This is a genomic window from Frisingicoccus sp. (assembly GCF_048388605.1).
Classification (GTDB): Bacteria; Bacillota; Clostridia; order Lachnospirales; family Lachnospiraceae; genus Frisingicoccus.
This window is the reverse complement of the sequence record NZ_DBGCTU010000013.1, coordinates 1-52,317: the sequence shown is the minus strand read 5'-3', so window position 1 is coordinate 52,317 and position 52,317 is coordinate 1. Positions and strand designations below refer to the sequence as shown.

The following is a 52,317-nucleotide window of genomic DNA, read 5'->3' as shown; positions in this document are numbered from 1 at the left end:
AATTAATACTCTGAGAAATAGAGATACCCTGAAGAATATGCAAGTGTTGTAATGCACGCATTTCTGCAGGGTATCTCTATTTCTCTTTTTAATGGGTAGAAATCGGCATTAGCCGATTTTCCCTATTTCTGTGTTGACAAATTTTATTTTAGTGATATAATTTGAATATCAAAATATTAAAATATCAAATAAAAAATGAAAGACAGAGGAGATTATCTATGTTAGAAAAAATTAGAAAGATCATTGCAGACCAGTTATCCGTTGATGAAAATATCATTGGGCCGAAGACTTCTCTTGTTAAGGATTTGGAAGCAGATTCTTTGGATTTTGTTGAGCTTGTCATGGCTGTCGAGGATGCCTTTGACGTAAAGATTGAGGAGGAGGATACTGAAAAAATTGCAACGGTTCAGGATATTATTGATTTTTTGAAAGCGCAGGGTGTTGAGGATTAAGATGAAAACGGCAATTACGGAGTTATTGCATATAGAATATCCGATTTTTCAGGGCGGCATGGCCTGGGTGGCGGAGCATACGCTGGCCGCGGCAGTTTCGAATGCGGGCGGCCTTGGAATCATTGCATCGGGCGGCGCGCCTTGTGAATATATTCGGGAAGAAGTTCATAAGGCGAAGCAGTTTACGGATAAGCCTTTTGGGGTGAATGTCATGCTGATGAATCCGGAAGCGGAAGCGATTGCTAAAATGCTGGTTGAAGAACAGGTTTCGGTGGTAACGACCGGGGCCGGCAATCCGGAGAAATATTTTCCTATGTGGAAAGAGGCAGAAATTAAGATTATTCCTGTAGTAGCTTCTGTAGGGTTAGCCAGACGCATGGCAAAATATGGAGCCGACGCGCTGGTTGCTGAAGGCTGTGAGTCGGGCGGGCATATCGGCGAGCAGACGACGATGTCACTGGTTCCTCAGGTTGTTCAGGCAGTGGATATTCCGGTATTGGCTGCAGGCGGTATCGGCGATGGCCGGGGTGTGGCCGCAGCGTTTATGCTTGGCGCCGAGGGCGTACAGGTGGGCACCCGTTTCCTTTTGGCTGATGAAACCAGGATTCATGAAAATTATAAGGAAAAAGTGGCAAAGGCGAAGGATATCGATACTCAGGTAACAGGTCGTTCCACAGGGCACCCGGTGCGTTTGCTCAGAAATCCAATGACCCGGAAGTATTTGAAATTGGAGGCGGAAGGAGTTTCTGCGGAAACTTTGGAGTTGCTGACGCTGGGGTCGCTTCGCCGGGCGGTGGTGGATGGCGATTTGGAGGAGGGCTCTTTTATGGCCGGACAGATTGCCGGGCTTATAAATAAACGTCAGACGTGCCGGGAGATCATTGAGGAAATGATGGATGAAGCATTGACGGTAATGTTGGCGAAGGCGGATCGATTTAAATAATGAATGAAGGATGAGGTCGCTGCGGATGCGGCGGCCCTTTCCTTAAATATATATTTTGAATATCAAATTATTTTTTCGAGGTAAGAGAAATGAAAAAAATCGCATTGATTTTTCCGGGGCAGGGAGCTCAAAAGGTTGGCATGGGTAAAGATTTTTATGATACTTTTCCGGTCAGCAGGATTATCTATGATCAGGCAGGATGCTGGCTGGATATGGATGTATGCAGCCTTTGTTTTGAAGAAAATAATAAATTAGATATTACCCGATATACCCAGATCGGTTTGTTGACGACAGAAATCGCAATGTTGAAAGCTGTGGAAGAAATGGGAATTGTTCCGGTGGTGACTGCAGGCTTGAGTCTTGGAGAATATGCGGCCCTGACAGCAGCGGGAAAGATGTCTGAGGAAGATGCCATACGAATAATCGATAAGCGGGGACAGTATATGCAGGAAGCCGTGCCGACGGGCGGTTCTATGGCGGCAATTTTGGGATTAAATCTGAAAATTATCCAGAAAATATGTATGGAAACAACAGGAATTGTGGAGATTGCTAACGACAATTGTCCGGGACAGACGGTTATTTCCGGGGAAACGGAGGCTGTAGTCCGGGTATGTGAAGCTATGAAAGCGGCCGGAGCAAAACGAGTCGCTGTTTTGAAGGTCAGCGGCCCTTTTCATTCATCTTTATTAAAGGAAGCGGGAGACCGTCTGGCGCCGGAACTTGAAAAGGTTCAATGGATAGACTCGCCGATTCCCTATGTTTCCAATACGATCGGGGAACTTATCCGGGAAAAAGAGAGGATTGCGCCATTGCTTGTTCGACAGGTTTCCGAATCCGTGCGGTGGCAGCAGGATATGAAGGTAATGACGGCTATGGGAGTGGAAACTTTTGTGGAAATCGGTCCGGGGAAAACTCTTTCCGGGTTCGCAAAGCGGATAGATCGTAAACTTTCGTGTATATCGATAGAAACTGTCAAAGATTTGGAAAAAATGGAGGCGTTGTTATGTTAAAGGATAGAGTTGTATTGATTACCGGCGGCGGTAAGGGCATTGGGGCCGCCATTGCAGAAAAAATGGCATCCCGGGGAGCAACGGTCATTATTAATTACAGCCATTCCGAGGCGGCGGCCAAACAGGTCCAATCGGGTATTTGGAGAAACGGCGGCAAAGCAGATATTTTCTGTTGTGATGTATCAGATCATAACAGTGTCAAAGCAATGATGGGAGATATTATTCAGCACTATGGTCGGCTGGATATCCTTGTGAATAATGCGGGTATTGTCAAGGATGGTTTGCTGATGCGTATGAGGGAAAATGATTTTGATGAAGTCATTGATATTAATTTAAAAGGTACATTCAACTGTATTCAGACTGCTGCACGTCAAATGTTGAGACAAAGATATGGGCGGATTATCAATATGTCTTCGGTTGTCGGTATTTATGGCAATGCGGGGCAGGCGAATTATGCGGCTTCCAAGGCGGGAATTATCGGTTTGACCAGGTCTGCCGCAAAGGAACTCGGCAGTCGGGGAATTACAGTCAATGCCATTGCGCCGGGATTCATCCGGACAGATATGACGGGTGGATTAAATGAAGAATTAAAGAAAAAGATACTTTCGGCAATTTCTTTAGGCAGTTTTGGAACTGTGGAGGATATTGCCCATGCCGCATGCTTTTTGGCATCGGATGAGGCGCGGTATATTACGGGACAGGTGCTTGCTGTTGACGGCGGCATAAGCATGTGAGGAGAGTTGGATATGAAAGAAAGAGTTGTAGTTACAGGAATGGGTGCGATCACACCTGTTGGAAATAATGTCGAAGATTTTTGGAACAGTGTGAAAGCAGGAAAAACCGGATTCGGGAAAATTACTGCATTTGATACTTCGGATTTTAAAACGTCATTGGCTGCCGAGGTGAAGAATTTCAATGCCGCTGATTATATGGATAAAAGAACAGCGCGGCGTATGGAGCTTTTCAGTCAGTACGCCGTGGCTGCTTCGAAGGAAGCTGTCGAAAATGCCGGATTGGATATGGAAAGGGAGAATCCGTTTCGCGTGGGTGTTTGTGTCAGTTCCAGCGTTGGCAGTCTTCAGGCAATGGAAAAGGAGGAAAAGCGGTTGCTGGAAAAGGGCCCGGGCAGAGTTGGCCCTCTGCTGATTCCGATGATGATCTCCAATATGGCTGCCGGAAATGTTTCGATAGCCTTTGGCTGCCGCGGAAAATCCTTGAATGTGGTGACAGCCTGTGCAACGGGAAGCCATTCCATTGGCGAGGCCTATCGGAGTATTCAGGCCGGCGAGGCTGACGTGATGCTGGCCGGTGGTACGGAGGCGGCGATCTGTCCGATCGGAATTGCGGGCTTTGCATCATTGACCGCATTGACCTCATCCTCTGACCCGGAGAGAGCGTCTATTCCCTTTGATAAGGAACGCAGCGGCTTTGTGATGGGTGAGGGCGCCGGAGTTGTCGTTTTGGAAAGCCTTTCTCATGCTAAAGCCCGGGGGGCTGAAATTTTGGCGGAAGTGGCCGGGTACGGCGCGACATCCGATGCATTTCATATCACATCCCCATGTGAGGACGGCAGCGGAGCGGCGAAGGCTATGGAGCTTGCCATGAAAGAGGCCGGAGTGAAACCGGAAGAAGTGAGTTATATTAATGCCCATGGAACCAGTACGCATCATAATGATCTGTTTGAGACGCGGGCGATCAAACGGGCCTTTGGCGAAGCGGCTTATCATGTACCGATCAGTTCGACAAAATCAATGATCGGGCATTTGCTCGGGGCCGCCGGGGCAGTTGAATTTATTACCTGTGTAAAATCAATTGAAGAAGGCTATATTCATCCGACAGTCGGACTGAAGGTCCCCGATGAGGAGTGCGATTTAAACTATGTGCCGGGCTGTGGAATCCACGGTAATGTCGAAGTGGCTTTATCGAATTCTCTTGGATTTGGCGGACACAATGCAACGCTGGCGGTAAAAAAGTTCAAGGAGGCCTGAGTCTATGGAGTTTGAACAGATCATGCGCCTTGTTGAAACAGTTGCATCTTCAGGGCTGACAGAATTTGATTATGAAGAGGGCCATCTGAAGATTCATCTTGGAAAGAAATCACCAAAAATATTGCAGGTTTCTGAAAAAGAACGGGCGGCAGATGGCTTGGCCATTTCAGAGGATATTCACCGGGCTGAAAAACAAATTTCGGCAGAGAAAGAGGACACAGCGGCGAAAGAAATAAAGGGGACTCCGATCATTTCTCCGATTGTCGGTGTTTTCTATGCGGCTTCGGGGCCTGAAGCGGAACCTTTTGTGAAAATCGGCGACAGGATTGAAGTCGGACAGGTCATCGGCATCGTGGAGGCAATGAAGCTGATGAATGAAATTGAAAGTGATGTATCCGGCATTGTGACGGAAATTTGTGTGGAGGATGGGGACGGGGTTGAATACGGACAGCCCCTGATCTATGTACAGAAATAGAGGCGTGGTATGATATTAAAAATCAAAGATATTATGAAAATTATTCCTCACAGACAGCCGATGCTGCTTGTCGACAGGGTGGAAATCCTGGAAGAGGAGAAGCGCGCTGTGGGTTATAAGGGAGTCACTTATAATGAGCCCTTTTTTGTGGGACACTTTCCGGCGGAGCCGGTAATGCCGGGGGTTTTGATGATTGAAGCCATGGCTCAGACAACAGCGGTACTTCTTCTGAATAAAGAAGAAATGCGGGGAAAGATCGGTTATTTCGGTGGGATCAATAAAGCAAAATTCCGCAAAAAGGTGATTCCGGGATGCCTGCTCCGTATGGAGATTGACGTACTGAAACGGAGGGGCCCTGTGGCCGTTGTTTCCGGGAAAGCATATACGGACGATGGTTTGGCGGCAGAAGGTGAAATGACATTTATGATTAGTGAATGAGGTGACAGGCTTGATAAATAAAGTATTGATTGCCAACCGGGGTGAAATCGCTGTTCGCATTATCCGTGCCTGCCGGGAAATGGGTATTGAGACGGTGGCGGTATACTCTAAGGCAGATGAAACGGCATTGCATGTCCAGTTGGCGGATGAAGCTGTGTGCATTGGACCGGCAGCCTCAAAAGACAGTTATCTGAATATGGAAAATATGATCAGCGCGACGGTGATCAGCGGCGCCGATGCGATTCATCCCGGTTTTGGGTTTTTGTCGGAAAATGCCCGGTTTGCAGAAGTGTGCCGCCAATGTCATATTACGTTTATCGGACCTTCTCCAGAATTGATTCATCAAATGGGTAATAAATCGGAGGCCCGAAAAACAATGATGGAAGCCGGAGTTCCGGTGGTTCCGGGAACAAAGGATCCGGTCTATCGAGCAGGAGAAGCAAAAAAAACGGCGGACGATATGGGATATCCGGTGATGATTAAGGCATCTTCCGGCGGTGGTGGAAAAGGTATGCGGATTTCCCGGGGACCGGAAGATTTTGAAGAGAACTTTCAAACGGCACAGATGGAGTCCGTCAGCAATTTTGATGATGATGCGATGTATATTGAAAAATATATTGAATCGCCGAGACATATTGAATTTCAGATTCTGGGCGATGCCTATGGAAATGTCATTCATCTTGGGGAGAGAGATTGTTCGATTCAGAGACGCCATCAGAAGGTTTTGGAGGAATCACCGTCACTGGCAATCGATGAGGTACTTCGGGAGAAAATGGGACAGACAGCCATTCGGGCGGCAAAAGCTGTCGGCTACGAAAGTGCGGGGACGATTGAATTTCTGTTGGATAAACATAAGAACTATTATTTTATGGAGATGAATACAAGAATTCAGGTAGAACATCCGGTGACTGAATTTGTGACGAATGTAGATTTGATTAAAAGCCAGATTCGAATTGCTTCCGGAGAGCCTTTAAATATACGGCAGGAGGATATCGAATTCAAAGGTCATGCCATTGAATGTCGGATTAATGCAGAGAATCCGGTTCAGAACTTCCGCCCGTCTCCGGGAAAAATCGAGCATCTTCATTTGCCGGGAGGAAAGGGAATCCGGGTGGACACAGCGGTTTATGCCGGATATACGATTCCGCCCTATTACGATTCCATGATTGCCAAACTAATTGTCCTTGGCAAATCCAGAAATGAGGCGATCAAAAAAATGAAAAGTGCCTTGAGTGAATTTATTGTAGACGGTATTGATACAAATATAGATTTTCAGATGGAGATTATGAATCACAGAAAATTCCAGAGCGGTAATTTCAGCACGGATTTTATTGAAGAGATGGAAAATGAAAAGATAATTGATAGAGACATAGAAATAGCAGAAGGGGTTGATGACGGATGTCAAAGCTAAACAGTATGTTTAAGAAGACGACCTATATCACCTTGTCCAATCGGCAGCAGAGTATCCGGCAGGATGCGTTGGTAACAGAAAAGGAGTTAGAACAGCCGGAAATTTCCGGGCATCCCAATGTCCCAGAGGGGCTGTGGAAAAAATGTGAGAAATGCGGTGCGATTTTATATGACAGAGACTTGGAAAAAAACCTTTATGTATGTCAGGAATGCCGGCATCATCAGCGTATCTCAGCCCGGAAACGTATTGAGCAGATTGCCGATGCGGGCAGTTTTACGGAAATGGATGAAGTGATGGAAGAGGCCAATCCCCTGAATTTTCCGGAATATGAAATAAAGCTTGAGAAAATGCGGAAAGCTACCGGATTGAATGAAAGTGTTGTTTATGGGGCCTGCAGGATTCATGGCGAGCAGGCGATACTTGCCGTTATGGATTCCGGATTTATGATGGGAAGCATGGGCACGGTTGTCGGTGAAAAGATTACCAGGGCAATTGAGACGGCCACCCGTTTAAAACTGCCGGTAATTATTTTCACCTGCTCGGGCGGCGCCCGGATGCAGGAAGGCATTTTATCTTTAATGCAGATGGCAAAGACTTCGGCAGCCGTGGAAGCCCATGGACGGGCCGGACTGCCCTATTTTACCGTGATAACGGATCCCACCACCGGCGGCGTGACAGCCAGCTTTGCCATGCTTGGAGATGTCATTCTCGCGGAACCGGGAGCGCTTATCGGTTTTGCGGGTCAACGGGTGATTGAGCAAACCATCGGGCAAAAGCTGCCGGAAGGCTTTCAGAGGGCAGAATTTATGCTGGAGCATGGCTTTATCGACCAAATCGTGGAGCGGAAGGACTTGAAACAGCGTCTTTTTCAGCTTATCCGGGCACATCAGCCGCTGAGACGGGAGGCAAAATAAATATGAAATTGACAGCGTGGGATCGGGTTCGGATTGCCAGAGAAATGGACCGTCCGACAAGCCTTTATTATATTGAAGAAATTTTTGATGATTTTATGGAATTTCATGGCGACCGGCATGTGAAAGACGATCCGGCCATCGTGGGAGGCATTGGCTTTCTTGAAGGGAGACCCGTGACAGTGATCGGTCAGCAAAAGGGTCGTAATTTGAAAGAACAGGTGGAAAGAAACTTTGGCATGCCGAATCCCGAGGGCTATCGCAAGGCATTGCGTCTGATGCGTCAGGCTGAGAAATTTCGGCGGCCGATTGTCTGTTTTGTGGACACTTCCGGCGCTTTTTGCGGTATAGAAGCGGAGGAGCGTGGACAGGGGGAAGCCATTGCACGAAATCTTATGGAAATGTCGGGCCTGACTGTGCCCGTTTTATCCGTAGTTATCGGCGAAGGAGGCAGCGGCGGCGCCTTGGCTATGGCCGTGGGCAATCAGGTTTGGTGTTTGGAAAATTCTGTCTATTCCGTTCTTTCGCCGGAAGGGTTTGCCGCAATTTTGTGGAAGGACGGCAAACGGGCCGACGAGGCGGCAGAGGTTATGAAGATGACATCGGAGCATTTGAAAGCGCTGGGCATCGTTGACCGGGTATTTGAGGAAAAGGAACCGGTGCATGTGAATACGGGAAAAGCCATAGCAGAAGCTATGAAGCGGGCAATGACTGATTTTTTCAAACATTATGATGGGGTATCACCGGAGGATATTGCCGGGGAACGTTATGAGCGATTTCGTCGTTTTTAGCAGGAAAATAATGAGATTAGAACAGGTGGAACCAGTAAGAATCGGCATTATTCTGCGGCGGAGCATAGCCATCATGGCTTTATGGATAAAGTTCAATTCGGAATAATCGATACGCCCTCTCAGATGAAAAAGGCGTATGCGGGCCGGAGAACATTTTACCGGTTATATACAGGCAAGGAAGAGGTGCTTCACGTCTGGTTTGACAAATTGTGCCGGGAGTATAAAGACAGCTATCCGGTGCTTGACCGGTATGATTTAAATCAGATTGCAAAGGGTTACTTTGAATTCTGGTATTCTTACAGGGAGATTCTTCTGCTTATGCACCAGCGCGGTTTGAGTGAAATCATTTATGGTGAGATCAGCCGTGTATCGGAGGATATTGTTAAAACGCGTATGGGCTGTGAAAGGGAGGAAGGACAAGAGGATATGCGCTTTTTTGCTTACTACTCTGTGGGCGGTTTTATTTTGCTGCTTCGTCATTGGATTGAGGGAGGCATGCAGGAGAGACCGGAGGCCTATGCGCAGAAGGTCAGCACAGCGATTTTAAAATATTTGTGCAATGATACTTACAGATAAAATTCTTGTCGATAAAAAACATAGATTCGACAGCAGGGTTTGACAGAATTCACAACCCTTTTATGGTAACCTGTTCTTGTGATATATAGAGATTTGTGTTACCATAGAGGAGGAAGATTATTGAAAAACAGAGAAGAGCAGAAAAAAGTGCGCAAACCATTAAAGGAGTTGACTTTGTTGGACCGATTCCTTTTTGACACGGCCATGAGTGATTCAGATATCAGCCGGAATATCCTGTCCATTATTTTTGATGACCGGGAGATTCCGCCAATTCATTTCAGTGCTGCGGAGCAGACCCAGGAGCCTTATTTTGATTCTCGAGCCGTGCGGCTGGATGTGCTGGCTGTCGATGAGCAGGGGACGATCTATGATGCGGAAGCCCAAAAGGAGAATAAGGGAAAACGATTCCTGTTGCGGCGGAGTCGATTGTATCAGTCGGCCATTGATGTGAATCTTTTGCAGCCGGGAGACTGGGACTTTGGCAAGATGAACGATGTTTATGTTATATTTATTGCGCCTTTTGATTTGTTTGGACAGGATAAGTATATGTACACATTTAGAATGTCCTGCGATGAAGTTCCGGGGCTTTCGCTGAATGACGGGGCTGTGCGAATCTTTTTAAATACTCATGGCAGGAATGATGATGAAGTGTCACCGGGTCTTGTTGAATTTCTTCATTATGCGGAGAACCCGGAGCAATATGGGAAAAATATCCGGGATTCACGTGTACAGAAGCTTGCGGAACAGATGGATATGCTCAAGAGCAGTCAGGAAGTGGGTGTAAAGTATATGCGTTTGTGGGAAGAACTGGAAGATGCACGTGCAGAAGGTTTGAGTCAGGGACTAAGTCAGGGTTTGAGTCAGGGCCGAAAAACCGGTGTGGAAGAGGAACGGCTTGCATCAATCAAAAACCTGATGGAGAGTACCGGCTGGTCGGCGCAGAAAACGATGGAGGCTCTGAAGGTGCCGAAAGAGCAGTGGGAAAAATATCTGAGATTGCTGGAGAAATAGGAAAATAAAATACAAAAGATAAGATGGCGGAATCTGTTCCTGAAAAGAATAGATTTCGCTTTTTTCGTATAAAATACCAAAAGACAGGAGGTTTTTACATGGAAAAGAATTGTCAGGAAGTGAATTTAAGGAAAGTTGCCATGATTGGCTGCGGATTTGTCGGTTCGGCTTCGGCTTTTGCATTGATGCAGAGCGGCCTGTTTTCGGAGATGGTATTGATTGATGCGGACACGGACAGAGCAGAGGGGGAAGCTATGGATATCAGTCATGGGCTGCCCTTCGGACGTCCAATGAAAATTTATGCGGGCAGTTATGATGATATAGTGGATGCGGCCATTATTATTATTACGGCAGGCGCCAATCAGAAGCCGGAGGAGACCCGTCTGGATTTGGTGCATAAAAATGTGGCGATCCTTCGGAAGATCATTCCGGAGATTTCAAATCGGGATTGTCAGGGGATTTTATTGATCGTGTCCAACCCGGTGGATATTTTAACCTACGCGGCGCTGAAAATCAGCGGTTTCCCGGAAAACCGGGTGATCGGGTCGGGGACAGTTTTGGATACTTCCCGATTGAAATACGAAATTGGCGAATATCTTGGGGTGGACAGCCGGAGTGTCCATGCATTTATTATCGGTGAGCATGGAGACAGTGAGATTGCGGCATGGAGCAGCGCCAATGTTTCCGGCGTGCCTCTGCGGAATTTTTATGAAATGCGGGGCAGACATAAGTATGAAAAGGCGGCGGCCCGGATTGCCGATACGGTGAAGAACAGCGCCTATGAGATCATTGAAAAGAAGAAGGCGACCTATTATGGAATTGCCATGTCGGTGCGGCGGATCTGCGAGGCCATTGTCCGGGACGAAAAATCCATTTTGCCTGTTTCCGGACAGATGCACGGAGAGTATGGCATTGACGATGTGGTTTTAAGTATGCCGGCGATTGTCGGTAAAGACGGTTTGGAGAGTCTGATTCCGATCGAACTGGATGAAGAGGAGCAGAAAAAACTCAAGGAATCCGCGGAAACGCTGAAGGACGTGCTGGCGGATATTGGCTGTTAGAAATATATACAGGGCATTGATCACAAAAAGTGTGTTGACAGAGAGAAAAAGAAGTGATATATTTGTCTCAATAAAAGAGATAAATATATCACTTTTTAAGTGGGAAGGGAGAAAGCACTTATGTCGAAGAAACATTTAAAATGGCTGATCATTTTTGGGGTATTATGTGCTGTGTGTGTCGCTGCGGCGACGGCATATTCATTAAATTTCAATGAGGGCCGCTTGGTTTATCCGATGGATTTTGGCAGCTATCAATTTCAGGTAAAAGATATACCAATGATCCTGGCTTTAATTATAACGGTATTGTATGTATTTTACCTGGCAGCAGCCATCATTGTTCATGGAATGGTTGTGAAGCGGGAAGGCAGACGGACAGGGCGGACCCGGAAAATCAGTCCAAAGCTGGGTTATCTGGGCTTTTTTGGATTTGCCGGTTTTGCGGGAATAGGGACCTACCTGTCACAGGGCCTGATCTTCCCCTTTGTATTTTTTGTATTTTTTGGGTTTTTCGGCTTCTTTTATGAGGGGAAAATGTCGAATATTCTGGCGGATGAGCGTTTTTTGAAGAATCGGAGAGAAGCGGAGCTGAAAGCCCTGAGAGTGGGTTATCGATTGACCTTTCTTCTGGTTATTCTTGTGGGAATGGCGGGGAACCGGGTGAGTGCAGACATTGCGGCTGTTCTGCTGATTTCGGGCATTTCGCTGATCTGCGGTTTGGTGACTTTTTTGAATGAATATTTATTATACCGCTATGATCAGATGGATTCGATAAACTGGGAAGATGAGGGGAATTGATCATGGCCGAATTTGTATGTCGTTTAAAAAAATACCGCCAGCAGGCGGGATTGACCCAGGAACAGCTGGCGGAAAAAGTCGGAGTGCGGCGGGAAACGATCATGCGCCTGGAAAAGGCCCAGTATAATCCGTCTCTCAGACTGGCCGTTGATATTTCCAGGGCTGTCGCCGCACCGATTGAACAGATATTTATTTTTGACTAGATTTTTCCTTTTCCGGCAATTGAACCAGAATAATGGCAATAAATACGAGCACACAGCCTAAAATTTCCCTTGGGGAAAGGGCCTGATGTAAAATGACCCATCCGGCCAGAACACTGAATACGGATTCCAGGCTCAGAATGAGCGAAGCGATTGTCGGATCATAATTTTTCTGGGCAACAATCTGAAGCGTATAGGCAACGCCGCAGGAAAGAATCCCTGCATAGAGAATCGGCGCCCATGCCGCGACAAGTGATGAAAATTGAGGGTGTTCCAGAATCAGCGCCGGGATACCGCAGATGATACTGGCAACAAAAAATTGGATGCAGGACATGCGGACTCCGTCTACCTTCGGGGAGAAATAGTCGATGATCAAAATATGTAAGGAAAAAACCAGGGCACATAAAAGTACCATGGTATCGCCCTTGCTGAAACTGAGACTGTCCGTCATACAGAGAAAGTACAGTCCGGCCAGGGCTAAAACGACGCTCACCCAGATGATAAGGCGCGGCTTTTTTTTGAGGAAGATGCCGAGAATAGGCACGATCACAATATAAAGGGCCGTGATGAAGCCGGCTTTTCCGACGGTTGTCATCGATATGCCATATTGCTGCAGAGTGCTTGCAACGGCAATGGCGATGCCGCAGCACAGGCCGCCGATCAGGAGTGTCTTTGTATCCTTCGGTGCGGATTCTTCCGAGGAGATCCCGGAGGAGGCTGCTTCCTTTTTTTTCAGCGCATCAAGAAATGCAATGCAGGGAATGAGAAAAACAGCGCCGATGATAAACCGGGAAGCATTAAAGGTCCAGGGACCGACATAGTCCATCCCCACACTCTGGGCGACAAAGGCAACGCCCCAGATAAAGGCCGTTAAAAAGAGCAGAAAAGTATTTTTTGTCTTATTCATGGTGTTTTGCATCCTTTCGTATTTTTAAATAACCCATATTATACATATACATCAAGAGGGAAATCCCGCAGATGATGATATAGCCGATCAGACTCAGGCCGTCCGGCAGTTCGCCAAAGACAGCAAAGCCGAGGACTGCCGCAAAAATAACCTGGGTATAATCATAGATAGAGATATCCCGGGCCGGGGCAAATTTGTAAGCATAGGTTACACCAAATTGGCCGCCCGATGCGGCGACACCGGCGAGGAGCAGGGTGCCGAGCTGTTTCAGTGTCATCGGCTCATAATTCAACAGAATATAAGGAAGAACGACAATGCAGGAAAATGCGGAAAAGAAGAAGACAATAAAGGGGCCTCTCTCTCCGCGAAGTCCGAGATAACGCACCGTGGTATATGCCGAACCGGCGGCGATGGCGCCGATCAGTCCCATCAGAGCCGGAAACATTTCCGTGAGGGAAAATCCCGGCCGGATGATGAACAGACTGCCGATAAAGGCGACAACGATGCTGAAAATCTGAAAACCGTTCATTTTTTCTTTTAAAAAGATATAGGAACAGATTAAAACGACAAAGGGTGATAATTTGCCCAGCATGGAAGCATCCGATAAAAGCAGATGTCCGAGGGCATAATAATTGCATAAAATGCCGATCGTTCCCAATGCCGAGCGGAGCACCAGATATTTCAGATTGGATTTTTGAAATGAAAAATCGTGTTCTTTAAATAATATGCAGGCCGCAAATAAGAAGGCAATCAGATTTCTGAAAAAGCTTTTCTGGATGGGGTTGATATCTCCGGCGAGCTGAACAAATAAATTCATCAGCGCAAAGGAAAATGCGGAAATGAGAATACATAAAATGCCTTTTTGTTTATTCGACATGCTGCTTCACCTCTGTTTTAGTCTAACTTAGATATTATAAGACAGAAGATTAAAAATGTAAATCAGATCGGAGGAAATAATTTATGAAGTTCATACATCAAATTGAAGCCTATTGTCCCGGGAATCCGCAGGAGGAAGCGGATAAAAAATTTATATTGGATTGTCTCAGACATCAGCCGGATATCTTTACCCGGAATAACCCGATGGTCCATATGACGGCGTCGGCATGGGTCGTCAATGAGGCGCGGACGAAGGTGCTGATGGTTTATCACAATATTTATCATTCATGGTCCTGGATGGGAGGGCATGCGGACGGCGAAGAGGATCTGCTGGCTGTAGCGCTGCGGGAAGTTCAGGAGGAGAGCGGTATTCGGAGTGTCCATCCGGTGACGGAGGAAATCTATTCTCTGGAGGTGCTGACGGTGGACGGTCATGTAAAGCGGGGGAAATATGTATCCTCCCATTTGCATTTGAATGTGACCTATCTTCTGGAAGCTTCCGAGGCCGACAGTCTTCATATGAAACCGGATGAAAACAGCGGTGTGGCCTGGTTCGGACTGAAAGAGGCTGTGGAGGCTTCTTCGGAACCATGGTTTAAGGAGCGGATCTATCCTAAATTAAATGCCCGGTTGAATTTAAGTTCTTTATAGCAGAAATGGCGGTTGTCCGCCATTTCTTAATTTCTCGATAACATTTTTTCAAAAAACAAACCGGCGCCAAACCAGAGAGGCGTATAGCACAGGTTGATCAATCCATGGATATTTGCAGGCTGTTCGCTGTAATCCCAGGGGCAGCGGTGAAATTTTTTCAGAACGGCACCGGTGGTGTATTCCGTGGCAAAGATAAGCAGAGTATATAAACCTCCCCGATAAAATGTACTTTTGCCATTCAACCGTTTGCTGATCGGAGACAGAAACGCGGCCAATCCATAGATTGGAAACATCCACACAGAAGTCCGGCAGGTCAGCTTGGGGTCACGTGACACTATGGAGCCCAGTCCGGTCCACAGTACTTCCATACACCAACCCGCCAGACCACAAAGAATAAAATTTTTCTTCATAGATATATTATGCCGTGGGGTGGACAAATTATTCATCCGGCGAAAAATATTCTTGATTCCCATTCATGGCAATGGTAAAGTAAATAGATAATAATAAGAAATCGCAGTAAAGAGGGAAAATGATGGGAACAGCAATCGTAACATTAAAAAAGGGCGAAGGACGGACACTTAAAGCTGGAGGAGCCTGGATTTTTGATAACGAAATTGATACAATTATGGGAAATTATGAGAACGGCGGGGATGTCATTGTCCGTGATTTCGACGGATATCCGATGGGCCGCGGTTTTATAAATAATGCTTCCAAAATCCGTGTCCGCATGATGACGCGGAATGTGGCGCAGGCGATTGATGAAGATTTTTTGAGGATGCGGGTAAAAAATGCCTGGGAATATCGGAAGAAAGTTATAGATACGGAAAGCTGCCGGGTTATTTTTGGCGAGGCGGATTTCCTTCCGGGGCTGGTTGTGGACAAATTTTCGGATGTGCTTGTTGTTCAGTCGCTGGCTTTGGGGATTGATAAATATAAAATTCAGATTATTGATTTATTAAAAGAAGTGATGGCGGAGGACGGCATTTCGATTCGCGGCGTTTATGAGCGGAGCGATGCGAAGGTACGACAGCAGGAGGGTATGGAACGGGTGAAAGGCTTCATCGGAGAAGCCTTTGACACGAAGGTGCCGATCACGGAAAACGGCGTCAAATATATGGTTGATGTGAAGGACGGTCAAAAAACGGGATTTTTCCTGGATCAAAAAGAAAACCGGAAAGCCGTGGGGCGTTTAAGCCGGGGATTTGAGGTGCTGGATTGTTTTACCCATACCGGGTCCTTTGCTTTAAACGCGGCTCTTGGCGGGGCGGCCCATGTTACCGGCGTGGATGCCTCTGAACTGGCGGTGGATCAGGCCAGAGAGAACGCCGTTTTAAATGGGGTGGATTCCTTTGTGGATTTCGTCTGCGCCGATGTTTTTGGATATCTTCCGGCTTTGGAAAAAGAAGGAAAAAAATTTGATCTGGTTGTTCTCGATCCTCCGGCCTTTACAAAATCCAGAAATTCGATCAAAAATGCGGTTAAAGGCTACCGGGAAATTAATATCCGGGGATTAAAGCTGGTGAAGGACGGCGGTTATCTGGCAACCTGTTCCTGTTCTCATTTTATGGATTATGAGCGATTTACGGAAACAATTCAGCAGGCGGCCCGCAGCGCCCATAAGCGTCTGCGGCAGGTGGAATTCCGAACTCAGGCGCCGGACCATCCGATTTTATGGGCGGCGGATGAATCTTATTATTTGAAATTTTATATTTTTCAGGTGTGCGACGAAAAGTAGGTGACGATAAAGTGAATCAAATGACATATAGAGAGACGATGGATTGGATTCAGCAGATCGGAAAATCCGGGATCATCCTCGGGTTGGAACGGATGGAGGAACTTTTGAACCGGCTTGGCCGGCCTGAGCAGGATTTAAAAATTATTCATGTGGCCGGGACAAACGGCAAGGGCTCGGTCTGCACATTTATTGCGGCCATTTTGGAGGCGGCAGGTTATAAGGTTGGACGATATATTTCGCCAACCTTATATGATTATAGAGAGCGGATTCAGATGAATGGCGTTTATATTGAGCCGGAGGCTTTAGCCGAGGGAATGAGCGTCATTCGGGAAGTATGTGAGGGCATGGCGGCGGATGGTATGGAAGTGCCGACGGTGTTTGAAGTGGAGACCGCTCTTGGATTTTGGTATTTTAAGAAAAATGGCTGTGATTTTGTTGTCCTTGAAACGGGGATGGGAGGCCGGCTGGATTCCACCAATGCGGTGGCCCATCCGATACTGTCGGTGATCACTTCCATCTCGATGGATCATATGGCACAGCTTGGAAATACACTTGCTGCGATTGCATTTGAAAAAGCGGGTATACTAAAGCCGGGAGCACCGGCAGTCATTGCGCCCCAGAAACCGGCAGCCATGGAGGTTCTTTTAGAGCAATGCCGCGAAAAAGGGGTTTCTCCTGAAATTGTGGACCGGAATTGGCTGACAGTCAAAGAAAGGCGGCTTTTTGAAGCCTGTCAGATTTTTGATTATAAGCAGTATAAAAATTTAACGATTCATTTGAGCGGGACGTATCAGGTGGAAAATGCCTGTGTCGCCATCGAGGCTGTCGAGGCGCTGAAATTGGAGAATCCGATGCGGACAGCGATCATTCAGGGACTTGCAAGGGCTGAATGGCCGGGAAGATTTCAGTGCCTGTCTGAGGAACCGTTGATTTTTATTGACGGCGCCCACAATGAGGACGGCGCAGCGGCGTTAAGAGAGTCGATTGAAGCTTATTTTCCGGAGCGGCGAAAAATTCTTATCATGGGAGTTTTTGCGGATAAAGACTATAGGGCTATTTTAAAAGAAATGCAGAGCGTTTCCAAAACACTGATCAGTTTTACACCCGAAAATGCCCGCGGGCTCGACAGCGCCGAATTAAAAAATGCGGCTCAGCCTTATTTTGAGCAGGCGATCAACGCAAAAACGGCCGGAAACGCCCTTGATATTGCGAAAAGACGGGCGAAATCCGGGGATGTTATAATAATTTTCGGTTCATTATCAACTATTTCGACATTTTATGATATACTGTGAACAGTTAGAAAACATGTAGTGGAGGCTGACATGATAGATGAAAATAAAATCGAGGAAGGCATACGGCTGCTGTTAGAGGGCATCGGCGAGAATCTGGAGCGCCCGGGACTGATCGACACACCGCGCCGTATTGCAAAAATGTACAGAGAGATCTACGGCGGATTGGATGAGGATGCGGCGGTGCATCTGGGAAAGACCTTCCCGGCGGTAAATAATGAATTGGTGCTGGAGAAGGACATTACATTTTATTCAACCTGCGAGCACCATTTGCTGCCTTTTTACGGGAAAGCGCATATTGCCTACATCCCGGACAATAAGGTGGTGGGCCTGAGTAAATTGGCGCGGACGGTGGATGTGTTTGCCAGACGTCCCCAGATTCAGGAACAGATGACGGCCCAGATCGGAGATGCCATTATGGATTGTTTAAAACCGAAAGGGGTTATGGTCATCCTGCAGGCGGAGCATATGTGCATGACGATGCGGGGAATTAAAAAACCGGGAAGTCAGACGGTGACTTATGTCTGCCGGGGAGCCTTTGAGAACGATACGGCGCTGCAGCAGATGGTCTTTCGGATGGTGCAGTCATGAGTCCGGCGGCAGGATGGAATGAAATTCCGAAGGATATGGCCCGGATTCAGGAGATTCTGCAGCATGAAGAGTTCAGAAAGGCCATGGAGTGGATTGATGTTTTGGAGAAAGAACGTATATTTTGCGGTCATGGGATGGGCCATTTGCTGGATGTGGCCCGGATTGCCTGGATTGACAATCTGGAGCAGGAGGCGGGCTTTCGAAAAGATGTGGTCTATGCAGCGGGGCTTCTCCATGATGTGGGAAAATATCTTCAATATAAAGAGGGAATTCCGCATCATATTTCCAGCGAAAAGCTGGCTCGGCAGATTCTTGCGGATACGGGGTTTAATGCGGATGAGAGGGAACTCATCTGCCAGGCAATTTTGAGCCACCGGGACAGGGCCGAGGCCCGGACAAGTCCTCTGGGGCGTATGATTTACCGGGCAGATAAAATATCCCGGCCGTGCTATGCCTGCGGGGCGTCTGCGGAATGTAACTGGAGTGAAGAAAAAAAGACAGCGGGAGTGATCGCATGAAGAAAACAATGACAATCGGCGGAAAGGAATTTGAGCGGGCGGGGCATACCTATATCATGGGGATATTGAATGTGACGCCGGATTCATTTTCCGACGGCGGAAAATATACAACTCTTGATAAAGCGCTGCGGCATGCGGAGCAGATGATCGCGGAGGGGGCGGATATCATTGATATCGGCGGTGAATCCACCCGGCCGGGACATACTTTGATTTCCGATGAGGAAGAGAAGGAACGGGTACTCCCGGTCATTGAGGCCGTAAAAAAACGATTTGATGTGCCGGTTTCGGTGGACACTTATAAATCCGGTGTGGCGGAAGAAGCCGTTAAGGCCGGAGCAGATTTGATCAATGATATCTGGGGCTTAAAATACGATAAAAAACTTGCGGAAGTGATTGCCGGGGCGAAGGTGCCGTGCTGCCTGATGCATAATCGGCAGACAGCGGATTATAAGCATTTTATGACGGATTGTCTGAATGATTTAAAAGAAAGCCTTGCCATCGCGAAGACCGCCGGTATCGGAGAGCATCAGATTATTCTGGACCCGGGCGTCGGATTTGGAAAGACCTATGAGCATAATCTCATAGTAATGAAACATTTGGACGCATTTCGGGAGTTGGGATATCCGGTGCTTTTGGGTACTTCCAGAAAATCCATGATCGGGCTGACGCTGGATCTGCCGGCCGGTCAGAGAGTGGAAGGGACGCTGGTGACAACGGTAATGGGCGTTATGGCCGGAATAAGTTTTGTCCGTGTCCATGATGTGGAAGCCAATCGGCGGGCGATACAAATGGCCGAGGCGATTTTGAAAGTGCGGGAGGAATCAATTTGGGACACATTGGGATAAGAGATTTGGAAGTGTTTGCCTATCATGGCGTTTATCCTGAAGAGACAGAAAAGGGGCAGATGTTTTATGTGTCGGCAGATTTATATCCGGACACATGGGAGGCAGAGCACAGAGATGATCTGGATTCTTCGGTGGATTATGGCGCTGTCTGCGAATATATCAAAGAAGTGATGACGCGGCAGAATTATAAGCTGATCGAGCGGGCCGCCGGGGAAATCTGCGAAGGTTTAATGCTGAATTTTCCCAAGCTTCATAAAGCCTGCGTAAAATTGTATAAGCCGGAAGCTCCGATACCGATTCCATTCGGAACGGTGTATGTCGAGGCCTGCCGTGAATGGCGGGAAGTTTATATAGGAATCGGCAGCAATATGGGAGATAAAGAAAAAAATATTCGGTCTGCTGTTGATTTATTATCGCAGACTGAGGGAATTCAGGTGGAAAAAGTTTCTGCATTAATTCAAACCGAGCCCTACGGCTATACGGAGCAGGATGAATTTTTAAACGGCTGTCTGAAACTGAAGACATGGCTGCCGCCGGAAGAGCTGCTGAAACGCACTCAGGAGATTGAAAGGCTCCTGCATCGCGAGCGGAAGATTCACTGGGGGCCGAGGACCATTGATCTGGATATCCTTTTGTATGGGGAAGAAGTGATACACACCAGGGATCTGAGTGTGCCCCACCCGGATATGATCAATCGCCGCTTTGTGCTGGAACCGCTGGATGAAATTGCCGGTTGGGCATGGCATCCGGTGGAGAAAAAAACGATTCACCAATTAAAGGAAATATTGAATAAGAAGGAGGCAATGAGTCATGATTGATCTGCATGTACATTTAGCCGGTTCCTTAAAACCGGCAACAATTATTGAATATGCCAAGGAGAGAAATGTCCCTTTGCCCACCTATAATGCTTCAGAGCTTGAAAGCTATCTGGAGGCGCCGGATCACTGTGAGGATACGGCGGAGTTTTATGAACTGTGTGATATGACGGACTGGGTTTTGCAGGATCGCCGCGCCATTCGCCGTGCCATGTCTGAAATGGTTCGGGAACTGGACAGCCAGGGGGTTATGTACGCGGAGATTCGTTTTTCACCGTCGGAATGTACGCTGGGCGGACTGCGCCAGGGGGATGCGGTAGCGGCAGCGTTGGAAGGTTTGGCGCGTGGGATGCAGGAAAGCCGCCGGATCCGTGCCAATCTGGTACTCTGCATTATACCGAAAATGGATGAGCATGAGTCCTTTGAAACTCTTGTGGAAGCGAAAAAACACTTGCGTAAAGGGGTCTGCGGTCTGGACCTTCTGCTGGATGAAAAGCTCTATGAGACAGATGTTTATGACTGGCTTTTTTCTCTGATCAAGGAAGAGCATATTCCGTTTACGGTTCATGCAGGGCAGTATAATACGGACAGTATGCGCAAGGCAATTCGATATGGAGCCCAGAGGATCAGCCAGGGCCTACATATTTTAGACGATGATGACCTTCTCCAGGAGATCATCAACCGGAAGGTGGTTGTCGAATGTTGTCCGGCCAGCAATCTGAAGCTGGGATCTGTGGAAAATTACAGTCATCATCCGATTCGAAAGCTTTTTGACCGGGGAGTGCCGGTGTGTGTTTGTACGGATCGTCTGAGGGTGTCCGGGATCACTCTGGCCGAGGAATACCGAAAGCTTGAGCGGTATCTCGGCTTTACGCCATATGAAATTTATCAGATGAATCAAAATGCGGTCAGCGGCGCTTTTCTTTCCCAAATGGAAAAGGACCGCCTGAGATTTGATTTGTATGAGGCCAACAAGGCAATCGTGGACAAGGAGTAAAAGACAATGGAAGAGTTAATAAAATTACGTGATGAGATTGACGTGATTGATGATCAGATAGTCAGTCTTTTCGAACAGCGCATGGCGGTGGCGGAGAGAGTTGCCGCCTTCAAACGGGGAGTTGGGAAACCTGTTCTGGATAAAGAGCGGGAAAAGAGTAAAATACAGAAAGTGACGGAAAAAACGTCAAATGCTTTTAACCGTCAGGCGGTTGAATCTCTTTTCGGGCAGATCATGGCTGTCAGCCGTATGCTTCAGTATCAGCGTTTAGCCAGTGAGCGGAGCGATGTGGAAGGTTTTCGGGTGCAGGATATGGTGACGACGCCGAAGACAAAGGTTGTCTATACCGGCGTTCCGGGGGCTTATGCGGAGGCGGCGATGGACGGTTATTTTGGAACGGAAATCTCAGGTTTTAACGTGGAAACCTTTGGGGATGCCATGGAGGCGGTTCACAACGGAGAGGCCGAGTATGGTGTTCTGCCTATCGAAAATTCTTCTACAGGCAGCGTAAATGATGTTTATGACCTGTTATCCGCTTATGATAATCATATTGTGGGGGAAACGATGATTAAGATCGAACATGCCCTTCTGGGACTTCCGGGAAGCCGGATTGAAGATATCCGTACCGTTTATTCCCATCCTCAGGGTTTGATGCAGTGCAGCCGTTTCCTTGATGGACGCAGAGACTGGCAGCAGGTCAGCCTGCAGAATACGGCGGCGTCGGCCAAACGGGTTTTAGATGACGGGGATATGACTCAGGCGGCCATTGCCAGCAAACAGGCAGCCCGGAATTTTGGACTGACGGTGTTGAAAGAAAAGTTGAATGATCTGGATAAAAATTTTACCCGGTTTGTCATTATAAGCCATGAAAAAGTATTTCAGGAAAAAGCGGACAAGATCAGCGTCTGCTTTGAAGTACCTCATGAGAGTGGTACGCTGTACAATATTCTCGGTCATTTTATTTTCAACGGATTGAATATGACTCGTATTGAATCCCGTCCGATTCAGGGAAAACCGTGGCAGTATCGTTTCTTTGTTGATTTTAACGGGAATTTGAGGGAGCAGGCCGTGAGAAATGCCCTTCACGGTATTCAGTCGGAAACCGAGGGATTCCGTATTCTTGGAAACTATGTAGGAGTGGAGCAGGGACAATGAAGATCAGAGTACATGAGTTAATTTTATACCGTAATTTTGCGGAAACTATTTTTCAGGATATGGCCGATGTGGCAAACAATTATTCCAATGAAGACTGCGACAGGGAGGCGCTGATCGACAAACTGTACCAGTGTATCAATGAGATCGTCACTATCGCCCGAGATCACGGCTTCAACGGCAATCTCTGGCATGGTTATCTCACCTATCTTTTGACAACCAATGAGAATGCTTTCAGCATGTCCTGCGAAAAAAAAGGAGCTGTTGAGGGCAGCATTAATGAGCTGGCGCTGCATGATCTGCGCATTTTTAAGGAAGCCTATGATGTGGACTGGGATGACATAGAAAAGGAGCTTGGTGTCCATTTTATCAGTATGATCCGCGCTTTTCACAGCCCGGACAATATGGGGATCGTCTACAGCCAGAGTTTGAGGGAGCGGATCAATGAGTTGAACGGTCAGCTGGCCGCTGCCGAAGATATCCATCGGATGTATGATGTGCTGACGGATTTTTATAAAGATTACGGTGTGGGAAAATTCGGACTTCACCGGGCATTTAAAATTATCAGTGACGGTCAGGAGCCGGAGATCGCGCCGATCACGCGGACAGAAAAGGTGGTTCTCTCGGACATTGTCGGCTATGAGCTTCAGAAGAAAAAGCTCAGAGATAATACGGAGGCGTTTATTCAGGGAAAGAAAGCGAATAACGTCCTGCTTTACGGAGACAGCGGTACGGGAAAATCGACAAGTATTAAAGCCATTTTGAATGAATATTATAAAGACGGACTCCGCATGATTGAAATATATAAACATCAGTTTAAAGATATTTCAAATGTCATTGCCCAGATTAAAAATCGCAATTATAAATATATTCTGTATATGGATGATTTGTCCTTTGAAGAATTTGAGATTGAATATAAATATTTGAAGGCAATTATTGAGGGCGGGCTGGAAACAAAGCCGGATAATGTGGTCATTTATGCCACATCGAATCGGCGGCACCTTATCCGTGAGACATGGGGTGACAGAAAGCAGGCGCCGGATGATGTGCATGGCAATGATTCCATGCAGGAAAAATTGTCGCTGGCCAGCCGGTTTGGTGAATCTATTTACTATGGAAAGCCGAATCAGAAAGAATATCTGGAAATTGCCAGAGAACTGGCGAAGCGTTATGCTATCACTATGAGTGAAGCAGAGATTGAGCAGGAAGCTGTCAAGTGGGAGCTTGGCCATGGCGGCCGTTCCGGACGGACAGCGCAGCAGTTTATCAATCATCTGATTGGAACTGCGGAATAAGTAGAAAGGAGGCAGATCGGATGCCCATACAGATGTTGGCAGCTATTGATGTAGGTTCAAGCGAGGTCGCAATGAAAATTTATCAGTTTTCCAAACGGACCGGGATTCAGGAGGTTGAATATGTCCGTTCGATGGTCGAACTTGGGGCAGATACCTATAATACGGGAATCATTTCCTATGACACCGCACGGGAGTTGTGCGGCGTTTTGGGAGGCTTTGTGGATAAACTGAAGGAATATCGGATTGAAAAGTATGTGGCTTATGCGGGGAGCGCCATGCGGGAGGCGGCCAACCGGGATTTGGTTTTGGATCAGATTCGGCTGCATACCGGGTTGGATGTACAGATTATCGGAAATGCGCAGCAGAGATTTCTTGTATTGCAGTCATTGGCGGGAACCATGCGTCAGTTTGAATCCCTTTCCAAAGAAGGAATGGCGGTGGTGGATCTTTCTTCGGGAAGTCTGCAGGTATCCGTGTATGCGGACGGCGCTTTGCAGTGGACCCAGAATCTTAAACTGGGCTCCTTAAGAATCCGGGAGATCCTTGCGGATATTGAGCAGCAAACCACATCCTTTGTCCATGTCATGGAGGATTATATCGGCAATGATCTGCGGACATTGCAGCGGCTTATCATTAAGGAACACCGGGTAAAGCATGTGATCGTTCTCGGCGAGGGGATTGCCTCACTGCTGAATACGGTCAATGCCTCTAAAAACAGGGAAAGCTTTACGGTTTTTCAGTTTGAAAAGTTTTATATAAAACTGATGCAGAGCCGGGAGGAGGATATTTCAAAGAAATATAATATCCCTTATGAGACAGCCTCCGTGTTGAAACCGTCGATGATCATTTTTAAAAATCTGGTGGAAATGCTTGGCGGAGAGGTTGTCTGGGCTTCGGATGTCGGGTTGTGCGACGGTATTCTGGCAGATTATGTGCGCAGCCGTCACATGGTGAAAAATACCCGGGATTTTACGGAAGACATTATCTCTGTGACCCGGCAGATGGCGAAGCATTATGAAAGTGATATGAGTCATACCCGGAATGTGGAGCAGTTGTCTATGACAATTTTTGACAGTATCCGCAAAATATCCGGTTTGACCCAGAGAGACCGTCTGCTGCTCCAGGTGTCAGGGATACTTCACGATTGTGGAAAATACGTAAATATGATGCGCGGCACGGACAACACTTATTATCTTATTTTAAATACGGAGATTATCGGCCTTTCTGAGGAGGAAAAACGAATTGTCGCCAATGCGATTCGATTTAATTCCAACAGCGAGGTGCCGGAATATGCCGAGGTCGCCGGAGAGATGAATCATATGAGTTATGTGCGGATGCTGAAAATTGCCGCCATTCTCCGACTGGCGAACGGCATGGACCGAAGTCATCTGCAGCGGATTCAGGATATCCGTGTCACTGTGAAGAAAAATGAATTGAAAATTATGGCAAATACCATTTATGATATTACGCTGGAGCAGGGAATGATGGACAGCAGAGCTCATTTCTTTGAGCAGATTTACGGCCTTCGTCCGATTCTCCGGCAAAAACGAAGGGGGTAATCGGGATGGATGTGAGTAAAGCAGAATATTTCACGAACAGGGAACTGAGCTGGCTGGATTTTAATTATCGTGTTCTCGGGGAAGCCAGAGATAAGACGATTCCCCTTTTTGAACGATTAAAATTTTTGAGTATCACATCGTCAAATCTGGATGAGTTTTTTATGATTCGTGTGGCGTCATTAAAGGATATGGTCAATGCGAAATATGTGAAACCGGATATTGCGGGAATGACGCCACAGATGCAGCTGGATGCGATCAGCAAGAAAACTCATGATTTGGTGAATACCCAATATACAACCTATAACCGTTCTTTAAAGCCCATGTTGAAACAAAACGGGCTGACGATTATTGACTCCTATGAGGATTTGAGTGAAAAACAGAAAAACTATGTGAATCAGTATTTTCAGCAGGATGTGTATCCGGTGCTGACGCCGATGGCCGTGGATTCTTCCCGTCCATTTCCGCTGATCCGCAATAAATCTTTAAATATCGGCGCTTTGATCTCAGATAAAGAGGATGAATCCATATACGATTTTGCGACGGTTCAGGTGCCTTCGGTGCTTCCGAGGTTTATAGAGATCCCATCAAGTGAAAAGGGTCATAAGACGTTAATTTTGCTGGAACAGGTGATTGAAATGAATATTCAGAAGCTGTTCCTGAATTATAAAGTTATCTGTGCCCATCCGTATCGGATTATGCGGAATGCGGATTTGAGTATTGATGAAGAGGATGCGGCGGACCTTTTGAAAGAAATTCAGAAGCAGCTGAAGCGCCGACAGTGGGGAGAAGTTATCCGACTGGAAGTGGAAGACAGTATGGATAAGCGGCTTCTTAAAATTTTGAAAAAAGCCATGAATGTGGGTGAGACTTCGATTTATCGGATCAACGGGCCGCTGGATCTGACATTTTTGATGAAGGTGAACGGGCTGGATGGGTATGATCATTTGAAATATCCGAAATATCAGCCCCAGCTCTCAAAGGATATTAATCCGGAAGAAGACCTGTTTACTCAGATTCGCCGGAAAGATATATTATTATTCCATCCGTTTCAGAGTTTTGACACGGTGGTTGATTTTGTGCGCCAGGCGGCGAAGGACCCGGATGTCTTGGCTATCAAGCAGACCCTTTACCGGGTCAGCGGCAATTCGCCGATCATCGCTTCTTTGGCCGAGGCCGCGGAGAATGGCAAGCAGGTGACGGTGCTGGTTGAGCTGAAGGCCCGATTTGATGAGGAAAACAATATCATCTGGGCGAAAAAGCTTGAAAAAGCCGGCTGCCATGTTATTTATGGACTGGTGGGGTTAAAGACTCACAGCAAGATCACCCTTGTTGTCCGTCAGGAAGAAGACGGAATCCGCCGTTATGTCCATCTTGGAACGGGAAATTATAACGACAGCACGGCAAAAATGTATACGGATATGGGGCTTTTAACCTGCGCAAAACCAATCGGTGAAGATGCCACCGCCGTATTTAATATGCTTTCGGGATATTCGGAGCCTTTAGCCTGGAACAAGCTGTCTCTGGCGCCTCTCTGGCTTCGCGACCGTTTTATTGAACTGATTCATCAGGAGGAGGTCAATGCCCGGGAAGGCCGTCCGGCCCATATTATTGCAAAAATGAATTCCCTTTGTGATAAAGGAATTATTATGGCCTTATATAAAGCGTCTGCGGCCGGGGTCAAAATCGAATTGATCATCCGGGGGATCTGCTGCCTGAAAACGGGAATTCCGGGAATTAGCGAAAATATTACCGTAAAATCCATCGTCGGCAATTTCCTTGAACACAGCCGTATTTTCTACTTCTATAATAACGGTTGGGAAAATGTATTTATGGGAAGTGCGGACTGGATGCCGAGAAACCTGGACCGCCGTGTGGAAATCATGTTCCCGGTGGAAGATGAGGCGTGCAAAAAAGAAGTGATGCACATTTTGGATATTCAGCTTCAGGATAATGTCAAAGCCCATTATCTTCAGCCGGATGACACTTATCAGAAGCCGGACAAACGGGGTAAGACATTGGTGTCTTCTCAGGATTATTTCTGTCAGGAAGCTATGGAAGCGGCGGCAGAGGATAAGAAAAAGGATGAAGAACTCAGCCGGGTATTTGAGCCGATGTATCATAATGAAGAGGAAATGTGAATCAGATTTTTACAAAAAAATTTTCGAAAAATTCAAAAAACTGTTGACAAGGAAGATATTCTATTGTATACTCATACTTGCCTTTGAGATGAGGCAGTAAGCGCGAGTGGCTCAGTGGTGGAGTATCGCCTTGCCAAGGCGAGGGTCGCGGGTTCGAATCCCGTCTCGCGCTCTGAAAGAACCCGATAGTTTATCGGGTTCTTTTCATTTTCAAAAGAATTTGAAAAATGGAACTTCGGGAAAAAATAAGAAAGGCGGCGAAAAGATGATTAAACACATCGTATGTTTCAAGTTGAAAGACAACAGTGATGCTAATAAGCAGGAGACAAAAGAACTTCTTATGTCCATGAAGGATAAGGTGCCGATGGTGCGGGATATTCAGGTTGGCGTGGACTTCTTAAAATCTCCGCGTTCCTATGATATCATTCTTCAGGTGGAGCTGGATGACAGAGAGGCATTGGATGCTTATCAGGTGGACCCGTATCATGCAGGTGTTGTTAAAGCCCATATGCATGAGGTTATGGAGGCCAGTATAGCGCTTGATTATGATTTAGACTGATCAGATAAGGCACAGATGATAATAAGCCGGAGTGTAGCGCCCCGGCTTTATTTTACGGAGGAATTATGGACGCATTTACATTATCTCTTCCTTTGCTCTGCATCATTTGCTTTTTTGTATTTCTGGCCGGCTTTGTGGATGCGGCGGCCGGGGGAGGCGGCTTGATATCCCTGCCTGCTTATATTGCTACAGGGATGCCGGCCCATGTGGCTTATGGCTGCAATAAATTTTCAAGCGCCTGCGGAACGACGCTGGCTTCCCTTCGTTTTTTCAGAAATCGGGCCATGGATGTACAGATTGCGCTGCTGGCGGCGGTCGGCTCTTTTGCGGGTTCCGGAGTGGCTGCCCGGATTGTTTTACTGCTGGATGATGCGGTTTTGAAGCGGATCGTTATCATCTTTCTGCCGGTTGCGGCTCTTGTGATTTTTTTGAATCGGGGTTATGGGGAGACGAATCAGTCGGACAGTCTTTCAAAAAGGCGTAAGTTTCTGCTGGCGTTGGTTATCGGCCTGCTGATTGGATTTTATGATGGAATGGTTGGACCGGGAACAGGGACTTTTGCCATAATTGCTTTTTCGATTCTGATGAAATACGACTTAAAAACAGCATCGGGTAATGCCAAAATTCTTAATCTGGCGTCGAATTATGCGTCACTCATCACTTATGCGTTGAGCGGCAACATCCTTTGGACGGTGGCTGTTCCGGCGGCTGTGTGTAATGTCCTCGGCAGTTACTTTGGCTCCGGGATGGCTTTAAAGAAGGGCGCTGCCTTTATACGGCCGATGATTCTTGTTGTTATGATTCTTTTGATGATTAAGATTGTATCTGATATTGTTTTATGATAAAATAGACAAATGATTCAAAACCTTTGAAGGGAGATGCAAAGATGAAATTATCACAAAAGAGGGCTGACCAGGTGACTGCGTGCATTCAGTTGTTATTGTGCGGTCTTATGGCGGCTTTTGCATTTGAACGGGAAATCCGTATTGGATACAAGGTAACTAATAAACTGAAAAAAAGGCGGCTTAAAAAAGAAAAGAGAAAGGGAACAGCAGTATGACGGATGCTTTGATTACCTGGTTTACGACCAACTTAAACGGGGTCGTATCAAAAGAAATGATTGTGTTTATTATTTCTATGGTGCCTATTCTGGAACTCCGAGGCGGGTTGGTTGCGGCGTCACTTTTGAAAATCCCTCTTTTTCAGGCAGTGGGCTTGTGTGTAGCCGGAAATATTATTCCGGTGCCCTTTATTCTGGCTTTTATCACACCGATTTTTAACTGGCTGAAAAAAACTCGGTGGCTGAAACCAAAGATTGAGAAATTGGAAGCAAAGTCCATGGGAAAGAGCGATAAGATTCAAAAATATGAATTTATCGGTTTGCTGCTCTTTGTCGGGATTCCGCTGCCGGGCACAGGCGCGTGGACCGGCTCATTGATTGCGTCATTATTGGATATAAAGTTCAAAAAAGCATTTCCGGCGATAATACTTGGGATTTGCATGGCGACGGTGATTATGTGCATGATTACTTATTTTATCCCATGGCTGGTAACAAATGTATTTTAAGGTTTGTGTATGCTCTGCCAGAAGGCAGAGCATTTGCTGTATTGTGAAAAGGGAAGTGAAGCATGATGAATTATAATGATTTGATTTATGTTGTCCCGGCGGCTCTGCTGGCGATTACCGGGCATGAATTTGCCCATGGATATGTTTCCTGGAAAATGGGGGACCCGACACCGAAGGAGGATGGGCGCTTATCTTTGAACCCTTTTCAACATTTGGATTTGATGGGTACTCTTTGCCTGATATTGTTTCATTTCGGGTGGGCAAAACCGGTTCGAATTAATTCATGGTATTATAAGGAGAGGAAAAAGGGCATTTTGTGTACAGCGCTGGCGGGCCCGGCGGCAAATTTTATCATGGCTTTTATCGGCCTGTTCGGCATGGGGGTGATTTATAAATTCACCTCCGGCCATGCGGGAAATGCTGCGGTGTATGCCTTCAATTTTTTGAATTATTTTGCCGTGTTAAATATCGGTCTTGGCGTTTTTAACCTGATTCCGATTCCCCCGCTGGATGGTTCGAAGGCTTATGGAGTTTTGGTCCATGATGATGAAAGCTATATGGAAAAGCATGTCCATCGCAATGGATACTTTGTGCTGGCAATTCTTGCCGTGACGGGTCTTTTATCCATTCCGATGAGGCTGGCCCAGAGGGTGGTTATCGATTTCATGTATGGAATTGTGCGGTTTATTTTGAAAATTTAATAATTAAAATAAATGACTTATAAAACAGAGGTGTAAAGTCTCTATTGAATGATTGAGGCGTTACACCTTAAATTATGTCTATAAAAATTAGAAAGAGGAAAACATGGAAAAAATATTATTTGAAACATTGAATGTATCTGAAGAGATTAAGCGGGCGATCCGCGATATGGGATTTGAGGAAGCAACGCCGGTACAAAGTCAGAGTATCGGGCCGATGCTGGACGGACGGGATATGGTATCCCAGGCGCCAACAGGTACAGGAAAGACCTGTGCCTTCGGTATTCCGTTGATTGAAGGTATTGACCCATCGGCCAGAAGTGTCCGGGCCCTTATTTTGTGTCCTACCCGGGAGCTGGTCATTCAGACGACCGATGAGTTGATGAAACTCACAAAATATAAACATTCGATTCGGATCGTCCCGATTTACGGAGGTCAGAATATCGAACGCCAGATCACGGCGTTAAAACGCAGGCCCCAGATTATTGTGGCGACGCCGGGGCGGCTGATGGACCATATGCGGCGCCATACAATTCGCCTGGGCGAACTTCAGTATATGGTTTTGGATGAAGCGGATGAGATGCTGAATATGGGATTCCGTGAGGATATCGATACGATTCTGGAATCTGTTCCGGAGAAACGTCAGACCGTATTGTTTTCGGCAACCATGTCCAGGGAGATTTTGGCAATTACAAAAAAATATCTGACAGATCCGGTGCAGATTCAGATTACAAAATCCCAGATCACCGTGCCGTCCATCCGGCAGTATTATCTGGAGGTCAGTCGGGAGAATAAAATTGATGTGCTGGCCCGGCTGATTGATGTGAACAATTATAAATTATCCATGGTTTTTTGCAATACAAAACGGCAGGTGGATGAGCTGACTCATGAGATGATTGCCAGAGGTTATGAGGCGGAGGGCCTTCACGGGGATATGAAACAGTCTCAGAGAGACCGGGTGATGGAATCCTTTAAAAACGGCCGGACGGAAATATTGATCGCAACGGATGTCGCCGCCAGAGGCATCGATGTTGAGAATGTAGAAGCGGTTTTTAATTTCGATCTTCCGGAAGATCTGGAATATTACGTTCATCGGATCGGGCGTACCGGGAGAGCCAACCGGCAGGGCGTGTCCTATTCCTTTGTCGGCCGGCGGGAAATGTATAAGCTTCGCGAGATTATGAGTTACACCCGGGCAAAGATAAAGTACATGAAGATTCCGAAGGCTGCCGATATTGCCCAGGTGCGTACCAGACAGATGATGAAAGAAATACTGAAAATTATGGAGCGGGGAAATCTGGATGTCTATGCCGATTCCATTGAGAAATTTATGATGGAAGAAGAATTTCAGGAGTATACGATCATGGATGTGGCCGCCGCTTTTCTCAGCCGTGAAATTCCGGCGGAAACCTTTAAGGAAATTGAAGAACGACCGGGATTTTCCGAAGTGTTTAAAAGGAAAAAGGGCCGTCCGGACAGAAATTACCGAAGAGAATATGACAGAAAAGGGGTTAAGCGGGGCAGGAGAAGACATTAAATTACCCTGTTATTTAGAAGTCAAATATGTTATACTGTCTTAGAGTATAAACGAACGGGAGGATAAACCATGATTGATAAGCTGGTGGAAAAGATAAAAAAGACGGGTGCTCCGATTGAAGTCGGCCTGGACCCGATGCTTGATTATGTTCCGGAATTTGTGAAGCAGAAAGCTTATGAGGAACAGGGTGAGACTTTAGAAGGGGCTGCGGAAGCCATCTGGCAGTTTAATAAAGCCATTATCGATGCCGTTTATGATTTGATTCCTGCGGTAAAACCTCAGATAGCCATGTATGAGCAGTTTGGAATTCCGGGGATCATGGCCTTTAAGAAAACATTGGATTATTGTCATGAAAAGGATTTGATCGTCATAGGCGATATCAAACGAGGAGATATCGGTTCGACTTCCGGCGCCTATGCAACGGGGCATCTGGGAAAGGCCCGGGTGGGAAGCCGATCCTGGTATGGCTTTAATGAAGATTTTATTACGATCAATCCTTATATGGGAACGGACAGCGTACAGCCATTTATTGATGTGGCTGTGCCGGAGAAAAAAGGAATGTTTATTTTAACGAAAACATCCAATCCTTCCAGCGGAGAGTTTCAGGACCGCCTGATCGATGGACGGCCTCTTTATGAATGGGTGGCCGAAAAGGTTGTCGAGTGGGGCAGCCGTCATGTGGGTGAATGTGGTTACAGTTATGTGGGCGCTGTTGTCGGGGCAACTTATCCGGAGATGGGAAAGGTTCTTCGGGAAATTATGAAAAAGAACTTTATTCTTGTGCCGGGATACGGCGCTCAGGGAGCAAAGGGCTCAGATCTTGTCAATTATTTTAATGAGGATGGCCTGGGGGCGATCGTCAATTCTTCCCGGGGCATTATTGCCGCATATAAACAGCCGAAATATGAAAAGTTTGGCCCGGAAGGCTTTGCGGATGCATCACGCCGGGCTGTTCTGGATATGATTGATGATATACAGGTGGGTGCAGGATTAAGATAGGAGATAGAGGAAACATGCAGAAAAAAGAATGTAAAATTGTGAGAGTTATTTCTCAGAAACAACTGGCGTCGGATGTTTATAGCCTTTGGCTGGATGTGGGAGAAATGGCAAAAGCTGCAAAGCCGGGCCAGTTTCTTTCTGTATACAGTAAAGATGGAAGCCGTATGCTTCCACGGCCGATCAGTATCTGTGAAATTGCAAAAGCGACTAAGGCAATCCGTTTGGTTTACCGTGTTGTGGGCGAAGGAACGGATGAGTTTTCGAAACTGGTACCCGAGGATACGATTAAGGTTATGGGCCCCCTCGGCAATGGTTATACATTAAGTGATAAGAAGGCGATCCTTGTGGCCGGAGGTATCGGTATTCCGCCGATGCTCCAGCTTGCAAAGGAATTAAAAAAAGTGGAAAAGACGATCGTTCTCGGATATAAAGACAGCCAGACATTTCTCAAAGAAGAGCTGGAAAGCTATGGACGGGTTGTTGTGGCAACTGAGGACGGCAGCGTCGGCATTAAAGGCAATGTTCTGGATGCTGTCCGCAGTGAGGGCATTGAAGGTGATATGATTTACGGCTGCGGTCCGACACCAATGCTGCGGGCATTGAAAGCTTATGCGGAAGAAAAGGGGATTGAGGCACAGATCTCTCTGGAAGAGAAGATGGCCTGCGGTATCGGTGCATGTCTGGCCTGTGTCTGTCAGTCGAGAGATGTGGATGAACATTCCCATGTAAATAATAAACGGATCTGTAAGGATGGTCCTGTTTTTGACGCGCGGGAGGTGGAGCTGTGATGAATACAAAAGTTAATCTTGCCGGTGTAGAACTTAAAAACCCGGTGATGGAAGGTTCCGGCACCTTTGGTTCCGGCGCAGAGTACAGTGAATTTGTCGATTTAAATAAACTGGGAGCGGTTGTCACAAAAGGCGTGGCCAATGTACCATGGCCGGGCAATCCGACACCGCGTATTGCGGAGACAGCCAGCGGTATGCTCAATGCCATCGGACTTCAGAATCCGGGGATCGATGTGCTGATCCAGAGGGATATCCCTTTCTTAAAACAGTTTGATACGAAAATTATTGTCAATGTCTGCGGAAAGACGACGGAGGATTATCTGGAGGTCGTGGAACGTCTCGGGGATGAGCCGGTAGACTTGTTGGAGATCAATATATCCTGCCCGAATGTGAAGGAAGGCGGTATTGCCTTTGGACAGAATCCAAAGGCGGTGGAAGCGATTACAAAGGCAGTAAAAAAAGTGGCGAAACAGCCGGTAATCATGAAGTTAAGCCCGAATGTCACCGATATCCGGGAGACGGCAAAGGCGGCAGAGGCCGGCGGCGCGGATGTGTTATCTTTGATCAATACGCTGACCGGCATGAAAATCGACGTTTATAAGCAGGACTTTGCCCTGGCCAATAAGACGGGAGGACTTTCGGGTCCGGCGATTAAACCGGTTGCGGTGCGCATGGTTTATGAGGCGGCGAACGCAGTGAATATACCGATTATCGGTATGGGCGGTATTCAGACCGGAGAGGATGCTATGGAATTTATTTTAGCCGGGGCTACGGCTGTGGCTGTGGGAACTGCTAACTTTAATAATCCGTTTGCCACAGAGCAGGTGGCGGCAGGTATTGAAGCTTATATGAGCCAGATGGGCGTTGATGACATCAGAGATTTGATCGGAAAGGTAAAATAACGGTAATGGAAACATATAAGACGCTATTGAAGGAAGAAGTAGAAGCATTTCGGAAAAGGGGACATGAATTCCTGAATGGAACATTGACAAGGGCTGAGTTTAAAGGACTTTCCGGAGGCATGGGAAGCTATGCACAGAAGGAGACCGGAAAGTTTATGATTCGCCTGAGGACTCCGTCGGGAATCGTCTCGAGAGAACATTTTGGATTAATTTTGGATTATGCACAGAAATATGACCTGGATAAGATTCATTTGACAACGCGTCAGGCGGTACAGCTCCATGATTTGGACATTGATTCGGTGTGTGACATTATGAAAGATGCCATTGACCATGATTTGTTTACACGGGGCGGCGGCGGCAATTTTCCCCGAAATGTTTCACTTTCACCGATGGCCGGCGTGGATGCAGAAGAAGCGTTTGATGTGACGCCTTATGCGCGCCAGGTGGGAGATTACTTTTTATTCAATGCGCCGGGATATAAGCTGCCGAGAAAATTAAAAGTGGCGTTTTCCTCAAGCGCTGCGGACATGGGTTGTGCCACAGTCAATGATGTGGGATTTGTCGGCATTGTTCATGAAGGAAAACCGATGTTTCGGCTTTGGCTGGCCGGAGGCATGGGTGGTCAGCCCGCACTGGGGATTCCCTATGATGAAATGGTGGCGCCGGGAGAGGTTCTTTATTATGTGGAGGCGATGATTCGCCTGTTTATGGCCGAAGGTGATTATAAAAATAAAGCGCGGGCGCGGACTCGTTTTATTCCGCGCCGTATGGGTGAAGACGCCTTTATGGCCTGCTATAAAAAACATTTGGAGAATGTAAAAAAGGAATGTCGGTTTGACGGCATTGAGCCGTTTGTATGGCGGGAAAATATTGAACCCGTGAGCACAGCGCCGAAAAATGGGCTGATTCTGCCTCAAAAGCAGGACGGTGAATATACGGTGGTCCTCCATCCGCTCTGCGGCCAGCTTATGCTTGAAGACGGAAGGAAAATTCAGAAATTTCTTGCTGCGATTCCGAATGCGGAAATCCGTTTGAGTATGGATGAGGAATTGTATGTCCGAAATCTTTCGGAGAGTGAGGCGGAAGCACTATTGGAGGCTATGAAGGGACGGATGATGACGAGTCCGATTCAGATGTCTGTCAGCTGTGTCGGCACGCCGACATGCCAGGTTGGGATCAATCAGAGTCAGAAACTCTGCCAGGCTGTGGCGGAGGCTGCTGCCGCTGCCGATTTGGATGAGGAACGGCTGCCGAGGCTGTATATCAGCGGCTGTCCGAACTGCTGTGCCCGTCACCCGGTGGCCGCGTTGGGCTTTTCCGGGCGAAAAGTTAAGGTTGACGGTGTGATGCGTGATGCTTTTGACTGCTTTATCGGCGGCAATACAGGTGTGGATACCAGCCGCCTCGGCGAAAAGGTGGGAGCGGTTTTGGCGGAACGGATACCTGAAATGATTGTGGATATGGGCAGGATGCTCACGAAAGAGAAAAAAGATTATTCAGATGCACTGACAGATGGTTCGGCCAAAGAGCTTATAAAAAAGTACTGTCAGGCATAGAGGAGGAGACAGTCATGGAACAATATAAGAAAGAGTTTATCGAATTCATGGTTGAGAGTGATGTGCTTAAGTTCGGCGAATTTACATTAAAGAGCGGAAGAAAATCTCCGTTTTTTATGAATGCGGGGGCTTATGTGACAGGTACACAGCTCCGCCGTCTCGGAGAATACTATGCAAAAGCGATTCATGACAACTATGGCCTGGATTTTGATGTTTTATTCGGACCGGCTTATAAGGGAATCCCGTTGGGCGTTGCCACAACGATGGCTATCAGCGAGCTGTACGGAAGGGACATTCGTTACTGTTCCAACCGTAAAGAGGTGAAAGACCATGGTGATACGGGAATTCTTCTTGGAACAAAGCTTAAAGATGGCGACAGGATTGTCATCATTGAGGATGTCACAACTTCCGGAAAATCCATCGAAGAGACATTCCCGATCATCAAAGCCCAGGCGGATGTGGAGATTAAAGGACTGATCGTGTCCCTGAACCGTATGGAGGTCGGAAAAGGCGGCGAAAAGAGCGCCCTGGATGAAATAAAGGATTTGTATGGTTTTGAGACGAGCGCTATTGTATCCATGGCCGAAGTTGTGGAGTATTTGTATAATAAACCATGTAACGGTAAGGTTATTATTGATGACACATTAAAAGAAGCAATTGACGCTTATTATGCACAGTATGGTGTCAAATAGAGGAGGAAGCTCTATGGATGAAAAAATTTATAAATCAATGGGACGTATCGGCGGAGCAAATATTGCGATGGGTGTTGTGTGTATTGTGGTCGGCCTGACAGTGGGTATTATATCGATTGTCTGCGGCGGACGGTTACTGAATGATAAGAATCACCTGCTTTTCTAAAAGACGGTGTTTGAAAGTGTAAGCGAAAGGAAAAGGACGCATCTATGTCCTTTTCTTTCGTTTTAAAAGTTTATAGATATAGAAGGTGTGGCATGAAAAAAATTCAATGGGGCACTGTGGTGTTCCTCATCATTTATCTGATGGTGCTGGCTTATGTCTGTTTTTTCAGCGAAGGCCGGGCGGATGCGCAGAATACATATCGCTATAATCTGGTACCTTTTAAAGAGATTATACGATTTTATACATATAGAGAACTGGTGGGAGTAAAAGCTTTTATGCTGAATTTATTCGGTAACGTTTTGGCCTTTATTCCTTTTGGCGTTATGGTGCCGATCATTCGCAGAAAGAATCGAAATTTTTTCCGGGTTTTTGGCATGACATTTTTATTAAGCTTATTTATTGAATGTATCCAGTTGATCTTCAGAGTAGGTTCCTTTGATGTGGATGATTTAATTTTAAATACATGCGGCGGTATTATCGGCTATGCTGTCTTTTGGCTGATGAACCGGGTGAGGAGGCGTTGGTTTGTCAAATAAAGTTTATAGTTTTACGAAGGTTGAGAAACGTCGGACAAAATCGGGAGCTTATGCCCTTGGGACAGGAATCGTTTCTCTTTGCGTGCTGGCACTTTTTATCGGATTTGGCATTTATAAAAACGGTCAGCTGAGCGGAACTGTCTGCCTGATCCCTTATGTGACAATGATTGGAAGTATCGTGGGTGCGGTGATCACTTCCAGGGATCGTTCGAGAACGGATGTGGCCGGAAAATATCTCTGTGCCGGATATCGGGTATGTATGGTTTCGGCGATACTGCATGGCTGCATTTTTTTGATAGGCATACTGAAAGTTATTTTATAGGAACGGAGAGTGAAAAGGGTGACAGAAGAAACATTTTTAGAAGAGCGGTATTCCCTTGTTGTGACGCGGATCCGTGAGATCGGCGGAGAACTTGAAGAGAAAAAGAACAATGGGGTTTTTGCTTCAGATGCACTTCCGTGGGCGGAATATTTCAGCTGTTTAGCTGAATGGATGACAGTGTTGGATGATTTTAAAATATGGCAGGGATCCCATGATTTTAGCGAATGGTCTTTAAAGGATTGGCAGGATTTTTACGAGAAAATTTATGCGCCTCTGTGCCGGGATTATGAAGAAAGTTATGCCAATCCGGATAAGGCGGCTTCTGTTTTCGGCACTGAATATGGACGGCTGTTGTCCTTTTTGGCCAGTGAAATTTATCAGTCTTTTTCCCGGTGGATGATGGGGCACCTGGAAGCAGTCGTTATTTTATGGGAATTGTTTGTGGAAATTTATACGGATTTTGTCTATGGAGAGGAGGAAGGGGAAAAGCCAACCGCAGAGGCCATTGCAAAAGCTGTTTACTGGTATGTCAGTGATTATAGTGATGAGATGGTATCTTGGAGGATTCATGAGCAGCAGGCACCGGATTTTTCGCGGATCAAATCCATTATCATGTCCGAGGATCTGTCGGATTTGAGATATCTTTATCGCTTCGGCGATTACATATCGGAAACGGAACTCGGTACGGCAGAGCATATGAACCGGCTTTCCCAGGCGGATATTGACGCCATGGCGGATACTTTTGTGGAGGGATATATCCGGGGGTTTGAAATTAACCGGATATCTCTGGAGAATAAAAAATATGTCACTGTCCGGGGCAGCATCGGTTTTGAACGGGTACTTCGCAGCGCCGTGGAGAAATTTCGAAAACATGGGCTGGAACCGGTCTTTTTCCCGGCATCGACCACAGTTCTGAACCGTCGGCAGGTGCGAGTAGGCTATCAGGGAAAGAGCGTCAATCCCCAGTTTGAATTTGACCATTGTAAGGATAAGGCCCTCTTTTATGACAGGCCTATGGCAAACCGTCATCTGGCGGCGCTGAAAAAGGCTTATGAGGCGTGCGGAGAATGGATTTCTGCCAATGCGGGCCCGGCCTGTTTTGAAACTTTCGGGGAAAGTCCTTTTACCCCTGTGCTGAAAGAAAATGCCTGCCGGCTCAGCGAAAAGCAGCAGAAGCTGGAAGTGGAATTTTCAGATATGCAGGCCGGACTTACGGAGCAGTATATGAAAAGCTCGGAGATCAGTTTTACGATCATCGCTTTTCCGACGCCGGATATCGGTCCGGATTATGAGGCGATATTTGATGAAATTGTGAAGGTGAATACGCTGGATAATGACATTTATCGTGAAATTCAGCAGAAGATCATCGATGTTCTGGATTTGGGAGAATATGTTTACATCCGCGGGAAAGCGCCGAACAAAACGGTGATGAAGGTTCGGCTGCATCCGCTGAAAAATCCTGAAAAAGAAACAAACTTCGAAAACTGCTGTGCCGATGTGAATATTCCTGTCGGTGAAGTATTTACAAGTCCCGTGCTGGAGGGAACGGAGGGACTGCTCCATGCGACCAGTGTTTATCTGAACGGAATTCATTTTAAGGATTTGATGCTGAGGTTTGCCGACGGCCGGATCGTGAGCTATGACTGCGGTAATTCGGAAGATGCGGAGAGCAACCGGCGTCTTATCAAAGATTATCTATTGGTTGGACGGGAAAGTCTGCCCCTCGGAGAGTTTGCCGTTGGAACGAATACAACGGCTTATGCGGCGGCGCAGAAGTATGACATCACCGGGCGGCTGCCAATCCTCATTGTAGAGAAGATGGGACCTCATTTTGCCATCGGCGACACCTGTTACTCGAGGGCGGAGGACCATGCGGTATTCAATCCGGACGGCAAGGAGATCATTGCCAGAGAAAATGAAATTTCTGCCCGGAGAGGTGAAGAAGGGGTTCAGGCCTACTTTAACTGTCACACAGATATAACGATTCCCTATGACGAGATTGAAGAGATATTTGTGGTCGATAAAAATGAAAATATGTTTTCAATTATCCGGGACGGGCGATTTGTTTTAGAGGGTACGGAGGCGTTAAATATCCCTCTTAATAATAAGTATTGATAAGTATAAATACATTGACGGATAAAAGTCGGGCGGGTACAATGAGAATAGTTTAGGAGGCTATAGAGGATGTATCGAATAGGAATTATCGGCGGCGGCCAGCTTGGAAAGATGATGATTTTAGACGCAAAGCGTCTGGACACTTATTTTGTTATTCTGGATCCGACACCAAAGTGTCCGGCGGACAGCATTGCGGATGAACATATCGTGGCGGAATTTGACGACGTCCGGGCTTTTCACGCACTGGCCGAAAAAGTAGATGTGGTAACCTATGAATTTGAACATATTAATGCGGAGGCGCTGCAGGAACTGGAGGCCGAAGGCCATAAGGTCTATCCGTCCAGCGAGACGCTGCTTCACATTCAAAACAAATATCATCAGAAGGAGTGGCTTAAAAAGCACGGCCTTCCTGTGCCGGATTTTAAGAAGGTGGAGACGCCGGAGGATATTCGGGCGGCCGGAGAGGTTTTCGGCTATCCGATGATGTTAAAGACCTGTACCGGCGGTTATGACGGTAAGGGCAATGCACCGATAGACACGGAAGAAGACGTCGAAAGTGCTTTTGAGGCCCTGGGTGCAGGCCGTCTGCCGCTGATGGTTGAAGCCTTCTGCCCTTTCGAAAAAGAAGTGTCTGTTCTTGTCTGCCGCAGTGTCAATGGAGATATTAAGGTTTTCCCGGTAGCGGAAAATGTTCATAAAGACAGTATTCTGGATGAGACGATGGTCCCGGCAGATATCAGTGATGAATGTACAAAAAAGGCAATGGATATTGCCAGGGAGGCAGTTCAGGTGTTTGATGCCTGCGGAATGCTCTGTATTGAACTTTTTGTAACAGGGGACGGCCGGGTGCTCGTCAATGAGCTGGCGCCGAGACCTCATAATTCGGGCCATTATACGATTGAAGGCTGTGTGACTTCCCAGTATGAAAATCACATCCGCGGAATTCTCGGCCTGCCTCTGGGGAGCACGGAACTTCTCCGGCCGACGGTGATGAAAAACATTATCGGCCAGTATTCTGTGGATAAGGCGGAAGTCAAGGGTCTGGAAGAGGCCTATGCGATCGGCGAGGTTAAAGTACATATTTATGGTAAAGAAAAAGTATCTAAAGGCCGGAAGATGGGGCATATTACCGTGACAGCGCCGACAGTGGAGGAAGCGCTCTCGAAAGCCCGTCTGGCCCATTCAAAAATATCATTTTAAAAACAGGAGGAAAGTACCATGGATATAAAAGTAGGAATTATTATGGGAAGCGATTCGGATCTGCCGGTGATGTCCAAAGCGGCAGAGATACTGGATGAGCTGAAGGTTGCCTATGAGCTGACTATCGTATCGGCCCATCGGACGCCGGACCGTTTATGCGAATATGCAAAAACAGCAGAGGAGAGAGGAATCAAAGTCATTATTGCCGGAGCCGGCGGCGCCGCCCACCTTCCGGGGATGACCGCGGCTATGACGGTTCTTCCGGTGATCGGTGTGCCGGTGCAGACAAAGGCCCTTGGCGGCGTCGATTCTCTCTACTCCATCGTTCAGATGCCTCCGGGAATTCCGGTGGCGACCGTGGCAATCAATGGGGCTCAGAATGCAGGACTTTTGGCGGCAAAGATTTTGGCGACAACGGATGCCGAACTTTCCGGCCGCTTAAAGGATTATGCGGAAGGATTGAATCAGACAGTCCTTAAGAAAGCAGAAAAATTAGAAGACATTAAATACGAAGAATATCTGAAGCAGATGTAATGGGAGGAAGTTTTATGAGCCGCAGCGGATTATTTGCAATGTACAACAATAATATCGATGCCTTCAGCACCGCAGCGTCAATTTATTATGGACTCTTTTCCATGCAGCATCGGGGAATGGATGCATCGGGAATTTGTATCAATCAGAATGGCCAGTTTAAATATAAGAAAGAGGACGGCATGGTGATTGATATTTTTGATGAAAACGTTCTCGGCCGTATGGAGGGACATGCCGGAATCGGACATGTGCTGTATTCAAAACGCAGTGATGTCCGGGAGTATGCTCAGCCGATCGTCATTCGTTATACCAATGGTCAGATGGCCGTGGCATTAAACGGCGGATTGGTAAATACGGAGGATTTGAGAAAAGAGCTGGAACTTCAGGGGGCTGTTTTTCAGACATCCGATGATGCGGAGATCATCTCCGTACTTATTTCCAGGGCGCGCAACCGGTTTGAGACGATCGAGGAAGCGATTGCCGATATCATGCCGAAACTTCACGGGGCCTATGCACTGCTGGTGATGACGCCGAGAAAGATTATCGGGGTGAGAGATCCGCTGGGGATCAAACCTCTGATTCTTGGAAAAAAGAGAAATTCTCTTTATTTTTCATCGGAAACCTGTGTTTATAATGAATTGGATGTCGAAGTGATCCGGGAGGTCATGCCGGGTGAGATCGTGACTGTTAATCAGGATGGTATCAAATCTTTCCAACGGATTCATGAAGAAAAAAGAGCGCTGTGCGCTTATGAATATATTTATCATTCCAGGCCGGACAGCGTCATTCAGAATATGGAGGTTTTTGAAGCGCGGGAGACTATGGGACGAATTCTTGCGAAAGAAGCTCCGGCCGATGCGGATGTGATTGTCTGGGTGCCAAATTCAGGCCTGGCTGCGGCATCCGGGTACGCAAAGGAATTAAAGCTCCCTCTGGAGGACACATTTATTAAAAATAAATTCCACTGCAATAAGTTTGTTCAGCCGACGGAAGATATGATCCGCCGCGGAGTGACGATGAAGCTGGCAGTGATCAAGAGCCGTGTCTGCGGGAAACGAGTCGTGGTTGTGGATGATTCGATGGTCCGCGGGACAACAGGGCGGCTTTTGGTGGACCTGCTCCGGAATGCGGGAGCGAAAGAGGTTCATATGAGGATTGCTGCTCCGGAAGTGAAGTATGAATGTTATTTTGGCGGCAATGAGCTGGATAGAACATCTTTGATCTCCAGCCATCAGACAACAGAGCAGATTAAAGATATGATTGGCGCTGATTCATTGGCTTTCTTATCTGTCGAAGGACTGAAGGAAGCCTGCAGAGGTACGGAAGATACATTGTGTATGGCATGCTTTACCGGCGTGTATCCGGTGAAATAAATAGGAGGATGAATTATGGATTACAAAAATGCGGGAGTTGATATTGAAGCGGGATATGAGTCTGTCAAATTGATGAAGAAATTTGTACAGAAAACCATGCGGCCGGAAGTGTTGACAGATATCGGCGGATTTTCAGGTGCTTTTGCCCTGGACAAGTTTAAAAATATGGAAGAGCCGACCCTGGTTTCAGGAACAGACGGTGTCGGCACAAAGTTAAAACTTGCCTTTATTATGAATAAGCATGATACGATTGGTATTGACTGTGTGGCTATGTGCGTGAACGATATCGCCTGCGCCGGCGGAGAACCGTTATTTTTCCTGGATTACATTGCCTGCGGTAAGAACTATCCGGAAAAAATTGCAACGATCGTCAGCGGTGTAGCTGAAGGCTGTGTTCAGTCCGAGGCAGCATTGATCGGCGGTGAGACAGCGGAAATGCCTGGCTTTTATCCGGAAGATGAATATGATCTTGCCGGATTTGCCGTGGGTATTGTTGATAAAAAAGATTTGATCACGGGCAAAGAATTAAAGGGCGGCGAGACATTGATCGGTATTGCATCCTCCGGTGTCCACAGCAATGGATTCTCCCTTGTCCGCAAGATTTTTGAAATGACAGAGGAATCCTTGAATACGTATTATGACTGCCTTGGAAAGACCCTTGGCGAAGCTCTCCTTGCTCCGACAAAAATTTATGTCAAGGCGTTGAAACGCTTGAAAAACGGCGGCGTGAAAGTGAAAGCCTGCAGTCATATTACCGGCGGCGGTTTCTATGAGAATATTCCGAGAATGCTCCCGGAAGGCGTGCGTGCGATCGTACATAAGGATTCCTATGAAGTGCCGGCTATTTTTAAACTGATGGCTGAAAAAGGTGATGTTGAAGAAAAAGTAATGTACAATACATACAATATGGGAATAGGCATGGTGATCGCCGTAGACCCGGCAGATAAAGATAAAGCGCTGGCGCTGCTCGCTGAGGCCGGAGAGACAGCTTACGTGATCGGTGAAACAGTGGAAGGCGAAGCAGGTGTGACATTATGTTAAAGATTGCGGTACTTGTATCCGGGGGCGGAACAAATCTTCAGGCCATTATTGATCGAATTGAGGATGGAACGATAAGGAATACAGAGATTGCCATGGTCATTTCCAATAATAAAAATGCGAAGGCACTGCAGAGAGCTGAAAAGCATCATATTCCTTCTATGTGCATATCGCCGAAGGATTTTGAGAGCAGAAAAATATTTAATCAGACACTTTTGAAGACACTGATGGATTTGAAAGTGGATCTGATTGTTCTGGCCGGATTTATGGTTGTTATCCCACCGGAAATGATACAGAATTTCAGAAATCGGATCATCAATGTGCATCCGTCTCTGATCCCTTCCTTCTGCGGCACCGGTTATTATGGACTGCGCGTCCATGAGGCGGCTTTGGCCAGAGGCGTGAAAGTCAGCGGCGCGACGGTTCATTTTGTGGATGAGGGAACGGACACGGGGCCGATCATTTTACAGAAGGCTGTGGAAGTAAAGAGCGGGGATACGCCGGAAATTTTGCAGCGGCGGATCATGGAGCAGGCCGAATGGCAGATCATGCCGAAGGCGATCGATTTAATTGCGGCAGGTAAAGTTAAGGTTGAAGACGGACATGTCATCATAGAGGAGGAAACAGCATGAAAGTTCTGATTGTAGGAAGCGGCGGCAGAGAACATGCCATTGCGTGGAAAGTGGCTCAGAGCAAACAGGTTGAAAAGATTTACTGCGCACCGGGAAATGCAGGTATTGAGGAATATGCCGAATGTGTGAATATTGGAGCTATGGAATTTGACAGGCTGACTCAGTTTGCCGAAGAAAAGAAAATTGATCTGACGGTTGTCGGTATGGATGACCCGCTGGTTGGCGGCATCGTCAACGCTTTTGAGGAAAAGGGACTTCGGGTGTTCGGACCGAGACAGCTTGCGGCAATGATTGAGGGTTCAAAAGCTTTTTCAAAGGATTTAATGAAGAAATATCATATTCCGACAGCGGCTTATGAAAATTTTGATGATCCGCAGAAGGCTCTTGAATATCTGGAGACCGCGAAAATGCCGATTGTTCTGAAGGCTGATGGCCTGGCGCTTGGTAAAGGTGTTTTGATCTGCAATACGCTGGAAGAGGCCAAAGCCGGGGTAAAGACCATTATGGAGGATAAGCAGTTTGGCGCTGCCGGAAACCGCATGGTTATTGAAGAATTTATGACAGGCAGGGAAGTTTCGGTGCTTTGTTTCTGCGATGGCACTCATGTGGTGCCGATGACATCTGCGCAGGATCACAAGAGGGCTAAAGACGGCGATCAGGGTTTGAATACCGGCGGTATGGGAACTTTCTCTCCGAGTCCGTTCTATACCCCGGAAATTGCTGCTTTTTGTGAAGAAAAAATTTATAAGCCGACAATGGCAGCCATGAAAGCGGAAGGCAGAGATTTTGTTGGTATCCTCTTTGTCGGTTTGATGCTGACGGAAGATGGACCGAAGGTCCTTGAGTATAACGCCCGTTTCGGCGATCCGGAGGCCCAGGTCGTGCTGCCGAGAATGAAGACGGATATTATTGATGTTTTTGAGGCATGCATTGACGGCAGATTGGATGAAATTCATCTGGAATTTGAAGATAATGCGGCAGTCTGCGTTGTCCTGGCTTCCGATGGTTATCCGGTGAAATACGATAAGGGCTTTGTTATTGACGGCTTGGATACCTTTAAAGAACATGAAGGATATTATTGCTTCCATGCCGGAACAAAACGGACAGATGCAGGCATTGTCACAAATGGAGGCCGCGTTCTCGGAGTGACGGCAAAAGGCGCCGACTTAAAAGAGGCCCGGGCCAATGCTTATAAAGCTGCCGAATGGGTGCAATTTGACAATAAATACATGCGGCATGACATCGGAAAGGCTATTGATGAAGCTTAGAACTTCATGTATAATAAATGGGCGAAAAGAGTCGGTAAACTTATCGGCTCTTTTTTGTAAAATGAATTTGGGTGGCAGCAGCCGAATAGAGATTTTCAAAGGAGGAAAGTTTTGTGGAAGAACTTTTTGAACGGATAAAATTATTTGTATTGGATATGGACGGCACATTTTATCTTGGAGAACATCGAATTGACGGCGCTTTGGAATTTATACAGCGTGTCCGGGACACCGGGAGGGATTTTGTCTTTTTTACAAATAACTCGTCAAAAAACGGCGCAATGTATGTGGACAAATTGGAGCGGATGGGCTATCCGGCCACGGAAAGGGATATAATGACTTCCGGGGATGTCACCGTTGAATTTTTAAAGGTAAATCACCCGGATAAAAAGGTTTATCTGGCCGGCACACCGGCTTTGGAGGCACTTTTTCGATCGGCGGGGATCTGTCTTGTGCAGGAACAGCCGGACATTGTGGTTGTGGGCTTTGATATGACGCTGACTTATGAAAAACTTGAAAGGGTTTGCACTTATATCCGTGAGGGCGCCGTTTTCCTTGCAACTCATAAGGATATCAATTGCCCGACAGAGAAGGGATTCATCCCGGACTGCGGCGCAATGTGTGCGGCCATTACCCTTTCCACGGGCGTGCAGCCGAGATATCTTGGGAAACCCTGTAAGGAAACCGTGGATATGGTTTTGCGCAAAACCGGATACAAAAAAGAAGAAATTGCCTTTGTCGGCGACCGGCTCTACACCGATGTGGCGACCGGGGTCAATAACGGAGCTGCCGGAATCCTTGTCCTCAGCGGGGAAACGAAAAGAGAAGATATCGAAAAGTCGGATGTGAAGCCGGACGCGGTGTTTGACTCGCTGAAAGAGATGATAAGATTCTTATAAGGATTGACATTGCCTGAAAGTTGTTATATTATATATATAACAAATGTAACGATTCAAATGATAGAATTCAGGTGATGAGATGATTATTAAAATTGATTTTAACAGTGATGAAGCGATTTATATTCAGCTTCGTAATCAGATTGTCATGGGTATTGCCACATCCCAGTTGACGGTCGGGGATTCTTTGCCATCGGTGCGTCAGCTGGCAGATAATATTGGAATTAATATGCACACGGTAAATAAAGCCTATTCGGTTTTGCGGCAGGAAGGCTATATTAAGCTGGACCGCAGAAAAGGGGCGGTCATTGCCATTGATTATGATCAGGTGCTGGCATCACGTCAGATTATGGCGATGCTCCAGTCCGTGCTGGCCGAGGCAATCTGTAAAAATATCGGCCGTGAAGAAGTTCACGATATGGTGGATGATATTTATGATTCTTTTACCTGCGGAGACAGGAGAGAATATGATGAGACTTGATTTGCCGAAGTGGTCGGGCATAAACCGGATTCGGCGATAGACAAACAGGAGGTTGATTATGCAGTATCGTTTGACAAGACAGGCGGAAAGGGCAGTAACATTTGCCAGAGACATAGCGGAAGAACTGCATCACAGTTATGTTGGAACCGAACATTTGATGCTTGGTCTTATACGTTCGGCGGACGGGCTTGCATCAAAAATATTGATTCAGAATGGCATAACAGAGGAGCAGATGCTGCGTCTTATCAAACAATTGATAAATGACGGAGATGTAATCGCCGGGGAGATAACGGATTATACACCGAGGGCCCGGCGGGTGTTGGAGTGCAGCAGCAGGGAGGCGGCGCGGTTAAATCAAAAGCATATCGGAACGGAACATCTTTTGATCGCACTTCTGAAAGAGAAGGATTGCATAGCGCTGCGTCTTATAAATACCCTTGGGGTGAGTGTTCAGAAAATATATTCTGAACTGTTGGCAGCGATGGGAATGAATGCGGCAGAGGCAAAGGCGTGGCTTTCAGAAAAAAAAGGCGGTCAGAGGGAGAAAAATTCCGCATTGGAAGCATATAGTATGGATTTGACGCAGATGGCCAGAGAAGGCCGGTTGGACCCGGTGATCGGGAGGGAGCAGGAAATCCAGCGCGTTGTTCAGATTTTGAGCCGGCGGACTAAAAATAATCCCTGTCTGATTGGAGAACCGGGTGTTGGAAAGACGGCAGTCGTTGAAGGACTGGCAGCGCGGATCGCCGAAGGGGCTGTCCCTGATACGATTCGGGATAAGCGGTTAATGACTCTGGATTTGTCCGGCATGGTGGCCGGTTCTAAGTATCGGGGAGAGTTTGAAGAACGAATTAAACGTCTGATCGCTGAAGTGAAGGATGACGGGCAGGTGCTGCTCTTTATTGATGAGATTCATACGATCATTGGGGCCGGAGGCGCAGAGGGAGCCCTTGATGCTTCGAATATACTGAAACCATCCTTAGCGAGAGGCGAGATTCAGGTGATCGGCGCCACAACCATTGAGGAATATCGAAAATATATCGAGAAGGATGCGGCTTTGGAACGCCGTTTCCAACCGGTGATGACGAATGAACCGGGAGAAGCGGAAAGTATAGAGATTTTAAAGGGACTCCGTCCTGCCTATGAGAAGCATCATCAGGTAACCATATCCGATGAGGCCATCGAAGCGGCGGTGAAGATGTCCATACGCTATATTAACGACCGTTTTCTGCCGGATAAGGCCATTGACCTTATTGATGAGGCGTCGGCTAAGGTCAAATTATCCTCAATGAGTTTGAATGGTGAACTCCGGGAACTGACAAAACGGCTGTCGGATCTGGATGAAAAGAAGGAAGAGGCCATAATCGCAGGTGATATGGTGCTGGCATCAGAAATCGGGAAAGATCAGAAATTACTATCCGCAGAGATCGCTTCGGCGCAGCGCAATGTGGAGCGGCGCAATAAACGTAAGGTTACTGTGGCGGAACGGGATATTGCGGATGTGGTATCCAGTTGGACAAAGATTCCGGTAAAACAGTTGGAAGAAAAGGAATCGGAACGGCTGATGCGCCTGGAATCCACTCTTCATCGAAGAGTTGTCGGCCAGGATGAAGCGGTCACTGCTGTGGCAAAAGCCATTCGGCGGGGACGTGTCGGCCTAAAAGATCCAAAACGCCCGATTGGTTCCTTCCTCTTCCTGGGGCCTACGGGGGTTGGAAAGACCGAATTGTCCAAGGCCCTGGCAGAAGCTATGTTCGGCTCGGAGAATAATATTATCCGAATGGATATGTCTGAATATATGGAGAAGCACAGTGTGTCAAAACTGATCGGCTCTCCACCGGGATATGTGGGATATGATGAGGGCGGCCAGCTCAGCGAGAAAGTACGCCGGAATCCATATTCGATTCTCCTCTTTGATGAAATCGAGAAAGCGCATCCGGATGTGTTCAATATTCTGCTCCAGGTTTTGGATGACGGTCATATTACCGATTCCCAGGGACGACGGGTGGATTTTAAAAATACGGTCATTATTATGACATCCAACGCAGGGGCTTCGAGCATTGTTGCTCCGAAGAAATTGGGATTTTTATCGGATAATGATGAAAAGGCCGATTATACCCGGATGAAAACTGCAGTTATGGAGGAAGTCAAACATATTTTCAAACCGGAATTTTTAAATCGTATTGATGATATTATTGTTTTCCATTCTTTGACTCAGGAGCATATTCGAAAGATTGTAGGAATTATGATGAATGAGATTGCGGACAGGGCGCGGGAACAGATGGGGGTTGAACTCCATGCATCCGATGGAGTGCTCCGTATGTTGTCCGAGGCGGGCTTTGACCCGGTATATGGTGCCAGACCTCTCCGCAGGGCTATTCAGAATAAGGTCGAAGATCTTTTGGCGGAGGAGATTCTCAGCGGTAAAATTTATCGGGGAAATCAGGTTCGGTTGACACTTACGGGTAAAGAGATTAAAATTTCTATAAACTCACCGAATACTCTGGCGTAAATCAGAAAAATAAGATATAATGGGCATAAGTTGATAAGACTTTTCGGTCTTGTCTGCGAGGTAAAGACATACTGTTAGATAAAGCAGTGTTCTATTTTAGGAGGATAAAATACCATGGCAGTAATTAGTGAATTGATTCAATCAGAATCGGACGGAACATTGAGTTTTGGTGATTATACTTTAGAACAGAAATCCAAAGTATCCGGATTTGAGTTTCAGGGAGATAGCTATAAAGTAAAAACTTTTAAGGAGATTACAAAACTGGAAAAAAATGAATCCTTTGTATATGAATCTGTACCGGGTACGACAGTACATCATATGAAGGTGACGGATAGAGAGATAGAGTTCCAGGTTGAAGGCGAAGAACAGGCCCAGCTCACTTTGGAATTGGAAGCGGAATGCGAATATGAAGTGATGATTGACGGTTTCCATATGGGAATTATGAAAACAAACCTTGGCGGCAAGCTGGTCATCAGTGTTGAATTCAGTGGTAAACCTCAGACAGTTGTCGTAAAGAAAATGTAACTGAAGTATCAAATGGGCTGTTGCCGTGGTGACAGTCCATTTTTTATGGAAAGATTTGCGGAAAGGGATACGTTATGGCGAAGGGGAAAACAGTTTTTTATTGTCAGTCCTGCGGATATGAGTCGGCTAAATGGATGGGACAGTGCCCGGGATGCAGAGAGTGGAATACATTTGTGGAGGAGCCGGTAATTGTATCGGGCGGATCCAATCGAAAATTAACAGCGATACGGCGGGAGGAACCGACGCTGCTCTCAAAGGTGAGCCGGGAGAATAATTGTCGTGTATCTACAGAAATTCAGGAATTTGACAGGGTGCTCGGCGGCGGTATCGTATCAGGTTCGATGGTGCTGGTCGGCGGGGACCCGGGAATAGGGAAGTCCACGTTACTGCTTCAGATGTGTTTGCTTTTGGTTTCGAGAAATCATAAGGTGCTGTATATTTCGGGAGAAGAGTCTTTGCAGCAGATAAAAATACGGGCGGACAGATTGGGAGACTATTCCGGGGATTTAATGATGCTGTGCGAAACGGATCTGGAAACGATTCAGGAGGTTATTGAGAGAATCAGGCCGGAGCTGGTTGTCATTGATTCCATTCAGACAATGTGTAAAAGCGACGTCAGTTCCGCACCGGGAAGTGTCAGCCAGGTGAGAGAATCTACCGGTGTTTTTATGAAAATAGCAAAAACTCTTGGGGTTACAGTGTTTATTGTCGGCCATGTGACAAAGGAAGGGGTTGTGGCAGGACCGAGAGTTCTTGAACATATGGTGGATACGGTTTTATATTTTGAAGGAGAACGCCATGCGGCATACCGTATACTTCGCAGCGTTAAAAACCGTTTTGGTTCCACAAATGAGATTGGTGTGTTTGAAATGGGAGAGAGTGGTCTGAGGGAGGTTTTGAACCCTTCCCAGTATCTTCTGGATGGACGTCCGGAAGGGGCGTCCGGCTCCGTTGTGGCCTGCCTGATGGAAGGAACCCGGCCGGTAATGGTTGAGGTTCAGGCGCTTGTCTGCCGTACAAATTTTAATATGCCTCGGAGAACGGCGGCCGGGATGGATTATAACCGGGTGAATCTTTTAATGGCTGTGATTGAAAAACGTCTCGGCCTGTCTCTGGCTAATTGGGATGCCTATATTAATATTGCCGGAGGAATGAAATTGAATGTGCCTGCCCTGGATTTGGCTGTGGTCGCTGCAATTATATCAAGTTATAAAGATTTGGCTATCGATGAAAAAACGGTCATATTCGGCGAGGTCGGACTGTCCGGTGAAGTGCGGGGCGTCAGCATGGCTGCTCAATGTGTGCAGGAGGCAAAAAAGCTTGGCTTCGAAAAATGTATTCTTCCGACAGTAAATACGAAAGGAATAGATAAAGGCGGTATTGAGCTTGTCGGTGTGGCAAATCTCAGGGAATTAGTGAGTAAGTTGATCTGATTCGGTGCATGTTGAAACAAAATAGATACAATTGAGATAAATTAGACACAATTATTGGGAAAATCTGCTGGATTATCTGAATTATTGTTTTTTGCAAAAAAACTAAAAAAACTTGTTGACAAACCTATTGGAAGATGATAGTATATAAAAGCACTCGGGAAACGGAGTCGAAACAAAAAAGATTCAAAAAAATAAGTTGGAAAATTTGTTGACAAAGTCGAATGAGAGTGATAAAATATAGAATGTTGACGGCCTAATGCCGGAGACAATGAACATTGACAATTAAACAATAAAACAATCCCGAAAAGTTTCAAAGAGAAACATTTTCAATGAACGGTGCCGAAAGGCACTCCAAAACAGTAAAAAACGGGAAGATAACAGCTAGTTGTCATTCTGTTAGGATTATACTTAACAAGGAGATCTCCCTCCACTAAGCTCGATGCAGACGCATCTCGCTAAGGGTCGGGAGGTTGGTCTTCACTAAACTCGTGAAAGACCTCGTTAAGTGAAGGACACAAACATGAGAGTTTGATCCTGGCTCAGGATGAACGCTGGCGGCGTGCTT

Annotated in this window: 54 protein-coding genes, 1 tRNA gene and 1 pseudogene; 53 read left to right on the top strand and 3 right to left on the bottom strand. The window is 46.8% G+C overall.

Annotated features, from left to right (window positions below; translation table 11 throughout):
* Positions 1-218 precede the first annotated feature (218 nt).
* From acpP to ACMN7X_RS03340, 14 genes and pseudogenes are all read left to right on the top strand, one after another.
* Positions 219-452 (top strand): acyl carrier protein, encoded by a 234-nt coding sequence (acpP, locus tag ACMN7X_RS03405; protein ID WP_418746098.1) that lies wholly within the window; start codon positions 219-221, stop codon positions 450-452.
* Between the two features lies 1 nt (position 453).
* The gene (fabK, locus tag ACMN7X_RS03400) at positions 454-1,395 is read left to right on the top strand and encodes an enoyl-[acyl-carrier-protein] reductase FabK (RefSeq protein ID WP_418746097.1); all 942 of its coding nucleotides are present in this window, start codon (positions 454-456) and stop codon (positions 1,393-1,395) included.
* 89 nt (positions 1,396-1,484) lie between these two features.
* Complete coding sequence (gene fabD, locus ACMN7X_RS03395) at positions 1,485-2,405, top strand: ACP S-malonyltransferase (protein WP_418746096.1); 921 nt, start codon at positions 1,485-1,487, stop codon at positions 2,403-2,405.
* Positions 2,399-3,139, top strand: a complete 741-nt coding sequence (gene fabG, locus ACMN7X_RS03390) for a 3-oxoacyl-[acyl-carrier-protein] reductase (RefSeq protein WP_418746095.1) — start codon at positions 2,399-2,401, stop codon at positions 3,137-3,139. Before fabD ends, fabG begins: the two co-directional genes overlap by 7 nt.
* A gap of 12 nt (positions 3,140-3,151) precedes the next feature.
* Positions 3,152-4,393 carry a beta-ketoacyl-ACP synthase II gene (gene fabF, locus ACMN7X_RS03385; RefSeq protein ID WP_418746094.1) on the top strand — a complete coding sequence of 414 codons (1,242 nt, stop codon included), beginning with the start codon at positions 3,152-3,154 and terminating at the stop codon, positions 4,391-4,393.
* A gap of 4 nt (positions 4,394-4,397) precedes the next feature.
* Complete coding sequence (accB, locus tag ACMN7X_RS03380; protein ID WP_418746093.1) at positions 4,398-4,868, top strand: acetyl-CoA carboxylase biotin carboxyl carrier protein; 471 nt, start codon at positions 4,398-4,400, stop codon at positions 4,866-4,868.
* A 9-nt stretch (positions 4,869-4,877) separates the two neighbouring features.
* The gene (fabZ, locus tag ACMN7X_RS03375) at positions 4,878-5,306 is read left to right on the top strand and encodes a 3-hydroxyacyl-ACP dehydratase FabZ (protein ID WP_418746092.1); all 429 of its coding nucleotides are present in this window, start codon (positions 4,878-4,880) and stop codon (positions 5,304-5,306) included.
* 10 nt (positions 5,307-5,316) lie between these two features.
* The gene (locus ACMN7X_RS03370; RefSeq protein WP_418746091.1) at positions 5,317-6,717 is read left to right on the top strand and encodes an acetyl-CoA carboxylase biotin carboxylase subunit; all 1,401 of its coding nucleotides are present in this window, start codon (positions 5,317-5,319) and stop codon (positions 6,715-6,717) included.
* Positions 6,705-8,419: pseudogene (locus ACMN7X_RS03365) on the top strand (acetyl-CoA carboxylase carboxyltransferase subunit alpha). Before ACMN7X_RS03370 ends, ACMN7X_RS03365 begins: the two are co-directional and overlap by 13 nt.
* An 81-nt stretch (positions 8,420-8,500) precedes the next feature.
* Positions 8,501-8,995, top strand: a complete 495-nt coding sequence (locus ACMN7X_RS03360; RefSeq protein ID WP_418746090.1) for a TetR-like C-terminal domain-containing protein — start codon at positions 8,501-8,503, stop codon at positions 8,993-8,995.
* Between the two features lie 120 nt (positions 8,996-9,115).
* Positions 9,116-10,006 (top strand): Rpn family recombination-promoting nuclease/putative transposase, encoded by an 891-nt coding sequence (locus ACMN7X_RS03355; protein ID WP_418746089.1) that lies wholly within the window; start codon positions 9,116-9,118, stop codon positions 10,004-10,006.
* Between the two features lie 98 nt (positions 10,007-10,104).
* Positions 10,105-11,067, top strand: a complete 963-nt coding sequence (locus tag ACMN7X_RS03350) for an L-lactate dehydrogenase (RefSeq protein WP_418746088.1) — start codon at positions 10,105-10,107, stop codon at positions 11,065-11,067.
* Between the two features lie 120 nt (positions 11,068-11,187).
* Positions 11,188-11,862: a DUF3796 domain-containing protein gene (locus ACMN7X_RS03345; protein WP_418746087.1), complete on the top strand. Its 675-nt coding sequence runs from the start codon at positions 11,188-11,190 to the stop codon at positions 11,860-11,862.
* A gap of 2 nt (positions 11,863-11,864) precedes the next feature.
* Entirely contained in the window at positions 11,865-12,065 is a 201-nt protein-coding gene (locus ACMN7X_RS03340; RefSeq protein ID WP_418746086.1) for a helix-turn-helix transcriptional regulator, read from the top strand.
* Here the strand turns inward: ACMN7X_RS03340 and ACMN7X_RS03335 are convergent.
* Entirely contained in the window at positions 12,052-12,969 is a 918-nt protein-coding gene (locus tag ACMN7X_RS03335) for a DMT family transporter (protein ID WP_418746085.1), read from the bottom strand. The genes ACMN7X_RS03340 and ACMN7X_RS03335 overlap by 14 nt on opposite strands.
* Positions 12,962-13,846: a DMT family transporter gene (locus ACMN7X_RS03330; protein ID WP_418746084.1), complete on the bottom strand. Its 885-nt coding sequence runs from the start codon at positions 13,844-13,846 to the stop codon at positions 12,962-12,964. Before ACMN7X_RS03330 ends, ACMN7X_RS03335 begins: the two co-directional genes overlap by 8 nt.
* Positions 13,847-13,929: 83 nt before the next feature.
* Between ACMN7X_RS03330 and ACMN7X_RS03325 the strand changes: the two genes are divergently transcribed.
* Positions 13,930-14,496, top strand: coding sequence for an NUDIX hydrolase (locus ACMN7X_RS03325; RefSeq protein ID WP_418746083.1), 567 nt, complete (start codon positions 13,930-13,932; stop codon positions 14,494-14,496).
* A gap of 26 nt (positions 14,497-14,522) precedes the next feature.
* Here the strand turns inward: ACMN7X_RS03325 and ACMN7X_RS03320 are convergent, their stop codons facing one another.
* Positions 14,523-14,906, bottom strand: coding sequence for a putative ABC transporter permease (locus tag ACMN7X_RS03320; protein WP_178042586.1), 384 nt, complete (start codon positions 14,904-14,906; stop codon positions 14,523-14,525).
* Positions 14,907-15,028: 122 nt separating this feature from the next.
* Between ACMN7X_RS03320 and ACMN7X_RS03315 the strand changes: the two genes are divergently transcribed.
* From ACMN7X_RS03315 to radA, 38 genes are all read left to right on the top strand, one after another.
* Positions 15,029-16,231, top strand: coding sequence for a class I SAM-dependent rRNA methyltransferase (locus ACMN7X_RS03315; RefSeq protein ID WP_418746082.1), 1,203 nt, complete (start codon positions 15,029-15,031; stop codon positions 16,229-16,231).
* Between the two features lie 20 nt (positions 16,232-16,251).
* Positions 16,252-17,523 (top strand): bifunctional folylpolyglutamate synthase/dihydrofolate synthase, encoded by a 1,272-nt coding sequence (locus ACMN7X_RS03310; RefSeq protein ID WP_418746101.1) that lies wholly within the window; start codon positions 16,252-16,254, stop codon positions 17,521-17,523.
* A gap of 30 nt (positions 17,524-17,553) precedes the next feature.
* Positions 17,554-18,111: a GTP cyclohydrolase I FolE gene (gene folE, locus ACMN7X_RS03305; protein ID WP_418746081.1), complete on the top strand. Its 558-nt coding sequence runs from the start codon at positions 17,554-17,556 to the stop codon at positions 18,109-18,111.
* Positions 18,108-18,629, top strand: coding sequence for an HD domain-containing protein (locus tag ACMN7X_RS03300; protein WP_418746080.1), 522 nt, complete (start codon positions 18,108-18,110; stop codon positions 18,627-18,629). The genes folE and ACMN7X_RS03300 overlap by 4 nt, the downstream gene beginning before the upstream one ends.
* Positions 18,630-18,637: 8 nt before the next feature.
* Positions 18,638-19,474: a dihydropteroate synthase gene (gene folP, locus ACMN7X_RS03295; RefSeq protein WP_418746100.1), complete on the top strand. Its 837-nt coding sequence runs from the start codon at positions 18,638-18,640 to the stop codon at positions 19,472-19,474.
* Positions 19,456-20,292, top strand: a complete 837-nt coding sequence (gene folK, locus ACMN7X_RS03290; RefSeq protein WP_418746079.1) for a 2-amino-4-hydroxy-6-hydroxymethyldihydropteridine diphosphokinase — start codon at positions 19,456-19,458, stop codon at positions 20,290-20,292. Before folP ends, folK begins: the two co-directional genes overlap by 19 nt.
* Entirely contained in the window at positions 20,285-21,286 is a 1,002-nt protein-coding gene (gene add, locus ACMN7X_RS03285) for an adenosine deaminase (RefSeq protein WP_418746078.1), read from the top strand. The genes folK and add overlap by 8 nt, the downstream gene beginning before the upstream one ends.
* Before the next feature lie 6 nt (positions 21,287-21,292).
* Positions 21,293-22,441 carry a prephenate dehydratase gene (gene pheA, locus ACMN7X_RS03280; RefSeq protein WP_418746077.1) on the top strand — a complete coding sequence of 383 codons (1,149 nt, stop codon included), beginning with the start codon at positions 21,293-21,295 and terminating at the stop codon, positions 22,439-22,441.
* On the top strand, positions 22,438-23,733 hold the full coding sequence (locus tag ACMN7X_RS03275; RefSeq protein WP_418746076.1) for an ATP-binding protein: 1,296 nt from the start codon (positions 22,438-22,440) through the stop codon (positions 23,731-23,733). Before pheA ends, ACMN7X_RS03275 begins: the two co-directional genes overlap by 4 nt.
* 20 nt (positions 23,734-23,753) lie before the next feature.
* Entirely contained in the window at positions 23,754-25,292 is a 1,539-nt protein-coding gene (locus ACMN7X_RS03270; RefSeq protein ID WP_418746075.1) for an HD domain-containing protein, read from the top strand.
* Between the two features lie 5 nt (positions 25,293-25,297).
* Positions 25,298-27,430, top strand: coding sequence for an RNA degradosome polyphosphate kinase (locus ACMN7X_RS03265; protein ID WP_418746074.1), 2,133 nt, complete (start codon positions 25,298-25,300; stop codon positions 27,428-27,430).
* A 100-nt stretch (positions 27,431-27,530) separates the two neighbouring features.
* Positions 27,531-27,602, top strand: a tRNA-Gly gene (locus tag ACMN7X_RS03260).
* 93 nt (positions 27,603-27,695) lie between these two features.
* On the top strand, positions 27,696-27,989 hold the full coding sequence (locus tag ACMN7X_RS03255; protein WP_418746073.1) for a Dabb family protein: 294 nt from the start codon (positions 27,696-27,698) through the stop codon (positions 27,987-27,989).
* 65 nt (positions 27,990-28,054) lie between these two features.
* Positions 28,055-28,831: a TSUP family transporter gene (locus ACMN7X_RS03250; protein ID WP_418746072.1), complete on the top strand. Its 777-nt coding sequence runs from the start codon at positions 28,055-28,057 to the stop codon at positions 28,829-28,831.
* A gap of 44 nt (positions 28,832-28,875) precedes the next feature.
* The gene (locus ACMN7X_RS03245; protein ID WP_418746071.1) at positions 28,876-29,049 is read left to right on the top strand and encodes a hypothetical protein; all 174 of its coding nucleotides are present in this window, start codon (positions 28,876-28,878) and stop codon (positions 29,047-29,049) included.
* Positions 29,046-29,555, top strand: a complete 510-nt coding sequence (locus ACMN7X_RS03240) for a COG2426 family protein (RefSeq protein WP_418746070.1) — start codon at positions 29,046-29,048, stop codon at positions 29,553-29,555. The genes ACMN7X_RS03245 and ACMN7X_RS03240 overlap by 4 nt, the downstream gene beginning before the upstream one ends.
* Positions 29,556-29,617: 62 nt before the next feature.
* Entirely contained in the window at positions 29,618-30,256 is a 639-nt protein-coding gene (locus ACMN7X_RS03235) for a site-2 protease family protein (RefSeq protein ID WP_418746069.1), read from the top strand.
* 103 nt (positions 30,257-30,359) lie between these two features.
* Positions 30,360-31,790 (top strand): DEAD/DEAH box helicase, encoded by a 1,431-nt coding sequence (locus tag ACMN7X_RS03230; RefSeq protein WP_418746068.1) that lies wholly within the window; start codon positions 30,360-30,362, stop codon positions 31,788-31,790.
* A 69-nt stretch (positions 31,791-31,859) separates the two neighbouring features.
* Entirely contained in the window at positions 31,860-32,789 is a 930-nt protein-coding gene (gene pyrF, locus ACMN7X_RS03225; protein WP_418746067.1) for an orotidine-5'-phosphate decarboxylase, read from the top strand.
* A 14-nt stretch (positions 32,790-32,803) separates the two neighbouring features.
* Positions 32,804-33,577 (top strand): dihydroorotate dehydrogenase electron transfer subunit, encoded by a 774-nt coding sequence (locus tag ACMN7X_RS03220; RefSeq protein ID WP_418746066.1) that lies wholly within the window; start codon positions 32,804-32,806, stop codon positions 33,575-33,577.
* Positions 33,577-34,479: a dihydroorotate dehydrogenase gene (locus ACMN7X_RS03215; protein WP_418746099.1), complete on the top strand. Its 903-nt coding sequence runs from the start codon at positions 33,577-33,579 to the stop codon at positions 34,477-34,479. The genes ACMN7X_RS03220 and ACMN7X_RS03215 overlap by 1 nt, the downstream gene beginning before the upstream one ends.
* Positions 34,480-34,484: 5 nt before the next feature.
* Positions 34,485-36,035 (top strand): nitrite/sulfite reductase, encoded by a 1,551-nt coding sequence (locus tag ACMN7X_RS03210; protein WP_418746065.1) that lies wholly within the window; start codon positions 34,485-34,487, stop codon positions 36,033-36,035.
* A gap of 14 nt (positions 36,036-36,049) precedes the next feature.
* Positions 36,050-36,727 carry an orotate phosphoribosyltransferase gene (gene pyrE, locus ACMN7X_RS03205; protein ID WP_418746064.1) on the top strand — a complete coding sequence of 226 codons (678 nt, stop codon included), beginning with the start codon at positions 36,050-36,052 and terminating at the stop codon, positions 36,725-36,727.
* A 13-nt stretch (positions 36,728-36,740) separates the two neighbouring features.
* Positions 36,741-36,893: a hypothetical protein gene (locus tag ACMN7X_RS03200; RefSeq protein WP_418746063.1), complete on the top strand. Its 153-nt coding sequence runs from the start codon at positions 36,741-36,743 to the stop codon at positions 36,891-36,893.
* A gap of 92 nt (positions 36,894-36,985) precedes the next feature.
* Positions 36,986-37,429, top strand: a complete 444-nt coding sequence (locus tag ACMN7X_RS03195) for a VanZ family protein (RefSeq protein ID WP_418746062.1) — start codon at positions 36,986-36,988, stop codon at positions 37,427-37,429.
* On the top strand, positions 37,419-37,751 hold the full coding sequence (locus ACMN7X_RS03190) for a hypothetical protein (RefSeq protein ID WP_418746061.1): 333 nt from the start codon (positions 37,419-37,421) through the stop codon (positions 37,749-37,751). Before ACMN7X_RS03195 ends, ACMN7X_RS03190 begins: the two co-directional genes overlap by 11 nt.
* 18 nt (positions 37,752-37,769) lie before the next feature.
* The gene (locus tag ACMN7X_RS03185; RefSeq protein ID WP_418746060.1) at positions 37,770-39,866 is read left to right on the top strand and encodes an aminopeptidase; all 2,097 of its coding nucleotides are present in this window, start codon (positions 37,770-37,772) and stop codon (positions 39,864-39,866) included.
* A 69-nt stretch (positions 39,867-39,935) separates the two neighbouring features.
* A complete protein-coding gene (locus ACMN7X_RS03180) occupies positions 39,936-41,066 on the top strand; it encodes a 5-(carboxyamino)imidazole ribonucleotide synthase (protein WP_418746059.1) in 1,131 nt (376 codons plus the stop codon).
* Between the two features lie 18 nt (positions 41,067-41,084).
* Positions 41,085-41,600: a 5-(carboxyamino)imidazole ribonucleotide mutase gene (gene purE / locus ACMN7X_RS03175; protein ID WP_418746058.1), complete on the top strand. Its 516-nt coding sequence runs from the start codon at positions 41,085-41,087 to the stop codon at positions 41,598-41,600.
* Positions 41,601-41,614: 14 nt separating this feature from the next.
* Complete coding sequence (gene purF, locus ACMN7X_RS03170; protein WP_418746057.1) at positions 41,615-42,970, top strand: amidophosphoribosyltransferase; 1,356 nt, start codon at positions 41,615-41,617, stop codon at positions 42,968-42,970.
* 15 nt (positions 42,971-42,985) lie between these two features.
* Positions 42,986-44,011 (top strand): phosphoribosylformylglycinamidine cyclo-ligase, encoded by a 1,026-nt coding sequence (purM, locus tag ACMN7X_RS03165; protein ID WP_418746056.1) that lies wholly within the window; start codon positions 42,986-42,988, stop codon positions 44,009-44,011.
* Positions 44,005-44,640, top strand: coding sequence for a phosphoribosylglycinamide formyltransferase (gene purN, locus ACMN7X_RS03160; protein ID WP_418746055.1), 636 nt, complete (start codon positions 44,005-44,007; stop codon positions 44,638-44,640). The genes purM and purN overlap by 7 nt, the downstream gene beginning before the upstream one ends.
* On the top strand, positions 44,637-45,908 hold the full coding sequence (gene purD, locus ACMN7X_RS03155) for a phosphoribosylamine--glycine ligase (protein WP_418746054.1): 1,272 nt from the start codon (positions 44,637-44,639) through the stop codon (positions 45,906-45,908). Before purN ends, purD begins: the two co-directional genes overlap by 4 nt.
* 113 nt (positions 45,909-46,021) lie before the next feature.
* Complete coding sequence (locus ACMN7X_RS03150; protein WP_418746053.1) at positions 46,022-46,804, top strand: HAD-IIA family hydrolase; 783 nt, start codon at positions 46,022-46,024, stop codon at positions 46,802-46,804.
* A gap of 79 nt (positions 46,805-46,883) precedes the next feature.
* Positions 46,884-47,282 (top strand): GntR family transcriptional regulator, encoded by a 399-nt coding sequence (locus ACMN7X_RS03145; RefSeq protein WP_418746052.1) that lies wholly within the window; start codon positions 46,884-46,886, stop codon positions 47,280-47,282.
* A 58-nt stretch (positions 47,283-47,340) separates the two neighbouring features.
* Positions 47,341-49,794: an ATP-dependent Clp protease ATP-binding subunit gene (locus ACMN7X_RS03140; protein ID WP_418746051.1), complete on the top strand. Its 2,454-nt coding sequence runs from the start codon at positions 47,341-47,343 to the stop codon at positions 49,792-49,794.
* Positions 49,795-49,908: 114 nt separating this feature from the next.
* On the top strand, positions 49,909-50,319 hold the full coding sequence (locus ACMN7X_RS03135; RefSeq protein ID WP_418746050.1) for an endosialidase: 411 nt from the start codon (positions 49,909-49,911) through the stop codon (positions 50,317-50,319).
* Positions 50,320-50,393: 74 nt separating this feature from the next.
* The gene (gene radA, locus ACMN7X_RS03130; RefSeq protein ID WP_418746049.1) at positions 50,394-51,752 is read left to right on the top strand and encodes a DNA repair protein RadA; all 1,359 of its coding nucleotides are present in this window, start codon (positions 50,394-50,396) and stop codon (positions 51,750-51,752) included.
* Positions 51,753-52,317: the final 565 nt, after the last annotated feature.

Excerpts from the sequence above, each read along its gene's own strand:
- acpP (WP_418746098.1), top strand. The coding sequence starts at position 219 with ATGTTAGAAAAAATTAGAAAGATCATTGCAGACCAGTTATCCGTTGAT.
- ACMN7X_RS03315 (WP_418746082.1), top strand. The coding sequence starts at position 15,029 with ATGGGAACAGCAATCGTAACATTAAAAAAGGGCGAAGGACGGACACTT.
- ACMN7X_RS03360 (WP_418746090.1), top strand. The coding sequence starts at position 8,501 with ATGGATAAAGTTCAATTCGGAATAATCGATACGCCCTCTCAGATGAAA.
- add (WP_418746078.1), top strand. The coding sequence starts at position 20,285 with ATGATTGATCTGCATGTACATTTAGCCGGTTCCTTAAAACCGGCAACA.
- ACMN7X_RS03235 (WP_418746069.1), top strand. The coding sequence starts at position 29,618 with ATGATGAATTATAATGATTTGATTTATGTTGTCCCGGCGGCTCTGCTG.
- purF (WP_418746057.1), top strand. The coding sequence starts at position 41,615 with ATGAGCCGCAGCGGATTATTTGCAATGTACAACAATAATATCGATGCC.
- ACMN7X_RS03200 (WP_418746063.1), top strand. The coding sequence starts at position 36,741 with ATGGATGAAAAAATTTATAAATCAATGGGACGTATCGGCGGAGCAAAT.
- ACMN7X_RS03255 (WP_418746073.1), top strand. The coding sequence starts at position 27,696 with ATGATTAAACACATCGTATGTTTCAAGTTGAAAGACAACAGTGATGCT.
- folP (WP_418746100.1), top strand. The coding sequence starts at position 18,638 with ATGACAATCGGCGGAAAGGAATTTGAGCGGGCGGGGCATACCTATATC.
- purM (WP_418746056.1), top strand. The coding sequence starts at position 42,986 with ATGGATTACAAAAATGCGGGAGTTGATATTGAAGCGGGATATGAGTCT.
- ACMN7X_RS03340 (WP_418746086.1), top strand. The coding sequence starts at position 11,865 with ATGGCCGAATTTGTATGTCGTTTAAAAAAATACCGCCAGCAGGCGGGA.
- ACMN7X_RS03265 (WP_418746074.1), top strand. The coding sequence starts at position 25,298 with ATGGATGTGAGTAAAGCAGAATATTTCACGAACAGGGAACTGAGCTGG.
- ACMN7X_RS03275 (WP_418746076.1), top strand. The coding sequence starts at position 22,438 with ATGAAGATCAGAGTACATGAGTTAATTTTATACCGTAATTTTGCGGAA.
- fabK (WP_418746097.1), top strand. The coding sequence starts at position 454 with ATGAAAACGGCAATTACGGAGTTATTGCATATAGAATATCCGATTTTT.
- ACMN7X_RS03345 (WP_418746087.1), top strand. The coding sequence starts at position 11,188 with ATGTCGAAGAAACATTTAAAATGGCTGATCATTTTTGGGGTATTATGT.
- purD (WP_418746054.1), top strand. The coding sequence starts at position 44,637 with ATGAAAGTTCTGATTGTAGGAAGCGGCGGCAGAGAACATGCCATTGCG.
- fabG (WP_418746095.1), top strand. The coding sequence starts at position 2,399 with ATGTTAAAGGATAGAGTTGTATTGATTACCGGCGGCGGTAAGGGCATT.
- ACMN7X_RS03310 (WP_418746101.1), top strand. The coding sequence starts at position 16,252 with ATGACATATAGAGAGACGATGGATTGGATTCAGCAGATCGGAAAATCC.
- fabD (WP_418746096.1), top strand. The coding sequence starts at position 1,485 with ATGAAAAAAATCGCATTGATTTTTCCGGGGCAGGGAGCTCAAAAGGTT.
- ACMN7X_RS03325 (WP_418746083.1), top strand. The coding sequence starts at position 13,930 with ATGAAGTTCATACATCAAATTGAAGCCTATTGTCCCGGGAATCCGCAG.
- purE (WP_418746058.1), top strand. The coding sequence starts at position 41,085 with ATGGATATAAAAGTAGGAATTATTATGGGAAGCGATTCGGATCTGCCG.
- ACMN7X_RS03135 (WP_418746050.1), top strand. The coding sequence starts at position 49,909 with ATGGCAGTAATTAGTGAATTGATTCAATCAGAATCGGACGGAACATTG.
- ACMN7X_RS03215 (WP_418746099.1), top strand. The coding sequence starts at position 33,577 with ATGAATACAAAAGTTAATCTTGCCGGTGTAGAACTTAAAAACCCGGTG.
- pheA (WP_418746077.1), top strand. The coding sequence starts at position 21,293 with ATGGAAGAGTTAATAAAATTACGTGATGAGATTGACGTGATTGATGAT.
- fabF (WP_418746094.1), top strand. The coding sequence starts at position 3,152 with ATGAAAGAAAGAGTTGTAGTTACAGGAATGGGTGCGATCACACCTGTT.
- pyrE (WP_418746064.1), top strand. The coding sequence starts at position 36,050 with ATGGAACAATATAAGAAAGAGTTTATCGAATTCATGGTTGAGAGTGAT.
- ACMN7X_RS03220 (WP_418746066.1), top strand. The coding sequence starts at position 32,804 with ATGCAGAAAAAAGAATGTAAAATTGTGAGAGTTATTTCTCAGAAACAA.
- fabZ (WP_418746092.1), top strand. The coding sequence starts at position 4,878 with ATGATATTAAAAATCAAAGATATTATGAAAATTATTCCTCACAGACAG.
- ACMN7X_RS03140 (WP_418746051.1), top strand. The coding sequence starts at position 47,341 with ATGCAGTATCGTTTGACAAGACAGGCGGAAAGGGCAGTAACATTTGCC.
- folE (WP_418746081.1), top strand. The coding sequence starts at position 17,554 with ATGATAGATGAAAATAAAATCGAGGAAGGCATACGGCTGCTGTTAGAG.
- ACMN7X_RS03320 (WP_178042586.1), bottom strand. The coding sequence starts at position 14,906 with ATGAAGAAAAATTTTATTCTTTGTGGTCTGGCGGGTTGGTGTATGGAA.
- ACMN7X_RS03350 (WP_418746088.1), top strand. The coding sequence starts at position 10,105 with ATGGAAAAGAATTGTCAGGAAGTGAATTTAAGGAAAGTTGCCATGATT.
- pyrF (WP_418746067.1), top strand. The coding sequence starts at position 31,860 with ATGATTGATAAGCTGGTGGAAAAGATAAAAAAGACGGGTGCTCCGATT.
- ACMN7X_RS03335 (WP_418746085.1), bottom strand. The coding sequence starts at position 12,969 with ATGAATAAGACAAAAAATACTTTTCTGCTCTTTTTAACGGCCTTTATC.
- ACMN7X_RS03330 (WP_418746084.1), bottom strand. The coding sequence starts at position 13,846 with ATGTCGAATAAACAAAAAGGCATTTTATGTATTCTCATTTCCGCATTT.
- purN (WP_418746055.1), top strand. The coding sequence starts at position 44,005 with ATGTTAAAGATTGCGGTACTTGTATCCGGGGGCGGAACAAATCTTCAG.
- ACMN7X_RS03245 (WP_418746071.1), top strand. The coding sequence starts at position 28,876 with ATGAAATTATCACAAAAGAGGGCTGACCAGGTGACTGCGTGCATTCAG.
- ACMN7X_RS03180 (WP_418746059.1), top strand. The coding sequence starts at position 39,936 with ATGTATCGAATAGGAATTATCGGCGGCGGCCAGCTTGGAAAGATGATG.
- radA (WP_418746049.1), top strand. The coding sequence starts at position 50,394 with ATGGCGAAGGGGAAAACAGTTTTTTATTGTCAGTCCTGCGGATATGAG.
- ACMN7X_RS03145 (WP_418746052.1), top strand. The coding sequence starts at position 46,884 with ATGATTATTAAAATTGATTTTAACAGTGATGAAGCGATTTATATTCAG.
- ACMN7X_RS03240 (WP_418746070.1), top strand. The coding sequence starts at position 29,046 with ATGACGGATGCTTTGATTACCTGGTTTACGACCAACTTAAACGGGGTC.
- accB (WP_418746093.1), top strand. The coding sequence starts at position 4,398 with ATGGAGTTTGAACAGATCATGCGCCTTGTTGAAACAGTTGCATCTTCA.
- ACMN7X_RS03300 (WP_418746080.1), top strand. The coding sequence starts at position 18,108 with ATGAGTCCGGCGGCAGGATGGAATGAAATTCCGAAGGATATGGCCCGG.
- ACMN7X_RS03195 (WP_418746062.1), top strand. The coding sequence starts at position 36,986 with ATGAAAAAAATTCAATGGGGCACTGTGGTGTTCCTCATCATTTATCTG.
- ACMN7X_RS03270 (WP_418746075.1), top strand. The coding sequence starts at position 23,754 with ATGCCCATACAGATGTTGGCAGCTATTGATGTAGGTTCAAGCGAGGTC.
- ACMN7X_RS03230 (WP_418746068.1), top strand. The coding sequence starts at position 30,360 with ATGGAAAAAATATTATTTGAAACATTGAATGTATCTGAAGAGATTAAG.
- ACMN7X_RS03250 (WP_418746072.1), top strand. The coding sequence starts at position 28,055 with ATGGACGCATTTACATTATCTCTTCCTTTGCTCTGCATCATTTGCTTT.
- ACMN7X_RS03210 (WP_418746065.1), top strand. The coding sequence starts at position 34,485 with ATGGAAACATATAAGACGCTATTGAAGGAAGAAGTAGAAGCATTTCGG.